The sequence below is a fragment of the Streptomyces sp. NPDC059010 genome (assembly GCF_042740355.1).
Taxonomy (GTDB): Bacteria; Actinomycetota; Actinomycetes; order Streptomycetales; family Streptomycetaceae; genus Streptomyces.
This window is the reverse complement of record NZ_JBHYJA010000003.1, coordinates 207,087-264,757: the sequence shown is the minus strand read 5'-3', so window position 1 is coordinate 264,757 and position 57,671 is coordinate 207,087. Positions and strand designations below refer to the sequence as shown.

At 72.4% G+C, this 57,671-nt stretch carries 21 protein-coding genes (1 of these 21 only partly in view); 4 read left to right on the top strand and 17 right to left on the bottom strand.

Going from position 1 to position 57,671, the window contains the following annotated elements; genetic code table 11:
• The 17 genes from ACFWYS_RS04755 to ACFWYS_RS04675 form a co-directional block, all read right to left on the bottom strand.
• Window positions 1-733, bottom strand: the 5' portion of a protein-coding gene (locus ACFWYS_RS04755; protein ID WP_384763313.1) for a cytochrome P450. The gene continues 437 nt to the left of window position 1, outside the view; the window shows 733 of its 1,170 coding nt (coding positions 1-733); its start codon is at window positions 731-733; its stop codon lies off the left edge, out of view.
• 13 nt (window positions 734-746) lie between these two features.
• Window positions 747-2,270, bottom strand: coding sequence for a tryptophan 7-halogenase (locus ACFWYS_RS04750; RefSeq protein WP_384763310.1), 1,524 nt, complete (start codon window positions 2,268-2,270; stop codon window positions 747-749).
• Complete coding sequence (locus ACFWYS_RS04745; RefSeq protein WP_384763307.1) at window positions 2,267-3,622, bottom strand: cation:proton antiporter; 1,356 nt, start codon at window positions 3,620-3,622, stop codon at window positions 2,267-2,269. Before ACFWYS_RS04745 ends, ACFWYS_RS04750 begins: the two co-directional genes overlap by 4 nt.
• A 12-nt stretch (window positions 3,623-3,634) precedes the next feature.
• Complete coding sequence (locus tag ACFWYS_RS04740) at window positions 3,635-3,862, bottom strand: MbtH family protein (RefSeq protein ID WP_384763304.1); 228 nt, start codon at window positions 3,860-3,862, stop codon at window positions 3,635-3,637.
• A 4-nt stretch (window positions 3,863-3,866) separates the two neighbouring features.
• A complete protein-coding gene (locus tag ACFWYS_RS04735; protein ID WP_384763301.1) occupies window positions 3,867-10,292 on the bottom strand; it encodes an amino acid adenylation domain-containing protein in 6,426 nt (2,141 codons plus the stop codon).
• Window positions 10,293-10,359: 67 nt separating this feature from the next.
• Window positions 10,360-24,291 carry an amino acid adenylation domain-containing protein gene (locus ACFWYS_RS04730; RefSeq protein ID WP_384763297.1) on the bottom strand — a complete coding sequence of 4,644 codons (13,932 nt, stop codon included), beginning with the start codon at window positions 24,289-24,291 and terminating at the stop codon, window positions 10,360-10,362.
• Between the two features lie 38 nt (window positions 24,292-24,329).
• Window positions 24,330-28,961, bottom strand: a complete 4,632-nt coding sequence (locus ACFWYS_RS04725) for an amino acid adenylation domain-containing protein (RefSeq protein WP_384763295.1) — start codon at window positions 28,959-28,961, stop codon at window positions 24,330-24,332.
• Window positions 28,962-28,990: 29 nt separating this feature from the next.
• Window positions 28,991-37,075 (bottom strand): amino acid adenylation domain-containing protein, encoded by an 8,085-nt coding sequence (locus ACFWYS_RS04720; RefSeq protein WP_384763292.1) that lies wholly within the window; start codon window positions 37,073-37,075, stop codon window positions 28,991-28,993.
• Between the two features lie 213 nt (window positions 37,076-37,288).
• Window positions 37,289-39,430 (bottom strand): ABC transporter ATP-binding protein, encoded by a 2,142-nt coding sequence (locus ACFWYS_RS04715; RefSeq protein WP_384763290.1) that lies wholly within the window; start codon window positions 39,428-39,430, stop codon window positions 37,289-37,291.
• A gap of 294 nt (window positions 39,431-39,724) precedes the next feature.
• On the bottom strand, window positions 39,725-40,702 hold the full coding sequence (locus tag ACFWYS_RS04710; RefSeq protein ID WP_384763287.1) for a ParB N-terminal domain-containing protein: 978 nt from the start codon (window positions 40,700-40,702) through the stop codon (window positions 39,725-39,727).
• Window positions 40,703-40,954: 252 nt separating this feature from the next.
• The gene (locus tag ACFWYS_RS04705) at window positions 40,955-42,232 is read right to left on the bottom strand and encodes a sensor histidine kinase (protein WP_384763284.1); all 1,278 of its coding nucleotides are present in this window, start codon (window positions 42,230-42,232) and stop codon (window positions 40,955-40,957) included.
• Window positions 42,233-42,238: 6 nt separating this feature from the next.
• Window positions 42,239-42,892 (bottom strand): response regulator transcription factor, encoded by a 654-nt coding sequence (locus tag ACFWYS_RS04700; protein ID WP_272116098.1) that lies wholly within the window; start codon window positions 42,890-42,892, stop codon window positions 42,239-42,241.
• A 391-nt stretch (window positions 42,893-43,283) separates the two neighbouring features.
• Window positions 43,284-46,088, bottom strand: a complete 2,805-nt coding sequence (locus tag ACFWYS_RS04695) for an AAA family ATPase (protein ID WP_384763282.1) — start codon at window positions 46,086-46,088, stop codon at window positions 43,284-43,286.
• Between the two features lie 486 nt (window positions 46,089-46,574).
• A complete protein-coding gene (locus ACFWYS_RS04690) occupies window positions 46,575-47,210 on the bottom strand; it encodes a hypothetical protein (protein WP_384763279.1) in 636 nt (211 codons plus the stop codon).
• A gap of 35 nt (window positions 47,211-47,245) precedes the next feature.
• Window positions 47,246-49,468 carry a glycoside hydrolase domain-containing protein gene (locus tag ACFWYS_RS04685; RefSeq protein ID WP_384763276.1) on the bottom strand — a complete coding sequence of 741 codons (2,223 nt, stop codon included), beginning with the start codon at window positions 49,466-49,468 and terminating at the stop codon, window positions 47,246-47,248.
• Between the two features lie 63 nt (window positions 49,469-49,531).
• On the bottom strand, window positions 49,532-49,966 hold the full coding sequence (locus ACFWYS_RS04680; protein ID WP_384763273.1) for a hypothetical protein: 435 nt from the start codon (window positions 49,964-49,966) through the stop codon (window positions 49,532-49,534).
• A gap of 140 nt (window positions 49,967-50,106) precedes the next feature.
• Window positions 50,107-51,126, bottom strand: a complete 1,020-nt coding sequence (locus ACFWYS_RS04675) for a DUF5937 family protein (protein ID WP_384763270.1) — start codon at window positions 51,124-51,126, stop codon at window positions 50,107-50,109.
• A gap of 348 nt (window positions 51,127-51,474) precedes the next feature.
• On the opposite strand from ACFWYS_RS04675, the gene ACFWYS_RS04670 reads away from it, so the two are divergent.
• The 4 genes from ACFWYS_RS04670 to ACFWYS_RS04655 all read left to right on the top strand — a co-directional run bounded on the left by ACFWYS_RS04670 (window position 51,475) and on the right by ACFWYS_RS04655 (window position 57,543).
• Entirely contained in the window at window positions 51,475-53,112 is a 1,638-nt protein-coding gene (locus ACFWYS_RS04670) for a DUF692 domain-containing protein (RefSeq protein ID WP_384763267.1), read from the top strand.
• Window positions 53,113-53,345: 233 nt separating this feature from the next.
• Window positions 53,346-54,563 carry a serine hydrolase domain-containing protein gene (locus ACFWYS_RS04665; RefSeq protein ID WP_384763264.1) on the top strand — a complete coding sequence of 406 codons (1,218 nt, stop codon included), beginning with the start codon at window positions 53,346-53,348 and terminating at the stop codon, window positions 54,561-54,563.
• A 256-nt stretch (window positions 54,564-54,819) separates the two neighbouring features.
• On the top strand, window positions 54,820-55,614 hold the full coding sequence (locus ACFWYS_RS04660; protein ID WP_384763261.1) for a DUF4142 domain-containing protein: 795 nt from the start codon (window positions 54,820-54,822) through the stop codon (window positions 55,612-55,614).
• A gap of 309 nt (window positions 55,615-55,923) precedes the next feature.
• Window positions 55,924-57,543, top strand: a complete 1,620-nt coding sequence (locus ACFWYS_RS04655; protein ID WP_384763258.1) for an alpha/beta hydrolase — start codon at window positions 55,924-55,926, stop codon at window positions 57,541-57,543.
• Window positions 57,544-57,671: the final 128 nt, after the last annotated feature.

The window sequence follows — 57,671 nt, the reverse complement described above, 5'->3', positions numbered from 1 at the left end:
GGCTGAGGACGCCGAGGCCCAGCATCGCCGCCACGTTCTCGACGCCCGAGCCCATGACGAACGCGCCGAGTCCGAGGAGCTCCTCGTCGCTGACCTCCGCGCCGTGCTCGCGCACCACCCTGCCGAGGAGGTCGTCGCCGGGTTCGCGGCGTTTGCGCGCCACGAGCCGGCCCATGTACGCCAGGTAGGCGCCGCCCGCGGTCACCTGGGCGCGCCGGCCCCGGAACGCGGGGCGGCCCACCTTGAGCAGCCGGGCCAGCTCGTCCCGGTCGTCGCGCGGTACGCCGAACAGCTCGCACATCACCATGCCCGGCACGGACCAGGCGACGTGGCGCATGAAGTCGGCGGGCCGGCCGGCCTTCTCCAGGGAGTCCAGACAGTCCTCGACGATCCGGTCGACGGCGGGTTCGAGGCCCCGCATCCGCCGGACGGTGAACTCGGGTGCGAGCAGCTGCCGCAGCCGGGTGTGGTCGGGCGGGTCGTACTGCACGAGGTTGCCCACCTGCGCGGGCCGCCCGCTGTCACTGGGCGGTTGGGTGCTGAACCGTTCCGTGTCGCCCAGGACGGCACGTACCTCGTCCTGCCCGGTGACGAGCCAGCCGGTGCCGGCCGACGGGTCGTCGGTGAGGTCGGTGCGGGTCAGCGGTGCCGTGGCGCCCAGCCGGGTGAGTTCGGGCAGGGGGGCGAGACGGTCGCGCCGGTTGTGCATCGAGAGGTCGGTCGGTCGCGCCATGCGCGTATCCCCCTCACTCGCCCGCGCCGTCGGCGGTGCGCGCGGCCCGGCTCGTCTCCTGCCAGAACATGCCGTCCGCGGACGGCACCAGGCCCCCGCGGAACAGGGGTGCCTCCGGTTCGGCGTCGGCGCCGAGGAGCGCGCGCATCTGGACCTGGCCGCCCTCCTGCATCACCTCGCGCACGACCGACGACTTCATCAGCGGCACCATGCTGTCGTCGGCGTCGCCGGCGAGCGTGCCGACCGCGTCGGCGAACTCCGCGGAGCCCGCCGCGAGCCGCTTGGCGACTACGTCGGCGTCGGTGAGGACCTGGTCGCCCGAGGAGACCCCGCCGATCAGCTCGACGAAGGACTGGAGCTCGGGCCGGTCGGTGCGGGTGACCTTCTTGGCCTGCCAGAAGTAGGAGTCCTCGTCGTGGTGCATCTCGTAGAAGGAGAGCAGGAACTCGTAGAAGACGCCGTACTCACGCCGGTAGCGGGCCTCGAACTCCCGCATCGCCCGGGGCTCGTCGACCAGTGAGGCGAGGACGCTGTTGATGGAGCGGGCCGCGAGGAGCGCGCTGTACGTCGCGAGGTGGACGCCGGAGGAGAACACCGGGTCGACGAAGCAGGCGGCGTCGCCGACCAGCACCATGCCGGGGCGGGAGAACGTGGTGTGGTGGTACGAGTAGTCCTTGCGGACCCGGAGTTCGCCGTAGGGGCCGCTCGTCACGCGCCGGGCGTTTGCGAGGTACTCGCCGATCAGGGGGCATTCGTCGACCAGCGCCATCAGCGCCTTGTCCCGGTCCCCTTGGATCTTCTCCGCCATCTCGCGCCGTACGACCGCGCCGACACTGGTCAGGGTGTCGCTGAGCGGGATGTACCAGAACCAGCCGCTCGGGAACGCGACGGACAGGATGTTCCCGGAGTTGGGTTCGGGCAGCCGCTTGCCGCCCTCGAAGTAGCCGTACAGGGCGAGGCTGCGGAAGAACTCCGAGTACTCGCGTGTGCCGCCCACCCGCTGGTACACGCGGCTCTTGTTGCCGGAGGCGTCCACGACGAACGAGGCGAGGGCCCGGCGTTCGGCGCCGTCGGCGTCGGTGTAGCGCACGCCGCGTACCCGTTCGTCGTCGGCGACGACGTCGACGACGGCGCAGCCCTCGCGTACGTCGGCGCCCACCCGGCGGGCGTTGTTCAGCAGGATCTCGTCGAAGCGGGACCGCTCCACCTGGTACGCGTAGGACGTGGGCCCGGACATGCGCGGGGACACGGAGAAGGAGAAGGTCCACGGTTCCGGGTTGGCGCCCCAGCGGAAGGTGCCGCCGCGCTTGCGCGGGAAGCCCGCCTTGGCAAGCTCCTCCGCGACCCCGGTCATCCGGCACACGCCGTGCACGGTGGACGGCAGCAGGGACTCGCCGATCTGGTGGCGGGGGAAGAACTCCTTCTCCAGGACCAGCACTCGGTGTCCCTGCATCGCCACGAGTGCGGCCAGGGTCGAGCCGGCGGGTCCTCCGCCGACGACCACGACGTCGAATTCCTCGGATTCCGGCAAGGTCATCCCCCCTCGGGATTGTTCGCGTTTTCACGCACCGGGGAATCGCCCCTCCCGGCCGTGGAATTCCGACTTCTTGAATGAGTCTCGTAATTACCGCGTTCGACCGTCAAGCGTGTCCATTTCCCTTGGGACCGCTCGACGAGCGAAATCAGCGGCCCCGTCAGGAACGTCGTCACCAGCGCCATCAGCACGAGGATGGTGAAGAGTTCCTCGCCGATGATCCCGGCGTCCAGGGCGACGTTGAGGACGATCAGTTCCGTCAGGCCGCGGGTGTTCACGAGCACGGCGACGAGCGCCGACTCGTGCCCGTCCATGCCGCTGATGCGTGCCGCGCCGTAGGCGGGCAGGAGCTTGCCGAAGATGGCCACGGCGAGGACGAGGGCCAGCAGGCCGACCCCGTCACCGTCGACGGAACCGATGTCGAAGGACAGGCCCGTCGTCACGAAGAACAGCGGCAGCAGCAGGCCGGCGCTCTCCTCCATGGGCCTGAGCACGTCGGCGTCCGGCACGCCGTTCCTGCGGGGCATCGCGATACCGGCGAGCAGGCCGCCGAACACGGCGTGCAGGCCGAGTTCCGCGGTGGCCCAGCCGCTGCCGAGGGCGAGCGCCAGGGCGAGCGTGCGCTGGTTGGCCCGCAGCGCGCCGGACCGTTCCAGCCACCGCGCCAGCAGCGGGCGCACGACGAGGAACAGCGCCACCACGAACGCCGCGCTCAGCACCAGCGTCATCGGCCAGGCGGGCCCGGTCGCATGGCCGGTGCCGACCAGCGCGACGGCCAGCAGCAGCCAGGCCACCACATCCATGAGCCCGGCTGCGGCGGTGGCCACGCTGCCCGCCGGGGTGCCCGCCAGTCCGCGTTCCCGGACGATGGCGGCGAGCACGGGCAGCGCGGTGACGGACAGGGCGACCGCCATGAACATCCAGAACGGCCGGCCGGCCGCGCCCTCCCCGCCGTCCGGCCGGACCGCGGCGAAGATCCCCGGGAGGCCTCCCGCCAGCCCGGCCCCGATGCCCGCCGGGACCAGGAACGCGCACAGCGCCACCGTCGTCGAGGCTCTGCCGCCCCGGCGCAGCTGCCGTGGGTCCATCTCGTAGCCCACGACGAACATGAAGAGCACGACGGCGACCTGGGAGAGCACCGTGAGGAACGGCAGTACCTCGGCCGGAAAGAGACGGTCCGTCGGGTTGCCGGGCAGCCGCCCGAGCAGGGTGGGCCCCAGCGCGATCCCGGCGATGATCTGCCCGATGACCTCGGGCTGACCGCACCGCCGGGCCAGTCCGCCGAGGAGCCGCGAGGCGACGACGATGACGGCGACGTCGCCGATGGCGATGGCCGCGATGGATTCGGTGTCCATCGGCGCTCCGCGCTAGGGCGCCGCGGTCTCGGCCCGGCTCATTTCCTCGACCAGGCTCTTGGGCCGCATGTCGGTCCAGTTCTCCTCGATGAATTCAAGGCATTCCTGACGGGTGGCCTCGCCGTGCGCGACGGTCCAGCCCTCGGGTATTTCCGCGAAGTTCGGCCAGAGCGAGTACTGGGCCTCGTCGTTGACGAGAACGACGAACGTTCCGTTCTCGTTGTCGAAGGGATTGGTCATTTCCTCAGTCCTTCCGGGTTTCTTCCGTGGAGAGTTTTTCCGTGACGATGCGCATGATCTGCGCCAGGGGTCCGGGCTGGAGCATGTCGTAGTGGCTGACGGCGATCTCGTGCGACTCGATCCGTCCGCCCACGTAGGGCTGCCAGGCGGCGACCGCGTCCGTCGTCGGCAGATCGGCGGGGCGGTCCTCGGTGGCGACGAACAGCAGCAGGTCGCCGCCGAAGGTCCGTGGGGTGTGGTGGGGCGTGAAGCCGGCCATGTTGCGCAGGACCTTCTCCAGGTTGGCCAGGGACTGCTCGCTCAGGCCGGTGGAGCGGTACAGGTCGGCGATGCCGCCCTCGTCCTGCCGCAGCACGGCGTAGCCGTCCCCCGGTCCGCCCTCCTCGCCGCGCATCCGGGACTGGGCGGAGCTGCTGGGGTAGGCGTCGAGCAGCGCGAGCAGCGCCACCTGTTCGCCGAGTTCCTCAAGGCGGGCCGCCACGGCCTGGGCGAGGGTGCCGCCGATGGACCAGCCGAGCAGGTGGTAGGGGCCGGAGGGCTGCGCGGCTCGGATCTCGTCCGCGTAGTCGGCGGCCATCTCCTCGATGCTGCCGGGCAGTGACCCGGGGCGGGCCAGGCCGCGCGCCTGGATTCCGTACACCGGCACGTCCGCCGGAAGATACGGGAGCACAGCGGCGTATCCCCAGCTCAGACCCATGCCGGGGTGGACGCAGAACAGGGGCGGGCGGCTGCCCTCGGGGCGCAGCGGCAGCAGTACGTTGAGGTCGCCGCCTCCCGTGCCGGTACGGCGGCCCGCACGTCCGCGTCGTGTGGCGGGGTCGGTGCCGGCCCGCACGGTGAGCCCGCCTGTCGCGTCCCGTCGCGCGCGCTGCCCGGTGCGGAACATGCGCTGGCCCGCCGGGCCGAACGGGCAGGCCACGAACCGCTCGCCGGTGGTGCCGGGGCGGCCGAGGTAGCCGCGGGCGAGGGAGGCGCCCGCCAGGTACAGGTCGCCGAGGGCGCCCGGGGGCACCGGTCGCAGGAAGTCGTCCAGCAGGTACGCGCGGGTGTTGGCCATCTGGCGTCCCGCCGGGGGCTGTTCGCCGGTCGTGTCGGTGCCGCTGTCGTACTCCAGCCATCGGCCACCCGTCTCCGCGGCGCCGTGTCCGGCGCCCAGCGGTGTCGGCTCTGCCGTGCCCAGGGTCACCTGGCCTCCCGAGCACAGCGTGGCGAGCAGGGGGGTCACGAGGTCCGCGGCCGGGGCCCGGCTGTCCAGCCGTAGCGGTTCCTCGGTCTGGTCGGTGCGTGCACGGTGCGCCAGTTGGCCGGCCAGTGCGCGGTGGGAGACGAGCGCCGAGGCGCCCGGGTGTGTGGTGCTGTCGAGCACCAGGGCCGGGTGGTCGGGGTGCGGCAGCAGTTCGCTCACGCCGGGTTCGCCCCGACCCTCCTGTCCCGCAACGGAGTCCAGGCCGTCCGGGGGCGGCCCGTTCTGGTCCGTGCCGTCCGTCACCGGGTCGTCCAGGAGGACGACGGGGACGCCGGTGTCGGCCGGTGCGGGGCCGGCGGCGTCGCACAGCAGGGCGGCGGGCGGGTTGCGGTCGTCGCCCTCCCAGGGCCGGGAGGGGTCGGCGAAGCGGCAGGCGGCCCCCGACTTCAGGACCCCGAGCAGCGCGATCACCAGCATGAGGGTGGGCGGCATGACCACGACGACGACGCGCTCGGGTCCCGCACCTGCCGCCACGAGACGCCGGGCCACCTCGTCGGAGAGGGCGTCCAGCGTCTCGTACGTCATGGTCGCCTCGTACATGCCGGGGATCCGCTGGTCGAGGACGGCCACGGCGGCCGGGGTGCGTGCGGCCTGCGCGGCGAACAGGTCCACCGCGGTGGCGTCGGAGAGCGGGACCGCGGTGGCGTTGCCGAGGTCCACGGCCCGTCGGCGCTCGTCCTCGTCCAGGAAGACGTCCAGTTCGCTCAGCCGCAACTCCGGGTCCGCCGCGGCCTGTTCCAGGACGCGGGTGAGCCGGTGCGCGAACGCCGTGACGGTGGGTTCGTCGAACAGGTCGACGGCGTAGCGGATCCGGCCGTCGATGCCGCCGAGGTCACCGTCGGACAGATAGCGTTCGGCGAGGTCGAGCGAGAGGTCGGTACCGGCGGCCCGTGGGCCCGTCTCCAGGCGGGTGGTGCGCAGCCCGGGGAGCTCCCAGGGGTCCCAGGCGTCGGCGATCTCGTCGCGGACGTCGAGCATGACCTGGAAGACCGGGTGGCGGGCCAGCGAGGGCGGCAGGCCGAGCACGTCCACCAGCCGCTCGAACGGCACGTCGCGGTGCGCGGCGGCCTCCTGGTACGTCTCCCGGGCCCGGGTGAGCAGGTCCGTGAAGGACGGGTCGCCGGAGGCGTCGCCGCGCAGGGCGAGGGGGCCGGCGAAGGGGCCCACCACTCCTTCGAGGGCCGGGTCGTCGCGCCGCGGGATCAGCGTGCCGACGGTGATGTCGTCGCCGGCGCCGAGCCTGGCGAGAAGGGCCACGAGCGCGCCGTGCACCACGGTGAACGGTGTCACGTCGGCGGATTCGGCCAGATCGGCGAGGCGGGCGTGCAGGTCGGCGTCGAGGCGCAGCGGCACGGCGCCCGTCCGATGGGAGGCGACCTGCGGGCGCGGGCGGTCGGCGGGCAGCGCGAGTTCGGCGTCGATGCCCGCGAGGGTGTTCTTCCAGTAGTCGAGCTGGTCGCCCGCGAGACTCTCCCTGGCCTGCTCGCCCTGGAGCAGCTCCCGCTCCCAGCGGGCGTGGTCGGCGAACTGCACGGGCAGCGGGGCCCGTTCGGGTACCCGGCCTTCACGGCGGGCGGCGTAGGCGGTGGCCAGGTCGCGCAGCAGGACGTCCACGGAGTCCTCGTCGGCGGCGATCCGGTGCACGACCAGGAGCAGCACATGGTCGGTGCCGGACAGGGCGAACAGGTGCCGGGTCCAGGGGATGTGGCGGGCGAGGTCGAAGGGGCGGCGGGCGCGATCGGCGAGGACGTCGGCCAGCTCCTGCTCATCGACCGGCTCCTCGGGCACGAGGTCGGTGGGCATGGCCTCCTCGACGGTCAGGATCCGCTGGTGCAGGTCCGCGCCGCGGGTGCCGGGGAAGACCGTGCGCAGGACGGCGTGCCGGGCCGCGAGGTCCGTCAGTGCCGAGCGCAGCGCCTGTTTGTCGAGTTCGCCGGTGAGCCGCAGGGCCACCGGGATGCGGTCCACGCCCGTCTCGTCGTCGATCCCGGCCGTCAGCCAGGTCTGCAACTGGCCTGCGGTGACGGGGACTTCCGCCCCCTCCGTGTCGGGTCCCGCCGCGGTGAGGACGGGGCGGGCCCGGGTGGCGAGGAGGCGGGCGACCCCGGCGGGGGTGGGCGAGCCGAAGAACTGGCGGATGGGCAGTTCGGCGTCGAACTCCTCACGGATCCGGCCGGCGAGCCGCATGGCGAGGCCGGAGTCCCCGCCCAGTTCGAAGAAGTTGTCGTCGGAGCCCACGCGTTCGAGGTCGAGCACCTCGGCGAAGAGACGGCAGAGCTTCTCCTCGGTCCCCGTGCGCGGCCCGCGCCCGGTGGCCCGGGCGGCGAAGTCCGGGGCGGGCAGCGCCTTGCGGTCGACCTTGCCGTTGCGGGTCACCGGCAGCGCGCCCAGGGCCAGGACGGCGGCCGGAACCATGTAGTCGGGCAGGCGCCGGGCGACGTACTCACGTATCCGGTCGGGGTCCGCCGTCTCTCCGGCGGCCGGGACCACGTAGCCGACGAGGCGCCGACCGCCGGGACCGTCGTCGCGGGCGACGGCCACGGCCTGTGCGACGGCCGGGTGCGCGGTCAGGGCGGCCTCGATCTCGCCGAGTTCCACCCGGAACCCGCGGATCTTCACCTGGGCGTCCACGCGGCCGGCGAACTCCAGCTCGCCGTCGGCCGTCCGGCGGGCCAGGTCCCCGGTGCGGTACATCCGTTCGCCGGGCAGGAACGGGCAGGCGACGAAGCGTTCCGCGGTCCGGCCGGGCGCGTTCCAGTAGCCGCGGGCCAGGGCCGCGCCCGCCAGGTAGAGCTCGCCGGTCGCCCCGGGCGGCACCGGCTGGAGGAAGGGGTCGAGCACATACGCCCGGCGGCCGGGCAGCGGACGGCCGATCGGCAGTACGGCCAGATCCTCGTCGCCGGGCCGCAAGGCGTGCCAGGTGAAGCACAGGGTGGTCTCCGTGGGTCCGTACAGATGCCGTACCGCCACCTCCGGGCAGCTGCCGCGCACCCGGGCCGCCGCGTCGACGGGCACCACGTCCCCGCCGGTCAGCACCTCCCGCAGCCCGGCGAAGCACTCGGGGGTCTCACCGGCGAGCACCCGGAAGGTACCGGCGGTGAGGTGCAGCGTGGTGACACCGTCGGCCACGTACCGGCGTACCTCCCGCGCGTCGACGACACCCGGCCCGGCGACGACCACGCGGGCGCCCACGCTCAGCGGCACCCACGCCTCGAACAGGAAGGCGTCGAAGGCGTGCGGGGCGTGCAGCAGCACCGTGTCGTCCGGGCCGAGGCGCCAGCCTGGCTCACCGACCAGCGCGGCCACGCTGCCGTGCGCAACGGCGACGCCCTTGGGCTCCCCCGTGGAGCCGGAGGTGTACATCACGTACGCCACCTCGTGCGCGGCGACGGGGAGGGCGGCCGGGTCGGCCGGGCGCGCGAGCACATCCGTCCGTACGTCCGGGTCGTCGAGGACCACCACGCCCTTCGCGCTCTCCGGCACCACGGCGCGCGTCGCGGCGGAGCACAGCACCGCCGAGGCCCCGCAGTCGGCGAGGAGCGCCGCCACCCGCTCCGCCGGGTTCCCGGAGTCCACCGGCACCTGCACGGCCCCGGCCCGCCACAGGGCCAGCAGGGCCACCACCACGTCCGCGGACCGTTCGAGCAGCACGGCGACGCGGTCACCGCGCGCCACGCCCGTGTCCGCGAGACAGGCCGCGAGCCTTCCCGCCGACGCCCACAACTCCCCGTAAGTCAGGGTCTGTTCGTCCGCTACGACCGCCACGGCGTCCGGGGCGTCCGCGGCCCGCTCGGCGATCAGCCCGGGCACCGTGCGCGAGGGTGCCACGCCGGCCTCGGCACTCGCCTCGGGAAGCTCCGGTTCGGTGACACGGACACGGCCCGTCGGCACGGCCGGGTCGGCCGCCAACTGCTCCAGGACCCCGACCAGGGAGTCGAGGACGGCCTCGGCGGCAGACCTCTCGAAGAGGTCGGGCCGGTACTCCAGCCGGAACCGGGTGCTCTCGCCGGGGGCGACCACGAGGGTCAGCGGGTAGTGCGCCGCCTCCCGGGCCAGGCCCTCGGGGCGGATGACCGGGAGGTCGGGCGCGGCGGCCTTGCCCGCGCGTCCGGCGGGCTGCCGGGGAAAGTTCTCGTAGATCACGAGCGTGTCGAACGTCGCGCCGGGTCCGGCGAGTTGCTGGACCTCCAGCAGCCCGAGGTGCTGGTGGCCCATCAGCGCGGACTGCCGCTCCTGGAGGTCCCGCAGCAGGTCGGCGGCCGGCCGGTCGCCGTCGAGCCGCACCCGCACCGGCAGGGTGTTGATGAGCAGCCCCACCATCGTCTCCACGCCGGGCAGGTCCGCGGGGCGCCCGGCCGCCGTGGCACCGAACACCACATCCGTGCGCCCGGCCAGGCGGGCGAGGACCAGCGCCCACGCGCCCTGCACCACGGTGTTCACGGTCAGTTCGCGGGTGCGGGCCAGCTCGGTCAGCGCGCGGGCGGCCTCGTCCGGCAGCTCGCGGTCGACGTGGCCGGGGAAGACGGGCCGGCGGTCGGGGACGACCGGCGCGACCAGGGTCGGCTCGTCGGCCCCGGCCAGCTCCTCCCGCCAGGCGGTACGGGCGGCTTCCTTGTCCTGCTTGCCGAGCCACAGCAGATAGTCCCGGTACGACGTCGTGCGGGGCAGCTGCGAGACGTCGCCGTCGCCCGCGTACAGGGCGGCGAGTTCGCCGATCAGTACGGGTGCGGACCATCCGTCCATGAGGATGTGGTGGCTGGTGATCACCAGGCGGTGCCGGTGCTCGGCGAGCCGGACGAGCAGGACCCGCAGCAGCGGGGCCGTCGCCAGGTCGAAACGCTCGGCGCGTTCGCGCTCCGCGAGGCGCTCCGCTGCGGCGCGGGCTTGCTCCTGGGGCAGGTGCGAGACGTCCTCGGTGCGCCACGGCAGGGTCACGGTCCGTGCGATGACCTGGACCATCTGTGCTCCGCTGACCTGCCGGAAGCAGGCCCGCAGGGCGGCGTGCCGGTCCAGGAGCGCCGTCCACGACGCACGTAACCGTGTTTCGTCCAGTGGGCCGTCGACGGCGAGCGCCGATTGCACGGTGTAGACGTCGGGTCCCTGGTCGTCGAAGGCGGCGTGGAAGAGCAGGCCTTCCTGGAGCGGCGACAGCGGCCACACGTCCTCGACTTGGGATCGGGTCATCGCTTCTCTCCTCGGCAGGGGCATGGGCGGGACGTGGGCAGGGTGCGGGCAGGGTGTGATCGGCCGGCTAGGCCCGGTCGTCGGTGAACCCGGCTTCGAGTTCCTCGATCTGGCTCTGTGCCAGGTCGAGGAGGGGGAAGTCGGAAGGGGTGTGCCCTCCGGCGGCGGGGCCGGCGGTGTGGGCGGCGAGAGCGCTGAGCGTGTCCAGCCAGGCCTGCCCGATGCGGCGGGCGGCGGCGTCGTCGAGCACGCCGGCGGGCCAGCCGAGGGACAGGGTGAGCTCGGGTCCGTCAGCAGTGTCCACCACGACGGCGCCGGCCTCCAGCGCATGCGTGGACGGCATGTCGGGGTCGGCACCGCCACCGATCTCTCCGGTCAACTGCCAGTCGGTGGGCGCACCTTGGCGGGTGCCCGCGGTGAAGCGGCCCAGGTAGTTGAAGCCGATCTGGGGCGCCGGCAGGGCGTCCAGGGCCGGTCCGGTGTCCGGGTTGAGGTGGCGCAGCAGTCCGTGGCCGAGCCCGTCGCCGGGCACCGTCCGGGCCTGCTCCTTCACGGTCTTCAGCAGGGCTCCGCTCGACGGGCCCGCGGCGCGGGCGTCGTCCAGGTCGACCTCGCTCAGATCGAGGCGCACCGGGTGGGTACGGGTGAACCAGCCCACCGTGCGGGACAGGTCCACTCCGTCGACCGGTTCCCGGCCGTGGCCCTCGACGTCCACCAGCAGGACCCGGTCACCGTCCGCCCGGCCGTGCGCCACGGCCGCGGCGAGGCCCGCGAGGAGCACCTCGTGCACCCCGCAGTGGAACAGCGCGGGGGTGGCGGCGGTCAGGGTGGCCGCTTGTGGTGCGGGCACCGTCCAGGACGCGTGGCGCACGGTCGCCGCCGTGTCGACCGCCGGGTCAAGGGCGCGCTCACCGACGAGGGGTTCGGTGACGTCGAGGAGCCGCGTCCACTGGGGCAGTTCCGCGGTCCGGCCGGGTGCGAGGGCCTGCTCGGCCAGCATCGTCGCCCACCGCCGGAACGAGGTGACCGCCCGGTCGAGCAGGGGTTCCCGCCCGGCCGCAACAGCGCGGCACGCCTGGGCGAGGTCGGGCACGAGCACCCGCCAGGACACCCCGTCGACGGCGAGGTGATGGGCGGCGAGTACAACGCGTCCGCTCCGCGCGGGTCCGGCGTCCACCCAGACGGCTTGGACCATCACCCCGGCCGCGGGATCGAGCCGCTCGACGGCCTCGCGGCCCGCGCGGACCGCGATCGCGTCGAGGTCGTGCGGGGCCGCGTCGCTTGCGTCGACCCGGGCGACGAGCGCCTCCGCGTCCACGGCCTCGGCCTCGGCCTCGGCCTCGGGAACCATGAGCCGTCCGTCCTCGGTCACCCGGGCCCGCAGCATGTCGTGCGTGGCCGTCAGGGCGCCGGTTCCGGCCGCGAGGGTCTCGCGGGTGAGGTCCGGCGGTGCCCCGAGGACCACCCACTGCGCGAATCGGGGGCTGAGGGCGTGCTCGCCGAGTTCCCGCATCACCGGCGTCAACGGCACCTCGCCGACGGCGACATCCGCGCCGTCAGGACCTGTGGGACCGGTCGCGTCGGCGACGAGGGCGAGGCGTTCGGGAGTCTTCTCCTCGAAGACCTGACGTGGCGTCACCACCAGTCCGGCCTGCCGGGCCCGGGAGGACACCTGCATCGAAGAGATGGAGTCGCCGCCCAGCTCGAAGAAGCTGTCGTCGGCCCCGACCCGGTCCAGGCCGAGGACATCGGCGAACAGCTCGCACAGGACGGTCTCGGCAGGCGTACGCGGCTCGCGTCCCCGCGCCCTTCCGGCGAAGTCCGGCGCGGGCAGCGCGGCGCGGTCGAGCTTGCCGTTCGCGGTGCGGGGCAGGGCGTCGAGTGGCACGAAGGCGGTCGGCAGCATGTACTCGGGCAGACGGGCTGCCGCGAAGTCCCGTACCTCGGTGGCGAGTTCGTCGGTCCACGGCGTGCTCTGCGCGGTACGGTCCGGCGCGCTCCGCCCGGTGCCGCCCGGCTCGGCGGCCCGTGTCACGACGTAGGCGACGAGCCGCCGTTCGCCCGGACGGTCCTCGCGGGCCACGACGGCGGCCTGCGCCACCGCCGGATGCGCGGTCAGGGCGCTCTCCACCTCCGCGGGCTCGATGCGGTGCCCCCGCACCTTGACCTGGCCGTCCGCGCGGCCCGCGAAGACCAGTTCGCCGGTGTCAGTCCAGCGGGCGAGGTCACCGGTGCGGTACATCCGTTCGCCGGGCAGGAACGGGCAGGCGACGAAGCGCTCGGCGGTCGGTCCGGGCCGCCCGCCGTAACCGCGGGCCAGTCCCGGGCCGGCGACGTACAGTTCGCCTACCGCGCCCGCGGGCAGCGGCAGGAGGAAGGCGTCCAGGACGTAGACGCGTACGTTCGCCGGAGGGCGGCCGATGGGGACGGTGCCGGCGCCGGGGGCGAGCGGTTCACTCATCGCCGCGCACACGGTCACCTCGGTCGGGCCGTATGCGTTCACCATCCGCCGGTCTGCGGCCCACCGGTCCACGAGCGCGGGCGGACAGGCCTCGCCGGCCACCACCAGCGTCCTGAGGGAGGCGGGCAGGGTCTCCTCGGTGGCGAGCACGCCGGGCGGCACGGTGACGTGGGTCGCGCCCCACGCCCGTACGGCCTCGGCCAGCGTCACGTGCGGTGGCAGCCCGTCCTGGTCCGGCACCACGAGCGAGGCGCCGGACAGCAGGGCCATGCACAGTTCGGAGACGGCCGCATCGAAGCTCAGCGACGCGAACTGAAGGATCCGCGCGTCCGGTCGCACCGCGAACCGCTCGATCTGCGCCCGCGCCAGATCGGCGAGTCCCGCGTGGGTGACCACGACGCCCTTCGGGGTGCCGGTCGACCCGGAGGTGTAGATCACGTACGCGGCGTTCCCCGGGCGCGGGGCCGCGCTCCGCCGCCCGTCGTCGAGGGGGCCTCCGGCTCGGCGGGCCACGTCCGCGGCGACGTCCGAATCATCGAGGACCACGATCCGCCCCCGGAACCCGTCCGGCACCGCGCCCCGGGTCTGCCGTGTGCACACCACGGCCGCCGGGTCGGCGTCCCGCAGCAGGAACGCCACACGGTCCGCCGGGTGACCGGCGTCCACGGGGACGAAGGCGCCGCCCGCCATGGACACGGCGAGCACGGACACGACCATCGCCTCCGAGCGGGGCACCAGTACGGCCACGCGGACCTCCGGTCCCACACCGGCGTCGGTGAGGTGGCGGGCCAGGCGCCCGGCGGCCGTCTCCAGCTCCGTGTACGTCAGTGTCCGCTCGTCGGCATCGAGGCGGCCGTCCACGGGGCGCGGGGAGTCCGGCGCGTCCGTTGTTGCGGAAGCCGGAGTCGTCGCCGCGGAGCCACGCGACACCAACGCCACCGCGTCCGGCGAGCGCCGTACCTGACGCCGGAACAGCTCCGGCAGTGAGGCGGCCTCGACCGGCGCGCGCGTGCCGCTCCACGTGTCCACCACCAGCTCGCGCCGGGTCGGGCTCAGCACGCCGACCCCCGCGACGGGGACCTCCGGATCGGCCGTCAGCTGTTCGAGGACGTGCGAGAGCGAGGCGGTCACCTGCTCTGCCCACTCCTGCCCGAACACCTCGGGCCGGTAGATCAGTTCGCCGTGCAACCGGTCCCCCGGCACCGCGACGAGGGTGAGCGGGTAGTGCGCGGTGTCATCCGGTTTGCCCCCGGGGCGGATGGTCAGGGTGTCGGGTGCGGGCTCGGCCAGGCGGGGGCGCGGATAGTTCTCGTACACGAAGAGAGCGTCGAAGACCGTGCCCGGACCGGCGAGCTGCCTGATCTCGGGCACACCGATGTGCTGGTGTGCCATCAGCGCCACCTGCCGACGCTGGAGGTCGTCGAGGAGTTCGGCGACCGGCCGGTCACCGTCGATCCGCACGCGTACCGGCACCGTGTTGATGAAGAGCCCGACCATCGACTCCACGCGCGGCAGCTCCGCGGGCCGCCCCGCGACCGTGGCGCCGAACACCACGTCGGTCCGTCCGGCGAGCCGGGCGAGGACCAGCGCCCAGGCGCCCTCCACCACCGTGTTCACGGTCAGTCCGCGCTCACGCGCCAACTCGACCACCGCGCCCGTGAGTTCCTCCGTGTACTCGAAGGCCACCCGGGCCGGAACCGTCGGCACCCTGCCCTGTTCCCCGGGTGCCACGAGCGTCGGTTCGTCCGCTCCCTCGAACTCGGCCCGCCAGGCCTGCCGCGCCGCCTCCTTGTCCTGCGTGCCGAGCCAGGCCAGATACTCCCGGTACGAGGTCGCCGGGGGCAGTGCCCGCACGTCACCGCCTGCCTCGTACAGCGCGGACACCTCACCGATGAGCACCGGCAGGGACCAGCCGTCCGTGACGATGTGGTGGCTGGTGACGATCTGAACGTGGCGGTGCTCGCCGAGCCGCACGAGGGTCAGCCGCAGCAGCGGCGCCCGGGTCACGTCGAGGCGCCGCGAGCCCTCGTCCGACATCAGCCGGTCGAGTCCTGCCCGCGCCTCGGCCTCCGCCATTCCCGTCAAGTCGGCCTCGTGCCACGGCAGTTCCACGTCCCGGGCGATCACCTGGACCGCCTCGCCGGAGTCCTGCTGGTGGAAGCTCGCCCGCAGGATCGGATGCCGGTGCAGCACGGCCCGCCAGGAGTCCCGCAGCCGGTCCACGTCCAGGGGCCCGTCCAGGGCCAGGACCCGCCGCCCTTCGTAGAGGTCGGGGCTTTGGTCGTCGTACGCCGCGTGGAACAACAGCCCCTGCTGGAGCGGCGACAGGGACCAGACGTCCACCAGGCCGGGCACCCGGGCCTCGAATTCCTCCAGACTCCGCTGTGTCAGGTCGAGCAGGGGGAAGTCGGAGGGGGTGTACCCGCCGACGGCCGGATCGCCGACGTGGATCGCAAGGCCGGCGAGGGTGTCCCGCCAGATCCGGCCGAGGCCGTCCGCCTCCGCCTCGTCCAGGAGCGTCGTCGGCCAGCGGAGTGTGACGGTCAGGACCGGACCGTCCGGGGTGTCCTGGACGGTGGCGGCGGCTTCCAGGGTGTGCAGTGCGGGCATGTCCGGGCCGGCCGCGCCGCCGATCGCGGTCTGCCCCCTCAGCTGCCAGGGCTCGTCGGCGGTGGCCTGCTGCCGGCCGCTCGTGGCGAATCGGCCCAGGTAGTTGAAGCCGATCTGCGCGGTAGGCAGTTCGGACAGAACGAGGCTCGTCTGCGGGTTGAGGTACCGCAGCAGCCCGTAGCCCAGACCGTCACGGCCGGGAACGGACCGCACCTGCTCCTTGACCGCCTTCAGCAGCACACCGGCCGCCGGGCCGCCGTCCCGGACTTCCTCCAGGTCCACGCCGGTGACGTCCAGCCGCACCGGGTGGGTGCTGGTGAACCAGCCGACGGTGCGCGACAGATCCGTACCGGCGACGGGTTCGCGGCCGTGCCCCTCGACGTCGACCAGCACGCCGGTCGCGAACTCCGGACGCCGGCTCGCCACCGCACCCGCCAGCCCCGCCAACAGCACCTCGTGCACACCGCAGTGGAAGAGCGAGGGTGCCGTGTTCACCAGCTGGGCGGCTACCCGGGGCGGGAAGGTCCAGGACCGCTGCGTCATGGTGGCGGCGGTGTCCTGTGCAGGGTCCAACTCCCGGTTGCCAAACAGGGAGTCGGAGACGCGAACCAGCTCGGCCCAGGCATCCAGCCCACCGGTCAGTGCGGGGTCGGCGGCCCTCTCCGTCAGCAGCTCGGCCCAGCCGCGGAACGACGTTGCCACGGGGTCGAGTTCGGGCGTACGGCCTGCGGCTGCGGCCTCGCATGCGGACTGGAGGTCCGGCAGCAGGATCCGCCAGGACACCCCGTCCACCACGAGATGGTGCACCACGAGGACCAACCGGCCCACACGGGCAGGTCCGGCATCCACCCACACCGCCTGCACCATCACCCCGGCCGACGGATCCAGCCGCCGAACCGCCTCACGCACCGCACGACCCGCAACCTCATCCAGATCACCGGCCACCGCATCCCGCGCATCCACCCGGGTGACCAGCGCGTCCGCCGGACCTGGCCCGCCAACCACCAGGGTGGCTTCCTCGCCCACCCGCGCCCGCAGCACCGCATGCGTGTCCAGCACCGCACCCAGACCGGCCGCCAGCACCTCCAGCCCCAACTCGGGCGGCGCCGCGACCACGGCCCACTGCGCGAACTCCGGAGCAGCGGCATGCTCCCCCAGCGCCCGCATCACCGGCGTCCACGGCACCACACCCACACCCGAGTCGACCTCGACCGGGGCAGTGTCGTCGCTCGCCGTCGCCGCCACCGCCGCAAGCCCGGCCGGTGTCTCGTGCTCGAAGACGTCCTGCACCTTCAGCACCAGACCCGCACGCCGGGCGCGTGCCACCAACTGCATCGACATGATCGAGTCGCCACCCAGCTCGAAGAAGCTGTCGTCGACCCCGACCCGCTCCAACCCCAACAACTCGGCGAACGCCGTGCACAAGAGCACCTCAGCCTCCGACCCCGGCTCCCGACCGGAGACCCGGCCCGCGAAATCCGGCGCCGGCAACGCCGCCCGATCCACCTTCCCGTGCCGCGTCACCGGCAGCGCGTCGAGTGCGAGGACGGCCGCGGGGACCATGTAGTCCGGCAGCCGTGTGGCGACATACGCGCGCACATCTTCGACCTCCACGCCGTCCGGGCCCTCGGGTACCACGTAGCCGATCAGGCGCCGCTCACCCGGCCGCTCCTGCGGAGCCGTCACCACGGCCTGGGCCACCGACGGATGCGCGGCCAGGGCCGCCTCCACCTCGCCCAGCTCCACCCGGAACCCACGGATCTTCACCTGCGCATCCGCACGCCCGACGAACACCAGCGCACCCTCGTCCGTCCACCGCACCAGGTCGCCCGTCCGGTACATCCGCTCACCCGGAACGAACGGACACGCCACAAACCGCTCCGCCGACAGCCCCGCCTGACCCCAATAGCCCAGCGCCAGACCCTCACCCGCCACATACAACTCACCGGCCACACCTGGCGGCACCGGCTGAAGGAAGGCATCCAGCACATAGGTCCGGCGCGCGGGCAGCGGACGTCCGATCGGCAGCGGTGAGCCGGAGTGGTCCCCGGGGCGTATCAGATACCACGTCGCGCAGAGCGTGGTTTCGGTCGGCCCGTACAAATGCCGCACCGTCACCTCCGGGCACGACTCCCGCACCCGCGCCACCGACCCGGCAGGCACCACGTCCCCACCCGTCAACACCTCACGCAACCCCGCAAAACACTCCGGCGCCTCCCCCGCCAGCACCCGGAACGACCCCGCCGTCACATGAAGCGAACTCACGCCCTCGGCCGCAAAGGCCCGCACCTGCCCGGCATCCACCACACCCGGCCCGGCAAGCACCACCCTGGCGCCCGCAGCCAACGGCACCCACAACTCGAACAACGACACATCAAACGCATGCGGCGCATGCATCAACACCGCATCCCCCGCACCCACACGCCACTCACGCTCACCCACCAGCGCCGCCACACTCCCGTGCGGCACCGCCACACCCTTCGGCACCCCCGACGACCCCGACGTATACATCACATACGCCACATCACCCGCGGCCACGGGCACACGGCACTCATCGGCACACCCCGCCAACTCGGCCGCCGTGGCGGGGGCGTCCACCACCACGACGCGTGCGGCGGCGTCCCCCGGAACGACCACCCGGGTCGACTCCGAGCACACCACCACCGCCGGAGCACAATCCCCCAACACCAGCGACACCCGCTCGGCCGGAGACCCGGCATCCACGGGAACGTACGCCGCCCCCGCACGCCACACCCCCAACAGCACGGTCACCAGATCCACGGACCGCTCCATCACCACCGCGACCCGATCACCACGGCCCACCCCCGCACCCACCAGATACGAGGCCACACGACCCGACGCCGCCCACAACTCCCCATACGACAGCGACCGATCACCTTCCACAACCGCAACCGCACCCGCCGCCACCCGCACCCGCTCCGCAACCAACTCCGGCACGGAACCCTTCGCAACCCCGTTCCCCACCGCGCTCGACCCGTCCAGCACGGCCGCACGCTCCACCGCGTCCAGCACACCCACCCGGCCCACCGGCGCGAGCGGGTTCCGCAACATCTCCTCCAGGACCCACGCAACGCGCCGGGCGATCAGGCCGGCCTGTCGCCGGTCGAAGAGGCCCGGCCGGTAAGTCACCACCACGCGGAGCCGGTCGGTGGGGACGATGCCCACCGCCAGCGGGTAATGGGTGCCCGCCACGGTGTGGAGCCGGGTGATCGTCACGTCGTCGTCGGCCGACCGACCGGATCCGGCGAGCGCGACGGATCCGCGCGGGTAGTTCTCGAACATCAGCATGGTGTCGAACGTCGTGCCGGGACCGGCAAGTTGCTGGATGCCCGGCAGGCCGAGGTGCTGATGGTCGATCAGTGCCGCCTGGTGTTCCTGGAGTTCGGCGAGCATCCCCACCAGCGGCCGGTCGGCGTCGAGCCGTACGCGTACGGGGAGCGTGTTGATGAACAGGCCCACCATCGACTCCACGCCCGGCAGCTCCGCCGGGCGACCCGCCACCGTGCCGCCGAAGACGACATCCGTACGGCCGGACAGCCTGGCCAGCACCAGCGCCCACGCGCCCTGCACCACGGTGTTCAGCGTCAGTCCCTGCGAGCGCGCCCATTCGGTGAGCTCCGCGGTCCGCTCCAGGGACAGTTCCTCCCAGACCACGTCCGACGTCGTCGGCGTGCTCCCCGCCGCGGTGGGGGCGACCAACGTCGGCTCTTCCGCTCCGGCCAGTTCCTTGCGCCATGCGGTGCGCGCGGCCTCCTTGTCCTGGCGGCCGATCCACACCAGGTAGTCCCGGTAGGAAGCCGCCCGCTTCAGGGTGGGGGCGTCACGGCCGTCGGCGTAGACGGCGGACACCTCGTTGAGGACGATCGGCATCGACCAGCCGTCCAGCAGGATGTGGTGGCAGGTGATGGCGAGCCGGTGCCGGTTCTCGCCCAGCCGGACCAGCAGCAGACGCAGAAGCGGCGGTTCGGTCAGGTCGAAGCGTCGGGCGAGGTCGCTCCCGGCCAGCCGTTTGGCCTCGGCAAGGGCGTCGGTCTCCGGCAGCGCGGAGAGGTCGGCCTCGTGCCACGGCAGCTCCACGTTCCGGGCGACGACCTGGACGGCCTCACCGGAGTCCTGCTCGTGGAAGCCGGCCCGTAGGACCGGGTGCCGGGCGAGTACCGCCTCCCACGACGCCCGCAGGCGTGCCGCGTCGAGTGGGCCGTCGAGGGCCAGCAGACGCTGCGTCTGGTAGACGTCCGGACCCTCGTCGTCGAAGGCGGCGTGGAAGAGCATGCCTTCTTGCAGCGGTGACAGTGGCCAGATGTCGGCCAGGTCGGGCACCCGGGCTTCCAGTTCGGCCACGGTGTGCGGTGTGAGGCGGACGAGGGGAAAGTCGGAGGGGGTGTGACCGCCCGCGGCGGGGCCGGCCGTGTGCGCGGCCAGCGAGCTCAGCACACGTATCCACGCCTGTCCCAGCTCCTGCGCCGCCGCCTCGTCGAGCAGACCGCCCGGCCAGCTGAGGGTGATGGCCAACTCCGGCCCGTCGGCACGGTCTTGTACCGCCGCGGCGGCTTCCAGGGAGTGCAGGGCGGGCGTCCGAGGTGCGACCGAGCCGCCGATCGCGGTCTGCCCCCTCAGCTGCCAGGGCCCGTCGGCGGTGGGCTGCTGCGGGCCGCCCGTGGTGAAACGGCCCAAGTAGTTGAAGCCGATCTGCGGGGTCGGCAGCCCCGCCATGACCGAGCTTGTCTGTGGGTTGAGGTGTCGCAGGAGTCCGTGGCCCAGGGCGTCACCGCCGGGTATCGAGCGCATCTGCTCCTTGACGGTCTTCAGCAGTGCACCGGCCGCCGGGCCACCGTCCAGGGCCTGTTCCAGGTCTACGCCGGTGACGTCCAGCCGCACCGGATGGGTGCTGGTGAACCAGCCGACCGTGCGCGACAGATCCGTACCGGCGACCGGTTCGCGGCCGTGCCCCTCGACGTCGACCAGCACGCCGGCCGCGGTCTGCGGCCGCCAGTGCGCCACCGCACCGGCCAGTGCGGCGAGCAGCACCTCGTGCACACCGCAGTGGAAGAGCGTCGGCATCACATTGACCAACTGGGCCGCATCCCGCGCCGGGACGGTCCAGGAGCGGTGCGTCATGGTCCCGGCCGTGTCCACGGCAGGGTCCAACTCCCGTTTCCCCAGTACGACATCGGGGACCTGCGACAGCTCTGCCCAGGCGTCCGACTGCGCGACTCGGCTGTCCGAGGTGGCCTGGTCGGTCAGGAGGTCGGCCCACTGCTTGAACGACGTCGCCACGGGGTCGAGTTCGGGCGTACGGCCTGCGGCTGCGGCCTCGCAGGCGGACTGGAGGTCCGGCAGCAGGATCCGCCAGGACACCCCGTCCACCACGAGATGGTGCACCACGAGGACCAACCGGCCCACACGGGCAGGCCCGGCATCCACCCACACCGCCTGCACCATCACCCCGGCCGACGGATCCAGCCGCCGAACCGCCTCACGCGCCGCACGACCCGCAACCTCGTCCAGATCACCGGCCACCGCATCCCGCACATCCACCCGGGTGACGAGCACATCCGCCCCTGCGGAGCCCGACTCGCCGACGACCAAAGTGAACGCCTCGCCCACCCGCGCCCGCAGCACCGCATGCGTGTCCAGCACGACACCCAGACCGGCCGCCAGCACCTCCAGCCCCAACCCCGGCGGCGCCCCCACCACCGCCCACTGCGCGAACTCCGGAGCAGCGGCGTACTCCCCCAGCGCCCGCATCACCGGCGTCCACGGCACCACACCCACACCCGAGTCGGCCACGACACCACTGCCGTCTGCCACCTCGGCGATCGCCGCAAGCCCGGCCGGCGTCTCGTGCTCGAAGACGTCCTGCACCTTCAGCACCAGACCCGCACGCTGAACCCGCGCCACCAACTGCATCGACATGATCGAGTCGCCACCCAGCTCGAAGAAGCTGTCGTCGGCCCCGACCCGCTCCAACCCCAGCAACTCGGCGAACGCCGTGCACAAGAGCACCTCAGCCTCCGACTCCGGCTCCCGACCGGAGACCCGGCCCGCGAAATCCGGCGCCGGCAACGCCCCGCGATCCACCTTCCCGTGCCGCGTCACCGGCAAGACGTCCAGCGCGAGGACGGCTGCGGGGACCATGTAGTCGGGCAGGCGTATGGCTGCGTGGATGCGCACGTCGTCGGCATCCACACCATCCGGCCCCTCGGGCACGACGTATCCGACGAGACGGCGTTCTCCGGGGTTGTCCTCACGAACGGTGACCACGGCCTGGGCCACCGAGGGATGCGCGGCGAGCGCCGCCTCCACCTCGCCCAGCTCCACCCGGAACCCACGGACCTTCACCTGCGCATCCGCACGCCCGACAAAGACCAGCGCGCCGCCATCGCTCCACCGCACCAGGTCACCGGTCCGGTACATCCGCTCACCCGGCACGAACGGACACGCCACAAACCGCTCCGCCGACAGACCAGGCTGCGCCCAGTAACCCAGCGCCAGGCCGGAGCCAGCGACATACAACTCACCAGTCACTCCGGGCGGCACCGGCTGAAGGAAGGCATCCAGCACATAGGTCCGGCGCGCGGGCAGCGGACGTCCGATCGGCAGCGGTGAGCCGGAGTGGTCCCCGGGGCGTATCAGATACCACGTCGCGCAGAGCGTGGTTTCGGTCGGCCCGTACAAATGCCGCACCGTCACCTCCGGGCACGACTCCCGCACCCGCGCCACCGACCCGGCAGGCACCACATCCCCGCCCGTCAACACCTCACGCAACCCCGCAAAACACTCCGGCGCCTCCCCCGCCAGCACCCGGAACGACCCCGCCGTCACATGAACCGACGACACACCACCAGCCACGAACGCACGCACCTGCGCCGCATCCACCACACCCAGCCCGGCGACCACCACCCTGGCGCCCGCAGCCAACGGCACCCACAACTCAAACAACGACACATCAAACGCATGCGGCGCATGCATCAACACCGCATCCCCCGCACCCACACGCCACTCACGCTCACCCACCAGCGCCGCCACACTCCCGTGCGGCACGGCCACACCCTTCGGCACCCCCGACGACCCCGACGTATACATCACATACGCCACATCACCCGCGGCCACCGGGACCCGGCATTCTTCGGCACACCCCGCCAACTCGACCGCCGTGGCAGGCTCGTCCACGACCACGACCTGCGCGGCGACATCCTCGGGCACCACCGCACGCGTCGCCTCCGCACACACCACCACCGCCGGAGCACAGTCCCCCAGGATCAGCGACACCCGCTCAGCGGGAGAACCGGCATCCACCGGCACGTACGCCGCCCCCGCACGCCACACCCCCAACAGCACCGCCACCAGATCCATGGACCGGTCCATCACCACCGCGACCCGATCACCACGCCCCACGCCCGCAGCCACCAGATACGAGGCCACACGCCCCGACGCCGCCCACAACTCCCCATACGACAGCGACCGATCACCCTCCACCACCGCAACCGCACCCGCCGCCACCCGCACCCGCTCCGCAACCAACTCCGGCACGGAACCCTTCGCAATCCCATTCGCCGCCGCGCTCGACCCGTCCAGCACGGCCGCACGCTCCACCGCACCCAGCACACCCACCCGGCCCACCAGCACCGAGGGATCCCCGACCACCTGCTCAAGGACCGCGAAAAACCTGGTGAACACCGACTCGGCGGTGTCGCGGTCGAACAGGTCCGGTCGGTAGTCGAGCTTGCAGCGCATCGGAGTACCCGGGGACACGACGAGCGTGTAGGGGTAGTGCGCTGTCTCCTCGCCCGCGATGACCCGTAGGTCGAAGGTGTCCTGGGTGGATGCCCGGGCCGGGGTGCGCGGGTAGTTCTCGTAGACGAGGAGCGTGTCGAAGGTCGCTCCGGGCCCGGTGAGTTGCTGGATCTCAGACAGGCCGAGGTGCTGATGGCCGATGAGATTCTTCTGTCGCTCCTGGAGTTCGGCGAGCATCCGCACCACTGGCTGCGCCCCGTCGAGACGCACCCGCACAGGCATGGTGTTGATGAACAGACCGACCATCGACTCCACGCCCGGCAGCTCCGCCGGGCGACCCGCCACCGTGCCGCCGAAGACAACATCCGTACGGCCGGACAGCCTGGCCAGCACCAGCGCCCAGGCACCCTGGACCACCGTGTTCACGGTCAGGCCGTGCCGACGGGCGAAGGACGTCACGTCCTCGGCCAGGCGTGCGGGCACCTCGCGGGTGAGGATCTCCGGCGCCACGGGTGCCCGTCCCGGGGCGGCCGTGGCCACGAGTGTAGGTTCCTCCGCGCCGGCCAGTTCCTCCTGCCAGGCGTCGCGTGCCGCGTTCTTGTCCTGGCGGCCGATCCACACCAGGTAGTCCCGGTACGAGACGGGCGCCGGCAGAACCGCGGTGTCGCCGTCGGCCGCGTACAGCTCCCTCAGTTCCCTGAGCAGCACGGGCAGGGACCAGCCGTCCATGAGGACGTGGTGGCTGGTGAACACCAGACGGTGCCGCCTCTCGTCCAGCCTGATCAGCAGCAGCCGCAGCAGCGGCGGCACCGCGAGCTGGAACCGCTCCGACCGCTCGGCCTCGGCCAGTTTGTCCAGACCGGCCGCGACCTCGGCCTCGGGGAGCCCGGAGAGGTCGGCCTCCCGCCACGGCAGCACGACGTCCCGGGCGATGACCTGCATGGCCTGTCCCGACTTGCGCCGCCGGAAGCCCGCACGTAGCGCCGGGTGCCGGGCCAGGAGCCTCTCCCATGCCGTCCGCAGCCGCCCGGCGTCCAGCGGTCCGGTCAGGTCGAGCAGCCGCTGCCCCTGGTAGACGTCGGGTCCCTGGTCATCGAAGGCGGCGTGGAACAACAGCCCCTCCTGAAGCGGAGACAGGGGCCACACGTCCTCGACTGCGGTTCGGGTCATCGCTTCTCTCCTCAAGGAACTCAAGGCGTGGTGTCCGGTCAGGAGACGCCGCCGGTGAATCCGGCTTCGAGTTCGTCCACCTCGTCCTGCGCGAGGTCGACCAGCGGGAAGTCGGAGGACGTGTGACCGCCCGCGGCGGGGCCGCCCGTGTGCGCGGCGAGCCCGGCGAGCTGGGCCAGCCATGCCCGGCCCAGTTCCTCGACCGCCTTCTCGTCCAGGAGCGTCGTCGGCCGGCTCAGCGTGAGCTTCAGCTCGGGGCCGTCGGCACCGTCGTGTACGACGGCGGCGGCCTCCAGGGTGTGCAGGGCGGGCATCTGCGGTGCGGCCGAACCGCCCATCGCGTTCGGCCCGCTCAGCTGCCAGGCCTCCACCCCGCCCTCGACCGCCCGTCCCGCAGTGAAACGGCCCAGGTAGTTGAAGCCGATCTGCGGAACCGGCAGCTCCGAAAGGACCGCGCCTGTCTGCGGGTTGAGGTGCCGCAGCAGCCCGTAGCCCAGACCGTCACCGCCGGGCACGGACCGCACTTGCTCCTTGACGGCCTTCAGCAGCAGGCCGGCCGCCGAACCACCGTCCAGGACCTCTTCCAGGTCCACGCCGGTGACGTCCAGCCGCACCGGATGGGTGCTGGTGAACCAGCCGACCGTGCGCGACAGATCCGTACCGGCGACAGGTTCGCGGCCGTGCCCCTCGACGTCGACGAGCACCCCGCCCGCAAACCCCGGACACCGGCCCGCCACCGCACCCGCCAGCGCGGCGAGCAGCACCTCGTGCGCACCACAGTGGAAGAGCGCCGGTGTCTCGACGACGAGTGTGCCCGCCTGGGCCGGGGGCACGGCCCAGGTCCGGTGGACCAGGTTCGACACCGTGTCGCGTTGCGGGTCGAACTCGCTTGTTCCCAGGGGTGGTTCAGCGTCGACGAGCTCGTCGGTCCAGTGCTCCAGCTCGGACACACGGCCGTCCGAGGTGGCCTGGTCGGTCAGGAGGTCGGCCCATTGCTTGAACGACGTCGCCACGGGGTCGAGTTCGGGCGTACGGCCTGCGGCTGCGGCCTCGCATGCGGACTGGAGGTCCGGCAGCAGGATCCGCCAGGACACCCCGTCCACCACCAGGTGGTGCACCACGAGGACCAACCGGCCCACACGGGCAGGCCCGGCATCCACCCACACCGCCTGCACCATCACTCCGGCCGACGGATCCAGCCGCCGAACCGCCTCACGCGCCGCCCGGCCCGCAACCTCGTCCAGATCACCGGCCGCCGCATCCCGCGCATCCACCCGGGTGACCAGCGCATCCGCCCCTGCGGAGCCCGACTCGCCGACGACCAAAGTGAACGCCTCGCCCACTCGCGCCCGCAGCACCGCATGCGTGTCCAGCACGACACCCAGACCGGCCGCCAGCACCTCCAGCCCCAACCCCGGCGGCGCTCCCACCACCGCCCACTGCGCGAACTCCGGAGCAGCGGCATGCTCCCCCAGCGCCCGCATCACCGGCGTCCACGGCACCACACCCACACCCGAGTCGGCCACGACACCACTGCCGTCTGCCACCTCGGCGATCGCCGCAAGCCCGGCCGGCGTCTCGTGCTCGAAGACGTCCTGCACCTTCAGCACCAGACCCGCACGCTGAACCCGCGCCACCAACTGCATCGACATGATCGAGTCGCCACCCAGCTCGAAGAAGCTGTCGTCGACCCCGACCCGCTCCAACCCCAACAACTCGGCGAACGCCGTGCACAAGAGCACCTCAGCCTCCGACCCCGGCTCCCGACCGGAGACCCGGCCCGCGAAATCCGGCGCCGGCAACGCCCCGCGATCCACCTTCCCGTGCCGCGTCACCGGCAAGACGTCCAGCACCACCACGACGGCCGGCACCAGGTACTCCGGCAGCACGCGGGCCACGTACTCCCGCACCTGCCGGCCGTCCACCTCCGCCCCATCGGGCACCACGTAACCGATCAGACGCCGCTCACTCGGCCGCTCCTGCGGAGCCGTCACCACGGCCTGGGCCACCGAGGGATGCGCGGCGAGGGCCGCCTCCACCTCGCCCAGCTCCACCCGGAACCCACGGATCTTCACCTGCGCATCCGCACGCCCGACAAAGACCAGCGCACCCTCGTCCGTCCACCGCACCAGGTCACCGGTCCGGTACATCCGCTCACCCGGCACAAACGGACACGCCACAAACCGCTCCGCCGACAGACCAGGCTGCGCCCAGTAACCCAGCGCCAGGCCCTCACCCGCCACATACAACTCACCGGCCACACCCGGCGGCACCGGCTGTAGAAAGGCATCCAGCACATACACCTGCCGGCACGGCAGCGGACGCCCGATGGGCAGTACGGAGCCCACGGCCTCGCCGGGCCGCCAGATCCGCCAGGTCGCGCAGAGCGTGGTCTCGGTGGGCCCGTACAAATGCCGGACCGTCACCTCCGGGCACGCCTCCCGCACCCGCGCCACCGACGCGGCAGGCACCACATCCCCGCCCGTCAGCACCTCACGCAACCCCGCAAAACACTCCGGCGCCTCCCCCGCCAGCACCCGGAACGACCCCGCCGTCACATGAACCGAACTCACGCCCTCGGCCGCAAAGGCCCGCACCTGCCCGGCATCCACCACACCCGGCCCGGCAAGCACCACCCTGGCGCCCGCAGCCAACGGCACCCACAACTCGAACAACGACACATCAAACGCATGCGGCGCATGCATCAACACCGCATCCCCCGCACCCACACACCACTCACGCTCACCCACCAACGCCGCCACACTCCCGTGCGGCACCGCCACACCCTTCGGCACCCCCGACGACCCCGACGTGTACATCACATACGCCACATCAGCCGGACCGACCCGAACCACGGACGGCTCTCCACAGGCGGCCAACTCGCCCACAACACCCGGCTCATCCACCACCACAACCCGCACACCAGCACCCTCCGGCACCAACGCACGCGTCGCCTCCGCACACACCACCGCCGCCGGAGCACAATCCCCCAACACCAGCGACACCCGCTCAGCGGGAGAACCCGCGTCCACCGGCACGTACGCCGCCCCGGCACGCCACACCCCCAACAGCGCCACGACCAAATCCACGGACCGCTCCATCACCACCGCGACCCGATCACCGCGCCGCACCCCCGCACGCCCCACCAGATACGAGGCCACACGACCCGACGCCGCCCACAACTCCCCATACGACAACGACCGGTCATCGCCCCCCATCACCGCAACCGCACCCGGCGCCACCCGCACCCGCTCCGCGATCAACTCCGGGACCAGCCCATCCGGAACCCCACCCGCGGTAGCCCCCCAGCCCTCCAGCACCAGACCCCGCTCGGGACCGGTCAGCACACCCAGCCGACCCACCGGCACCGACGGCTCCCCGACCACCTGCTCCAGAACTCGCGCCAGGACGCCGCCCAGTGCCTCGCCGAGTTGCTCGTCGATGCGGTCGGGGTGGTAGGTCACGTCCACGCGGAGGCGTTCGTCGGGGGCGATGCCGATGGACAGGGGGTAGTGGGTGGCCTGGCGGGCTTCCACGGTGGAGAAGGTGAGGGTGTCGGGGGCGGGCGACCGCCGGTCGGTGCGCGGGTAGTTCTCGTAGACGAGGAGCGTGTCGAAGGTCGCTCCGGGGCCGGCCGCGCTCTGGATGCTCGCGAGGCCGAGATGCTGATGCGGCATCAGGGACGTGTGATGTTGCTGGAGTTCGGCGAGCATCCGCAGCACCGGCTGCGTACCGTCCAGCCTCACCCGCACCGGGACGGTGTTGATGAACAGGCCGATCGCGGTGTCGGCGCCGGGCAGTTCCGGGGGGCGGCCCGCGACGGTCGCGCCGAAGACCACGTCCGTGCGGCCGGACAGGCGGGCCAGCACCAGCGCCCAGGCGCCCTGGACGACGGTGTTCAGGGTGAGGCCGTGGGTGCGTGCCAGGTCGGTGAGCGCGGTGGTCGTCTCCGGGGAGAGGTGGACGGACCGGCGCCTCGGCGCGGGCCGCTCACCGGCACCGTCGGGTGACGGGGGCATTGCCGTCGCCGTGGCGACGAGCGTGGGCTCCTCGGCGCCGGCGAGCTCGGTGCGCCATGCGGCTCGGGCAGCCTCCTTGTCCTGACGAGCCAGCCATGCCAGGTGCTCGCGGTACGACGTGACCGGCGCGAGGGACGACACGTCGCCGTTCGCCTCGTAGACCGTGGTGAGTTCGCCCAGCAGGACGGGCAGGGACCAGCCGTCGAGCAGGATGTGATGGCTGGTCAGGACGAGGCGGTGGCGGCCTGCTCCGAGACGTACCAGAAGGAGGCGCAGCAGCGGAGCCACCGCCGGGTCGATCCTTCGGGCCCGCTCGGCGCGCACGAGCCGGTCCAGTTCGGCGTGTGCGGCGGTGTCCGTGTGGTCCGAGAGGTCGGCCTCGGTCCAGGGCAGGGTGACCTTGCGCATGATGAGCTGCACGGCTTCGCCGGAGGCGCGCCGGTGGAAGCTCGCCCGGAGGGCGGGGTGGCGGGCGAGGAGAGCCTGCCACGAGGTCCGCAGCCGTGCGGCGTCCAGCGGGCCGTCGACGGACAGGACGGACTGCACGGTGTAGGTGTCGGGGCTGTCCCCGCCGTCGAGGTCTGCGTGGAACAACAGGCCTTCCTGCAGCGGTGACAGCGGCCATACCTCCGCGAGGGCTGATCCCTGCACGGGGGATCCCTGACCGGCGGTGGGAGCCTTCACAGTGACCGTCCTCCTTCGAGTCCTTCGACTCCTTCAAGTCCTTCGAGGCCGTCGCGTTCTGCGACTGGGTTGCGTTCTGCGAGACCCGCGTGTCCTTCGAGGCCGTGCAGCCCGTTCGGTGGCTCCGACAGCGTCGGGGGCCCGGTCAGTCGGGCGGCGATCGCCTCGAACTCCTCGACCTCGTCCTGTGCGAGGTCGACGAGTGTGAAGTCGGACGGGGTGTGTCCGCCCGCGGTGGGGTCGGTGGTGTGGCCGGCCAGGGCGGTGAGCAGGTCCAGCCAGGTGCGGCCGAGCCGGTCGGCCGTCGTATCGGCGAGGACCGCGGTGGGCCAGGTGAGCATGAGGGTGAGCTCGGGGCCGTCGGGGGTGTCGCGGACGGCCGCCGCGGCTTCGACGATGTGTGCCGCGGGCAGGTCGGGGGCGGCCGAGCCGCCGATCGGTGTCCGTCCCGCCAGCTGCCAGGGGGCCACGGCTCCCGTGCTGGGGGCAGTGGCGAAGCGACCCAGGTAGTTGAAGCCCACCTGGGGGCTGGGCAGCGCGGCCAGGATGGGGGCGGTCTCGGGGCCGAGATGGCGCAGCAGACCGTAGCCGAGTCCGTCGCCCGGTATCGCCCGCGCCTGCTCCTTGACGGTCTTCAGGAGTGCGCCGACGGCGGGGCCGCCGGCCAGGGCGTCGGCGAGATCGACGCGGGCGAGATCGAGGCGTACGGGGTGGACGCTGGTGAACCAGCCCACGGTGCGCAGCAGGTCCGCGCCGCCGAGGGAGTGGCGTCCGTGGCCTTCGACGTCGACGAGGACTACGCCGGTGTCGTCTCCGGAGTGCTGTGCGGGGCTTGCGGTCGCGCCCTCGCTCGTGTCGGCGGGGCGTCTGCGGACCAGGCGGACCGCGCCCGCCAGGGTCGACAGGAGCACCTCGTGGACGCCGCAGTGGAAGAGGAGGGGCGTCTCGCCGACCAGGGAGCGGGCCTGTGGTGCGGGTACCGTCCAGGTCGCGCGGCGCACGGTGGCGGCCGTGTCCCGGAGCGGGTCCAGGTTCCGCCTGCCCAAGGGGGGTTCCGCGTGGGCCACCACGGCGCCCCAGTCCTCCAGTTCGGCGGCGCGTTCCGGGTCGCTCGCCTGGCCGGCGAGCAGGCTGGCCCAGCGTCGGAACGACGTTCCGACCGGGTCGAGGGCGGGTTCGCGGCCGGCCGCGGCGGCCTCGCAGGCCGCCCGCAGATCGGGCACGAGGATCCGCCAGGACACTCCGTCGACGGCCAAGTGGTGCAGGGCCAGGACGAGTCGGCCGGTGCGCGCGGGCCCGGCGTCCAGCCACACCGCCCGCACCATCACGCCGGACGACGGATCCAGGCCGCCTGCCGCCTCGCGGGCGGCCCGGTCGGCGGCCTCGTCCAGGTCGGGTTCGGGGACCTGGGTCGCGTCGGTGACCGTGATCAGTTCGGCGGGGTCCACCGTGCCCCTGTCGCGCACGACGAGGCGCGTCGCCGGGCCGGTTCCTTCCGTCCGGGCGCGCAGCATGTCGTGGGTGTCGAGCAGGGCGCGCAGGCCCGCCGTGAGCGTCTCGGTGCCCAGTCGGGCCGGTGCGCCGAGGGTCACCCACTGGGCGAAGGCGCCGCCGGTGACCCGCTCGCCGAGGGCCCGCATCACCGGGGTCCACGGGACCTCGCCCACGCCGATGTCCCAGGCGGGCTCCGTGCCGGTGCCGAGGAGGGCGACGGGTGCGAGGTCCGCCGCCGTCGGGCGCTCGAAGACGTCCTGCGCGGTGAAGGACACCCCGGCTCCGCGCGCACGGCCGACCAGTTGCATGGAGGTGATGGAGTCGCCGCCGAGGCGGAAGAAGTTGTCGTCGGCGCCGACCCGTTCCAGGCCAAGCACCTCGGCGAACAGGGTGCAGAGGAGCTCCTCCGCCGCGCCCTCGGGAGCCCGTCCCACGGCGCGTTCGGCGAAGTCGGGGGCGGGCAGGGCCGGGAGGTCGGTCTTGCCGTTCGGGGTGACCGGCAAGGTGTCCAGCACCATGACCGCCGTCGGCACCATGTGCGCGGGCAGGATGCCGGCGACGGCCTCCCGGACCGACTCGCCGTCCAGGAGCCGCCGTTGGGGCGTCGCGGTGGCGGCGCCGTCCGCGGCCGGGGTGACGTAGCCGACCAGGCGCCGTTCGCCCCTGCCGTCCCGGCGCAGTGTCACCACCGCGCGGCCGACCCGGGGGTGTGCGGCGAGGGCCGCCTCGATCTCACCGGGTTCCACGCGGAAGCCGCGCACCTTGACCTGTGCGTCGGCGCGTCCCTCGTAGACGAGGTCTCCGGTCCTGGTGCGGCGCACGAGGTCGCCGGTGCGGTACATGCGCTCGCCGGGTGCGAACGGGCAGGCCACGAACCGCTGGGCGGTCAGGCCGGGCCGGTGCAGGTAGCCGCGGGCCAGACCCGCGCCGGCGAGATACAGCTCGCCGACCGTGTCGGGGCCCACCGGGTGCAGGAAGCCGTCCAGCACATGCGCGGCGGTGCGGTCGATCGGACGGCCCGTGGTGGGGCGGTCCTCGGCGTGCAGCGGGCGGCTCACCGTCGATGTGACCGCCGCTTCGGTGACGCCGTACTCGCTGTGCACGGCGCGGCCACTGACGGTCCAGCGGCGACGCAGGTCGTCGGGCGCGGTCTCGCCGCCGATGATCAGCACGCGCAGTGCGGGCAGGTGCCGGGGCGGGAGTTGCGCGAGCATCGTCGGAGTCATCGCCGCGTGGGTGACGCCGGCGGCGCGCATCAGGCGGACGAGGTCCTCTCCGCTCGCGTGCCGCCGTACGGGCGGGGCGAGCACGAGGCGTCCGCCAGCGCACAGCACCGGCCAGATGTCCGCCATCGACACGTCGAAGCTGGGCGAGACGAGTTGCAGGACCCTGCCGGACGCGTCCAGTGCGTAGCGCCGCGCGTGGTCGGTGACGAGGTTGCGCAGGGCGCCGTGCGGGACGAGGACGCCCTTGGGGGTTCCGGTCGAACCGGACGTGTGGATGGCGTAGGCGGCGTGCGCGGCCCGCAGCGGCGTGCGACGGTCCCGGTCGGTGACGGGTCCGCCGTCGTACCCGGCGATCTGCCGGGCCGTGGCGGGATCGTCCACGACCACGACATGGCCGGCGTTTTCCGGTGGTACGGCGTCGCATGTCGCGCGCGTGCACACCACGACCGGCGGGGCGACGTCGTCGAGCATCAGGCGCAGCCGCGCCGGGGGGTGGCCGGGGTCGAGCGGTACGTGGACGCCGCCCGCCAGTGACACGGCCAGCAGCGCCACGACCTGCTCGACGGAGCGGTCTGCCAGCACGGCGACCCGGCGCTCCGGCCCTACGCCCTCGCCGATGAGGTACCGGGCGAGGCGGGCCGACCCGGCGGCCAGTTCGGCGTAGGTGACGGTCCGTCCGTCCGCCTCCAGGGCCACGTCGGTGGCCGCTTCGACGGACCGGCGTGTGAAGGCGTCGGGCACGAGGACGTCGTCGTGGGTGCCGGACGGGCCGGTCTCCGCAGCGGCACGAGCGCGCGCGACGGCGAGTGCGCGCTCGCCGGTGCCGAGCACGGACACCCGCCCCAGCGGCTGCGCCGGGTCGGCCGTCATCTGCTCCAGGACCCGGGTGAGCCAGCGGACCAGTTCGGCGACGCGTTCGGGCGCGATGACGTCCGGGCGGCCGACGAGGTGTCCGCGCAACCGCTCGTCGGGTACGACGATCAGCGCCAGCGGGTAGTGGCCGCGGTCCTCCGGCTCCCCGACGGGCCGCATGCTGAGCGCGGGCCCATCGGCGGCGGGCGCGGCCTGCGCCTCGGGCAGGTTCTCGAACACGACGAGGGTGTCGAAGACCGCACCGTCGCCGGCGGTCCCGCGGATCTCCTTCAGGCCCAGGTGCTGATGCGGCATCAGGGCGGCGTGACGTTTGTGCAGTTCGGTCAGCAGCGCGGCGACCGGCCGGTCCGGCGCCAGGGCGGCGCGCACGGGCAGGGTGTTGATGAACGGCCCGACGATCGACTCGATACCCGGCAGATCGGCATGCCGGCCGGCCACCGTCGTACCGAAGACGACGTCCGTGCGCCCCACGAGCCGGGCGAGGACGAGGGCCCACGCGGCCTGCACCACGGTGTTGACCGTCACACCGTTGTCCCGCGCCAACCTGCCGACCGCGTACGTGAGTTCGTCACCGAACTCGAACCGCACCGGACGCGGCACGACCGGCGCTCGCACCTCCTCCTCGGGCACCACCAGCGTGGGCTCCCCGGCCCCCGCGAGCGCCGACTGCCACGCGCGGTGTGCCGACTCCCGGTCCTGCCGGGCCAGCCAGGCCAGGTAGTCGCGGTAGGAGGACGTGGCGGGCAGCGTCCGCCCGTCGCCGCCGGCGGCGTACACCTCGGCCAGCTCGCCGAAGACGACCGCCATCGACCAGCCGTCGAGGAGGGTGTGATGGCTGGTGATGACCAGGCGGTGACGGTGTTCGCCGAGCCGGATCAGGAGCAGCCGCAGCAGCGGGGGCGTCGCGAGGCCGAACCGTTCGGCCTTCTCGGCCTCGGCGAGCCGTGCGGCCTCGGCTGCGGCCGCGGGGGCCGGCAACTCCGATACGTCGGCGCCGCGCCAGGGCAGCGGCACGTCCCGCGCGATGACCAGCACCTGCTCGCCGGAGGCACGCCGTCCGAAGGAGGCGCGCAGTACGGCGTGGCGGTCGATGAGGGTCTTCCACGAGGCGCGCAGTCGCGCCACGTCCAGGGGTCCGTCGAGGGCCAGGACGCGCTGGCTGGCGTACACGTCGGGGCTGTCGTGGTCGAACGTCGCGTGGAAGAGCATGCCTTGCTGGAGCGGGGAGAGCGGCCAGACGTCGACGAGTCCGGGGTGTTCGGCGCCCAGCCGGGCGAGTTCGTCCGGGGTCAGGTCCGTCACGAGGGGCTCGGTGTCCGCGGCGCCTGGGGTGCCGGTCTCGTCGGGGCCGGTCGGCCGGGCCGCTTCGGTGAATGTGGCCACGGCCGCCAGGGCCGCCGGGGTCTCGTTCTCGAACACGTCCTGCGCGGTGCACAGCACGCCCGCTCGGCGTGCCTGCGCGGCCAGTTGCATCGCCATGATCGAGTCGCCGCCCAGCTTGAAGAAGCTGTCGTCGGCGCCGACCTCGTTCAGCTGCAGTACGGCTGCGAACAGCTCGCACAACGCCGCCTCGGCCGGTGTCCGGGGGGCACGCCCGGTGACCTTGCCCGCGAAGTCCGGTGCGGGCAGGGCCGCGCGGTCGACCTTGCCGTTGCGGGTGACGGGCAGCGTGTCCAGGGCGCACACCGCCGCCGGCACCATGGGTTCGGGCAGCAGTCCGGCCACGTGGGCGCGCACGGCGTCGGGTTCCACGCCGTCCGGGCCGGCGGGGACGACGTATCCGACGAGACGGCGTTCACCCGGGGTGTCCTCCCGGACGGTGACCACGGCCTGGGCCACCGACGGATGCGCGGCGAGGGCCGCCTCCACCTCGCCCGGCTCCACCCGGAACCCACGGATCTTCACCTGGGCGTCCACGCGGCCGACGAAGAGCAGCGCACCCTCATCCGTCCACCGCACCAGGTCGCCCGTCCGGTACATGCGCTCACCCGGGACGAACGGGCACGCGACGAACCGCTCCGCCGAGAGGCCGGGTTGCGCCCAGTACCCGAGCGCGAGGCCGGCCCCGGCGACGTACAACTCACCGACCAGGCCGTGCTCCACGGGCCGCAGGAAGGCGTCGAGCACGAAGGTGTGCCGCCCGGGCAGGGCGCGCCCCATCGGCAGCACGGGGGCTGTCGTCCCGCCCGGCCGGATCAGGTGCCAGGTCGCGCAGAGGGTGGCCTCGGTCGGGCCGTACAGATGGCGGACGGTCACCTCGGGGCAGGCCTCGCGCACCCGGGCGACCGAGGTGGCGGGCACCACGTCTCCGCCGGTCAGCACCTCGCGCAGGCCGGTGAGGCTGTCCGGTTCCTGGTCCGCGAGGACCCGGAAGGTGCCCGCCGTCAGATGCAGCCGGGTGACGCCCGCGGCCACATGTGCGCGCACGCGCTGTGCGTCGACGGGCCCCGGTTCGGCGACGACCACCCGGGCGCCCGCGGCGAGCGGGACCCACACCTCGTACAGGGAGGCGTCGAAGGCGTGCGGTGCGTGCATCAGCACCGTGTCGTCGGGGCCCACCCGCCACTCGCGCTCGCCGGCCAGCGCGGCCACGGCGGTGTGCGGGACGGCCACGCCCTTCGGGGCGCCCGTCGAGCCCGAGGTGTACATCACGTAGGCCACGTCGTGCGGACCGGCCGGGGTGCAGGGGGCATCGGCGCCGTCACCGGCGGCCGGCTCCCCCTTCCTGCCCGGGCCGTCGAGCATCACCACCCGGGCACCGCTCTCCGGCACCGTCGCACGCGTCGTCCCGGCGCACACCACCACGGACGGGGCGCAGTCGAAGAGGACCCGCGCCACCCGCTCGGCCGGATGGCCGGGGTCCACGGGGACGTAGGCGGCCCCGGTCCGCCACACCCCGAGCAGCGCCACCACCAGGTCCGCGGACCGCTCCAGCACCACCGCGACCCGGTCGCCACGGCCCACGCCCGCGCCCACCAGACGCCGGGCGACCTGCCCGGCCCGCCGCCACATCTCGCCGTACGTCACAGAGCCGGTGCCATCGGTGAGCGCCACCGCGTCGGGGCGGCGCAGCGCCTGACCGGCGATCAGCTCCGGCAGCAGGGGTGTCCGGGCCGGCTCGGGCGGCGCGGCGGCGACCGAGGCGGGGCCTGCGGCGGTGCCGGGACGAACGCCGGTGGCGGCGTCGATCCTGCCGATCGGCGCGGCCGGGTCCGCCAGCAGGCGTTCCAGGAAGTGCACCAGGGAGCGGTGGCTGCCCCGCACCCAGTCCTGGTCGTACTGCGCGGGGTTGGCCTCCAGGGAGACGGCCATGCCCCGGTCGTCCGACCAGCCGCTCACCACCACGCTCAGCTCCTCGACGCGGCGGTTCGACAGGTCCCGGACGATGCCCCGGCAGTCGCCGAAGCGGAGGTTCGCCCCGAGGGGCAGGATGTTGACGAAGGGGCCGAAGTGCCAGCGGCCGCCGTCCGGCCAGGACAGTTCGCGGCGCAGTCGCTCGCCGCGATACCGCTGGTGCCTGAGCAGACCGGCGGTTTCGGGCCCGGCCGCGCGGGCCAGGTCGTCGAGGCTCATGGCCGGGGTGGCGCGCAGCCGGAAGGGCAGGACGTTCGCCATGGTGCACGGGGTGCGCCGCGCAAGTCCCGTGAGGCGGGCGGCGACCGGCAGGCTCAGTACGGCCTCGTCGGCGCCCGTCATCCGGCAGCCGAACGCCCCGACGGCGGCGACGACCAGCCGGGGCCAGCTCACCTTGGCGCGGGCCGCGGTCTCGTGCAGGGCGCGCACTGAGGGCGGCGGAAGGTGGCCCGTGGCCAGTACGGCGCCGTCGGGAGCGGTGGGGCGGTGGCCCGGGATGGCGGTGAGCTCGGGCCGGTCGCCGAAGTGGTCGTGCCAGTAGCGGCGGTCCCGCACGTACTCCTCGGAGCCGCGGTAGGCCGACTCCTGCTCCAGCAGCTCCCGCAGCGGCGCGTGGCCCGCGGGGCGGGGCGGGTCCGCGTGGAGGGCCGCCGTGTACAGCTCGGCGACGCGGCGGGCCATCAGCGAGCAGCCGAAGCCGTCCATCAGCAGATGGTTGTAGCGCTGGTACCACACGTGCCGGTCGGGCCCGAGGGTGAGCAGGGCGTACGCGAACAGGCCGCCGTCGGCGGACCTTGCCGTCCGGTGCAGCTCCGCGCCCATCCATGCCTCGGCCGCGGCCCACGGGTCGTCGTGACCGGTGAGGTCGACCGCCGTCAGGCTGAACTGCGCTGCCGGGACGACGAGTTGGGATACGCCTCCACCGGGTTCCTCCACGAACCGCACATGCAGGATCTCCGTCTCTTCGACAGTCAGGCGCAGCGCGTTCTCGAAGGCTCCGGTGTCCAGCGGCCCGAGGATCTCGACGTGCTGGCCGATGGTGTAGAAGCCGCGCGAGCTCTCGATGCGCTGGGCCAGCCAGATCCCCTCCTGGCTCTCGGACAGGGGCAGGGTGGAATCCGCTTCGCTGCTCATCGCTCTCCCTTCAGCGGGCGCGGCGGTGCGTGTCTGGTGGGTGTGCGTGGACCGACGGCGTCCCGTCGGCCCGGTGGCGCTCGGCCGGCGGTTTGCCGGCGCCCCGAAGGGTCGTGGGGCTGTGTCAAAGTGCGGCTTCGCCGCGCGGGCGCGACCAGCCACGACGGTGCCGCAGACGATCGACGACTCAACGCGGCACTTCGCGCGGAGCGCTCAGGGCTCGTCCGGCTCACCGCGGCGGCGCACCTTGTACTCGCCGCCTCCCGGTGGCATGCCGCCGCCGAGTGAGAGGCCGTCGCCCCCGGCCATCTGCCCCGCACCGGGCATCGGCCCCGTGCCGAGCATCGGACCGCCGCCCAGGACCGGGCCGTCCCCGAGGGACATGACCTGTGGCCGCGCGTGGAACCCGTTGTGTCCTTCGGGGCCTTCGACCCCGGGCTGCGGTCCCGCGCCGTTGGCGTCGGCGGCCGGCCGGTCGAACTGGGTGCGGTACAGCTCCGCGTACAGTTCCCCGGCCGCCAGGAGCTCCTCGTGCGTGCCGCGTTCGCGAATCCGGCCCCCGTCGATGACGAGGATCTGGTCGGCCTCGCGGATCGTGGACAGGCGGTGCGCGATGACCAGGGAGGTCCGGTCACGCAGGGCGGTGGTCAGCGCCCGCTGCACAGCCGCCTCCGACTCGGAGTCCAGATGGGCGGTGGCCTCGTCGAGGATGACGACGGACGGGGCCTTGAGTATGAGCCTGGCCAGGGCGAGCCGTTGCTTCTCGCCGCCCGACAGACGGTAGCCGCGGTCGCCGACGACGGTGTCGAGGCCGCTGGGCAGCGAGCGGATCAACTCCCCTATCCGGGCCGCGTCACAGGCCTGCATGAGATCGCGTTCGGTGGCCTCGGGACGGGCGTACGACAGGTTCGCGCGGATGGTGTCGTGGTAGAAGTGCGCGTCCTGGGTGACCACGCCGACGGTGTCGCGCAGTGAGTCGAGGGTGACGTCGCGCAGGTCGTGGCCGTCCATGCGGACGCTGCCGGAGGTGGGGTCGTAGAGGCGGGACACCAGGTGCGTCATGGAAGTCTTGCCGCCGCCCGACGGCCCGACGAGTGCGGTGAGCTGCCCGGACGGCAGCTCGAAGGACAGCTCGTGCAGCACCTGCGGGTTCTTCCTCGAACGGTCCCCCGGGGACTGCGTGTTGGCTTCCAGTGAGGCCAGGGAGACCTCGCCGGCGCTCGGGTAGCGGAAGGACACCTGGTCGAACTCGATGCGCGGGGCGGGGCCGGTCCCCGGCGACGGCAGGGGGGTGGCGGCGGGCTTCTCCTCGATGAGCGGCTTGAGGTCGAGGAGTTCGAAGAGGCGGTCGAAGCTGACCAGTGCGGTCAGGGCGTTCGCCTGCATGCCCGACAACTGGGTGATGGGGCCGTACAGCCGGCCGAGGAGTACCGCGAGGGCGACCAGGGTGCCGATCCGGAACACGTCGTCCAGCACGAGGGCGCCGCCGGCTCCGTACACCAGCGCCGTCGCGAGCGCGGCGAGCAGGCCCATGGAGATGAACGACAGCCGGCTGAACACGGTCCACTTCACACCGACGTCGCGCACCTTGCCGGCGCGTGCCGAGAAGGCGGCGGCCTCCGCCTTCGGACGGCCGTACAGCTTGGCGAGCATCGCGCCGCTCACGTTGAACCGCTCCTGGACGACGCCGGCCAACTCGGCGTTGGACTGCATCTGTTCCCTGGAGTAGCGCTGGAGGCGCCGGCCGACGTAGATGCCCGGCACGACGAAGAGCGGGAGCAGGGCCACGGCGATCAGGCTGATGAGCCAGGACAGGTAGAACATCTCGGCGAGGACCAGCAGGACGGTCAGCACACCGGTCGCCGAGGTCAGCAGCAGCCCCAGGGCCTGCTGGGCCAGCATGACGTCCGCGTTGAGCCTGCTGGTGAGCAGCCCGGTCTGGGTGCGGGTGAAGAACGCCATGGGCTGACGCTGGACGTGGGTGAAGGTCTGGACGCGCAGATCGTGGCTGACCCCCTGGCCGATACGGCCGGAGAAATAGCTCTGCCCGAGCTGCATCACCGCGTCGACCACGGCGAGTCCGGCCGCGGTGAGGGCCAGGGCGATGACGAGCCCCAGGTCGTCCTTGAGGATTCCCTCGTCGATGATCTCCTTCAGCAGCAGCGGCGTCGCCACGATGGCGAGCGAGTCGACCGCGGTGGTGAGCAGCAGGAAGAGCAGGGAGCGCCGGTGCGGCCGCATATAGGTCAGTGCGCGGCGCAGCGTGCCGGGCCGCAGGGACTGCCTCTTGTGCGCGGTGTCGGACGAGTTCGGGTCTCCGACGGTGATTCCACCAGGACCTTGGCTGATTAACACGCGACGGAAACCTCCTGGGATATGTAATTCCATCGGCTTCACACGTATCGGGACACTACCGTTCTGCATTTTCGCCGACCAGGCCCGCCGGTGGGCAATTCAAGGGCTGGGCAGGAAACAGAAAAAGGGCATGCCCAAGCACCCGGAACTGGGGTGTCCCGGGTGCGTGAACTCTCCGGAAAGAGCCGGTTAAAAGGGTCGGGGCCGGGCCGTGAAGGTTTTACCGTCAGGGCCACGCTGCACGGCTCCACTGTCCGACCGTGCGAATTGGGCAGTTGGACGCCCATGCCGTTGCTATGCCGTCTCGGCGACCTTCCGCTGTACCCGCTCCGCGAACTCCGCCCACATCTCCGCGCATTCCTTGGCGAGATGGGCGACGACGCCGCCGCAGTGCGGCGGGACCCGGTCGACGATCCGCTCCCACTCCTCCGTGTCGAGGGTGTGCAGGTTCAGCAGCCGCAGCAGGGTGCGTCCGGTGTCGCTGAACCGCAGCGCCGGGTCCGCCTTCAGCCGTTCCACGAGCGCGGCCCGGTCCTGGGCCGAGGCGCGCGCGGACACGCCGACGGGCGCGAGTGGCGCACGGTTCGCGTCCTCCCCTCGCTGCGACTGCCTTCGGCCCTGCGGCTGCGGGTCCTCTCCGCGCATCATGCGGTTGCGTACGTCGCGGACGGTCTCGGGCGAGATGCAAGCGGCCCGGGCCACCTGACGCAGCGACAGGCTCGGGTTCTCGGCGATGATCTCGCTGGCCAGCCTGCGGCCCTCGGCGCCGCTGACCGGACGCACCCGGCCGTCCTGGCCGATCCTGCTCGTGCGCTGCGCCCCGTCGTCCTGCGCCCGCCGGCGGATGTCGGCCACCGTGCCCGGCGCGATGCCGGTGACGGAGGCGATCATGCGATCCGACCACTGCGGATGCGTGCTGATGATCCGGCCCGCGGCGCGTTTGCGGTCCGCCGTCGTCAGCGGCAGTCCGTGGGCGATGTTGGACTCCACGGCCAGCACGAAGGCGTCGGCGGCGTCGCCGTCGAAGAATCTGGCCGCGATCTTGCTCTGGCCGCGGGACTGCGCGGCGCGTACTCGGTGCACCCCGTCGATGACCCGCATCGTCGGGCGGTGCACGGTGATCGGGGGCAGCGGTGTCTGTACCGCCGCCAGGGCTTCCACATGTGCCTGATCGGCTCCGGAGAGCCTTGGCGAGTCGCCCGTGGACAAAGAACTGATCTCGACTTCGACGACGATGAGCTGATCAATGCGCGGGTGGCCAGGTATAGCCAACTCAATTCCCCCTAGCGACTCGGCCCCGCTCCTCGCACATACGGAGGGAACCCGTCATTCCCGCCGTCGCAGGCCACGCCGAATCCGTGGCAGAACGTTTCACCGAGTCTCTGAATCCTGCTCGTGCCCATTGCCACTTACCGGTTCGCAAGGCGACCTTAACAACGACTTTCCGGGCTTGGACACCCCTACCCACCCCTACGGGGCCATTCCCGTCCGCCCCCTACCGGGGTGATTACCGTCCGGTCGTCGTCACGCCCGGGCGAGGGCGGGGGCCGTGGTGTCCTTCCGTACCGGGAAGGCGACTTCGACGACCAGTCCGCCGCCCGGTCGTGCGCGGGCGGTGAGCACGGCGTCGTGGGCGGTGGCGATGGTGCGGACGATGGACAGACCCAGCCCGTGATGGCCCCCGCCGGCGGTGCGGCCCAGCCGCTGGAAGGGCTCGAAGAGCCGCTCGACCTGGTCCGGCGGGACCTCGGGCCCCGTGTTGGCGACCCGCACCACCGCGTGCCGGCCCCTGGTGACCGTGGTGATCTGCACATGTCCGCCGGGGACGTTGTAGTCCACGGCGTTGTCGACGAGGTTGGCCACCAGCCGCTGCACGAGTGCGGCATCACCGGTCACGGGGGCGGGCGCCGTCCTGATCCGCACGTCGAGGTCGCGCTGTTCGGCGTCGGGGCGCGGGATGCCGACCGCCTGCTCGGCTGCGTCGGCGAGGTCGACGGCCTCCCGGCGATCGAGGCCGCGCTCACTGCTGGACAGGGTGAGCAGCGACTCCAGCAGACGCGCCTGCTGCTGACTGCTCGCCAGCAGGCGCTCCATGTTCGAGCGGTACGACTCCACGGTGGCGTCGCGGTCCATGAGCGACTCCTCCACCAGCGCATGCTCCAGGGTCAGCGGTGTGCGCAGCTCGTGCGCGGCGTTGGCGACGAAGCGCCGGTGGGAGTCGAGGGCGACCTCCAGGCGGCCGAGGAGCCCGTCGACGGTGTCGGCGAGGTCCTTCAGCTCGTCGGCGGGCCCGACCACGGCGAGGCGCTCGTGCACATTGCGCGCGGAGATACGGCGGATGGTGCCGGTCATCGTGCGCAGCGGACGCAGCACCCGCCCGGCCACCAGCCAGCCGAGCACGATCGAGATCACCGCCATGATGGCGAGCGCGATGGCCGCCTGCACCAGCAGGTTCTCCAGCCCCTCCTGGTGCTGGCGGTAGGCGTGTTCCCGCAGGTTCCCCATGCCGGCGTCCAGGTTGGGCGGGGCGCCGTCCGTCAGGCCGACGGAGGCGCCGGAGTCGGGGCCGCGGGTCAGCCGGGACACGTCGCCGCCCTCCCTGCCGACGATGACGTTCGACGAGGCGTGTGTGACGAGCAGGTAGGTGATGGCGAGCAGCACCGCACCGGAGACGACGAAGAGCACGCCGTACAGCAGGGTGAGGCGCATCCTGACCCGGCGGGGCGTCAGCCGGCGTACGGCGGCGGCGAGGAGGCGGGCGGCGCCGGCGAGCGGCGGGGCGGTGGGCTTGGGACGTCGCATGGTGCCTCAGATCCGGTAGCCGCCGCGGGGGACGGTCTCGATCAGCGGCGGTTCGCCGAGCTTGGGGCGCAGCCGGTTGATGGTCGCCTTGACGGTGGTGGTGAACGGGTCGGTGGCCTCGTCCCACACCCGTTCCAGCAGTTCCTCCGCCGACACCACCCTCCCCTGGGCCGCGAGCAGGTACTCCAGGACGGCGAGTTCCTTCGGGGTGAGCGCGAGACGCCGTGCGGCGCGGGTCGCGATCCGTCGGGCCGGGTCGAGGCGCAGATCGCCGTGGACGAGGACCGGCGGCACGGCCGGCTGGGAGCGGCGGCCCAGCGCGCGGATGCGGGCGACGAGTTCGGCGTAGGCGAAGGGCTTGGGCAGGTAGTCGTCCGCGCCGAGGCTCAGGCCCTCGACCCGGTCGGCGATGGTGCTGGACGCGGTCAGCATCAGCACCCGGGCGTGCACGGGCTGGTCGGCGAGCCGGCTGCACACCTCGTCGCCGTGTACGCCGGGCAGGTCCCGGTCGAGGACGACGACGTCGTAGTCGACGACCGACGTGCGCTCCAGCGCGTCCGCGCCGTCGTAGGTGACGTCCACCGCCATGCCCTCGCGGCGCAGCACCCGCGCCACGGACTGGGCGAGTTCGGCGTGGTCCTCGACCACCAGCACCCTCATCGACACTCCTCGCGTCCGGCCGGGCCCGGCGGCCCCCCTCAGGGCCTGTGAACAGACTCTGATCACGCCGCACGAGACTGCCCGATCCCCCGTCACGCACCGGTCACAACCCGCCGGGCGCAGATCGCAGCGTACCGGCGCGAACCGCCCGTCCACAGGCCCGGATCAGGGCAGATCGATCCCCGGCCGGAGTCCCGCGCACCGGCTGTCGTGCCCCGCCGACTCCTGTGACCCGGACGAGCTTTCGGACCGCGCTGTGACCGCCCGCCCCGTAGAACAACCGGAGCGGAACCGACCGTAACGCCCGCCCGGCAGGCAGGCAGGCAGTGGTGACCTCGCGCAGGGAGTTGTGACCTCGCCGATGACCGAAGGACTCCTCTTCTCGGACCTCTCACGCCGGGTGGCGCTCCGCGCGGTGACGGTCTTTCGGGCCCTGATCGGGGTCCGGGGCGGAGGCGATCTTGGCCATCAGGTCGGTGCGGCGCTGGACGTCCAGTTTTCGGTACGCGCGCGTGAGGTGCTGTTCGACGGTGCTCACCGTGATGAACAGCTTGGCGGCGATCTCCCTGTTGGTCAGTCCCCGGGCGGCGAGCGTCGCCACGCGCAGCTCCGCGTCGCTGAGTTCGACGGGGTGCTGCCGGGTCCGGGGCGTGCCCGCGCCGTCCTGCACGGCGGGCGTGCCGGTGGGGGAAGGCGGCGCCTCAGGAACCGGTACGCCGCACTCGCCGGCCAGCTGGCGCGCTCTGCGGGCGAGGGCGCGGGCCTGCCCGGGGTCGCCGAGTTCGCGGTGGGCGCGCGCCAACTCTCCCGTCGCCCGGACGAGTTCGAGCCGGTGCCCGGTCTCCCGCAGGATCTCGACGGCCTCCCCCAGCAGCGGCAGGCGGCGCGCCGGGGCGAGGGTGCGGGCGAGGACTCTCAGCGACACCCCGCGCGTCCATGCGGCGCCGGGGCCGACCAGTGCGAGCTGTTCCTCCGCCAGGGCGCGGGCGCGCCGTTCGTCGCCGAGCGCCAGGTGGGCCAGGGCGGCGTCGGTGCGCCAGGGCACCAGGGCCGGCAGATCGAGGCCCCAGCCGGTCATGGTGTCGCCGCAGGCACGGAAGTCGTCGAGCGCCGCGTAGGGGCGTCCGACCGCGAGGTAGTAGCAGCCGCGCGCCCACAGGTAGAGCAGTCCGTCGGGGGTCTGGAACGCCGCCTCGGTGACCGGCACGCTGAGCTGGTCGGCCGCCTCGCCGAGCCGGCCCATCGCGGTGTTCACGTAGACGGCGACCGCGACGAGCGACGCGAGGGCGACACCCCAGCCCTCGGCGGGTACCAGGACGTTCGCCGTGCGCGCGGACTCCTCGGCGGCGGTCAGCCCGCCCAGGCGCACCTCTATCCGGGCCTTGACGGACGCGAACCGGGCCTGCCACATGGGGGCGCCGCGCTCGGCGGCCTCCTTCAGGAGCGTCTCGCACCAGTACGCCGCCTCGTCGAGGTGGTCGGCGAGCACGAGCGAGTCCAGGGTGGTGACCAGCGAGGGGACCGTGTGGTCGTCGAGGCGGGTGCCCTGGAGGATCTGTTCCGCGCGGACCACGACGTCGTCTCTGGTGGGGTCGAACGCCGCCTGCGCCAGGGTGGCCACCCGGTCATGGACGCTGCGTGGAGAGGGGACCACCCGACGCACCGTACTGCCTGGGTCGGCCCGTTCGGCCCGTTCGGCCCGGCGGGAGCGGGGCAGCCCGGGGTATGTGCGGGCCATCCACAGCCGGATGTCGTCGAGCCGGTGGCGCAGTCCCGTGCCCGCGGTGCCGCGCTGGGCGGCGTGCAGGACGGCGAGCGCCTGGTCGACCTGGCCGAACCACAGGAGATGGCCGGCCAGTTCGGCGCTGTGCCGGTGCCCGAGGCGGCCCGCGAGGGCGGCGGTCGTCAGCTCGGGCAGGTAGCGGGTGCCGATGGCCGGGTTGACCCGCCAGGCGGCCCGGGTCAGCGCGGCCCTGATGTCCAGGGCCCGCCCCTCGTCGGTGCACAGGTCACGGGCGGCACGCAGACAGGACAGCGCCAGGGCGACGTCGTCGTCGGCCAGCGCCCGGTCGGCCGCCTCCAGCAGGGTCGGCAGCGCCCATACGTCGTCGACGCGCTCGGCGAGCATCAGATGCCGGGCGACCACGGTCGCGGACCTGCCGTGCTCGTGCAGCACCGTGGCGACGCGGGCCTCCAGGCGGGCCCGGTCCGCGGGCTCCATGCCGCGCAGCACCGCGCAGCGGCCCGCCTCGTGCCGGAACCAGCCGGTGCCGAGCAGCCCGCTGGTGCCGAGGGCGGAGAGGCCTCGGTGCACCGACTCGCGGCCGGTGCCGAGGACTTCGGCCAGTTCGGCGGGCGCGGCCTGCGGACCGAGGGCGGCGAGCGCCCGGGCGATGTCGCGCAGCGCGGGGGCGCCGCGGTAGAGGCACGCCGTGACGGCACGCTCGTAGGACTCGCCCGGCACGCACGCGTCGAGTTCGTGCAGGTCGCCGTCGGCGAGCGAGGCGGCCGTGTCCTCCAGGAGCGCCTTCGTCAGCAGGGGGTTGCCGCCACCGGTCCGGTGCAGATGTGCGACGAGCGCGCGCGACCGCCACCGTTCCCCGCCATGCGCACCGATCATGTCGCCGACACCGCGCCGGGTCAGCGGACCGAGGCGGATATTTCTACAGCCCGGAAGACGGAGAAAATCAACCTGGACCCGAGTGCTGTCGGATAACCCGCCGCCACTCTCCGCGAGGATCATGAGAATGCGTTTTCCAGTCAGCCTGCGAGCCAGATAGAACAGGCATTCAATCGAATATGGATCTACGTGATGCGCATCATCGACGATGAGCATCACGGGTTTTTCCTTTGCCTTTTCGAGGACAATCCCGCACAGTTCCGTTACCACCACCGAGGGAAGCGCGGCGCCGTCCGGCGACCGCGCGGCGCCGACGACACCCTCGTGCGGCACCCCCATCCCGAGCAGCAGCTGCCCCATCACCCCAAGGGGCATGTCGCGCTCCGCGTCCGACGCCGTGGCCTGCAACAACAGTGCTCCAGCGGCAGTCGCCCGCTCTTCGAAGGCGCGGAGCAGCGCCGTCTTCCCGCTCGCCACCGCACCACTCACCCACAGCACGCCGCCGTGCCCGGTCATGGCCGCGCCGAGCATGCCCTCCATGATCGAAAGTTCTTTTTCCCGCTCCACCAAGTTCATGAGCCGACTTGTCCCCCAGTCTCGACGGCTGATTCTCGCGCGGCACGGGCAGCCGATCAGACGCAGCCTTTCGGACGAGACCACCCATCCCTGTGAATATTCTCCCACAAGCAAAAATCAACTACCAGCCCGATTCGCCGCAGGGACTTCCCGGCAACACTTAATTCACGCCATTCACCGCATGAGCGGACCAATTTATTCCGCATTGAATGATGTCCATTGCGCGGTTTTCAGATGGCTGAAATCAATGCGGATCGGGAAGGCCTGCGGGGGAAATCCGGCTGACCTGCCACGCTCGCGCCCCCAGGGGCTCCCCAAGGGCTCGGGGGCGATCACGCGGCCGCCGCGGGCGCATTACCGACACTGGTATAGACCACCGAGGCGAAAGTTTTCCGTCAGGTTTCGGTCAGCGTGGGACATGACGGAAGACGCCCCGAAGCCTGGTATCGGCTTCGGGGCGTCGATCGAGGTGAGGCGGCGGTCAGGTCACGCCACGGGGGTTCCGGGGCCCTTGCCGGGCTCCTCGGCCCAGGTACGCAGTCTGGCCACGAGCGTCGTCAGCCGCTCGTCACCGGGCGGTACGTCGATGGAGAACAGGGCCTCGTACGGCCGGTCGTCGTCCCCGCCCCACCGTACGACGCCGGCGCACTCGGCGAGGATGTCGCGGACCACCAGGAGCTGGGTCGGGAAGAACCCTCCCTGCGCGCCGGGCGGGTAGGAGCCGGGCCGGATCGCGACAGCCGTACCGGAGGCCTGGTTGCCCTCCGCCCGGTCCAGCCGCACCCGGGACGGTGCGCGCCAGCCGGTCAGGTCTCCGGCGCGCAGCTCGTCGATCTCGTAGTGGAAGCGCCGCACGACATGCACCAGGACGCTCTCCACGTCGCCGAGGCGTACGTCCAGGTCGCAGGGGGTGCCCTGCGCCCGGCGCGTCCACACCGTGGAGACGTCGTTCGCCCGCTCCTCCAGCTCCCAGCCGTTGGGAGAGGTCGGCCGTCCGGGTGCGGTGTCGGACCCGGGTCTCCGCGCGGCCGACGCAGCCGTGGGCAGAGCCAGCGGGGAGGCGCCCGCCAGAACCAGGGTGCCGAGGGCGGTGGTGCGCCTGACGACATCGCGTCGGGTCATTCCTGCCATGCCGGTTGTCACAGTCGTCGTCCCCTTCACTGATTGCGGGAGAGCCGGTAGTACTTCTCCAGCACCCGGTACAGGCCCATGAGTTGACGGCCGTACTCCAGGGCGGGCTCGTTCGGCTTGCCGTCCACCGTGAGGGGGCCGTTGTAGCGGGCGAGGATCTGCTCGGAGTCGGCCTCGCTGGTGTCCGGTGCCGGTCGGGGCCGGCTGATCTGGTGGGCGTTGTAGATCGTCAGGTAGGACGCCGTCTTGATGTTGTAGATCGCGTCCTCGTTCAGCTGGGTCCACACCGATCCCAGGTCCCGGCCCCGGTCCAGGATCGGGCCGTTGATGATGCCCTCCCGGACGCAGTGGTTCCTGGCCTCGATCGCCACCCAGGCGAAGATCTGGCCCCAGCCGGTGCTGCAGTCGTCCTTCACACCTGTCTTGACGGCCGTGTCGGCGGCGAAGTCCAGCGGGTTGAGCTTGCGCAGCTCCCACAGCACCGGAGCCTGGATCAGGGCCTTGCGCAGCCGGAGTTGGCGGGCGAGCGAGGTGAACAGCCAGTCGGCGGAGAGCACCAGCTCGAACGCCTTGGTGTTGGAGATGCCGCCGAGGGTCGCCCAGTCCTTGTCGGTCCAGCCGTCGCCGCCGGTCTCGGGCACCCCGATGGACTCCAGGTACGAGCGCACCTCCTGGAGCATGGCGTCGCGGTACGCCGGGTTGAAGTCGACGTCCAGCCCGGCGGTACTGGCACCGGGATCGAAGCTGCTCTGCCCGAGGTCGCGGCCCGACACGACGTTCTTGTCGATCTCGATGGCCCCGGCACCGGACCCCACGGTGACGGTGGCGATCTGGTCGAACGCCCAGTCACCGGGCATCGGGAAGCCCAGGTTCCCGGAGAACCCGCTGGACATGTCGGAGACGAAGCTGGCGTCGGTGTACCCGGCCTCGCGCACCCTGCGGCACACGTTGCGCGGGCCGTAGATGCCTGTCCGGTAGCGGGAGTTCTCCTGCACCGCGCGGTGGATGCCCCGGAAGTGCGGGAGGATGTTGGAGGTGACCTCGTGGTCGTAGGCGTCGTAGTCGACGGCGAAGTAGATGCGGGTGCCGTCCTTGAAGCCGTGGTACTTGGCCCAGTCGATCGCGTCCAGTCCGTCGCGGGTGCCCTGGTTGTAGTTGAAGTAGGACGCGCCGTTGCTGAAGGTCTGGTAGATCGGGAAGCAGCTCAGGCCGTTCGACGCGATGGTCTGGAGCTCACCGGGCTTGATCATCTTGTCCCGGCCGCCCGGGACGTTGCACAGATAGCGGCCGACGCGGAAGTAGCCTGCGGCCCGCAGGGCCTGGGCCCGGGCCTCGGTGATGGTGGTGACGCAGTCGCAGGCGGAGCCCGAGCGGGACTGGTCGCCGTAGGAGACCAGCAGGGACGCCCAGGTGGAGTAGTCGCCGTCGCCGCTCAGGGAGAGCTGGAGGAAGTCCTGGTACTCGAACACCTGCGAGGACAGCTCGGAGGTGAAGGTGCCGCTGAACGCGATGTGCGGCCGCTGGTTGAGGATCATCCCGGCGGTGAACAGGTTCACCCAGGTGCCCGTGCTGCCGACGGTGAGGGTGTGCTGCTTGAGGCCCGCCTGGGTGCCGGGCCCGAACACACCGTTGGCCACCCCGTCGGCCATGCCCAGCTCGTACTGGATGGCGAACAGCATGGACTTGGCCACGTCACGGGAGTGGTGGCCGTCGCAGGGGATCACGAAGAAGTCCTGGCGGTGGATGTACCGCCCGTTGAGCCAGCGCTGGATCGAGCGGATGTCCTCGTCGCCGGGCCGGTCCCCGTACTTGACCACGACATAGGGGTCCATGTTCAGCAGGCCCTTGAAGACCTTCGGGGTCAGGTCGGACCCGGAATAGACGCCGTCGACGCCCATGTCCTGCTTCATCTTCGTGATGCCGGCCTGGACGCTCTCGTTGTAGATGCCGTCGATGTCGCCGCCGTCGTAGCCCTTGCAGTACATCGCGGACTGGATGATGCGGCAGAAGTTCGCCGACGGCACGGTGGTGCTGTTGAGCCGGGGGAACCTCTGCGTCAGGGTGCGCAGGGTGGTGGGGCCGAACGAGTCCGAGACCGGGCTGATGCCGAGCTCCCATTGCAGCGCCCTGGTCAGGGCGTACATGGTGCTCCATCCGGTACGGCCGTTCTCCTCCACGGTCATGCCGATCTTGTCGCCATAGGTCCGGTTGACGAATCTCTGGGCGCGCAGGACCAACTCGTCTGCCATGTGGGGGCGTTCCTTCACTGGAGAGGGCGAGTGCGGGACGTGGTGCGGTCGGGGCGGGATGCCCTAGCAGAACGGGAGCCCGGGAATGGGGCCGTCGTTGACGCCGCCGCTGATCCAGACGACGGGGAGCCAGACGCGCTTGTTGCCGCTGTCGTCGTCGGTGCGGGCCCAGTAGTGGTTGTAATAGCTGCCGTACCTGAAATCGTGGCCCCAGATCTGGCAGTAGAAGTAGCTGGTGCCGCGGCGCAGGATTCCGGCCGGGATGCCGTCGCAGCTGTCGGTCTGGTCGGTGGTGGTGCACCACCAGGTGGAAGCCGTCTTCCACACATGGCAGTTGTACTTCCCGCCGCCGATCGACGAACAGCCGGCCCTCGGGGCGGCCTGGGCGTCGGCGGCTCGGGCATCGGCGGCCTGGGCATTGGCGCTCAGCCCGAACAGTGAGGCCGCCGCGATCATGGCGGCCGAGGACACGTAGGTGACGAGCCGCTGCAGAGCCATGGGATCCCCCTGAAGCCTGAAAGTGGTGTGCCGGGACGCGCTCGGGGGGCCGGTCAAGCCCCCCGCTCTTCGGCACCAACAGCGTGAGGGGTGGCGCACCGGACGGACCATACGTTTCAGCGGGGGCCGAAAACCGCAGGTCATGGTTCCGGTGGCGGACAGCTGCCGCTCAGCAGCGCGGCACCGAGCGGTGTCAGCGTGTGCAGCACCTGGCTGCCGACACGCTGGCTGCGGGCGAGGTTGGCGGCCACCAGGACATGCACATGCTGGCTGGCGGAGGCCGGCGAGACGCGCAGCCGGCGGGCGAGTTCGCCGGTGGTGGCCGCGTCGTGCAGCGCGGCCAGCGTACGCGCGCGCGTGCGGCCCAGCAGCGCGGCCAGTGCCTGCGGGGTGGTCCCGGAGATGTCCCGCGTGGCCCGGACGGCGCCGTGGTCGACGGGGTAGACGAGGACCGGGCGCAGCTGGGGGTCGGCCAGCGCGATGGGGGCGCGCCGGCAGAAGTACGACGGGATCAGCCGCAGCCCCCGCCCGGCCAGCCGCAGATCGCGGTCCACCGGGTAGTCCACATGCAGCACCGGCGGCTCCCACCTCACCAGCGGGCTCAGCGAACCGAGCAGACCGTGCAGCCCGGCGTCCCGCAGGGTCCGGGCGCGGCGGGCGCGGTCCCCCTCGACCCGGGCCTCGGCCTCCGTCCAGTCGGGGGCGATCACCCGCTCGTGCACGGCCCGGATGGCGTCCGTGAGGTCGGTCATCCCCTCACTGTCCCCGCAGGCGAGATTGCGCACCCAGACAGGGGGCGGCCGGCGCTGCGGCCGGGCGCCGCCAGCGAGCTGTCCCAGTTCGAGTCTCAGCCGCCCGGGCGGGGTGCCGCGGATCGCGTCCAGCCCGGACTTGAGGCCGTGCTCGGCCGCGTCCGGGGTGAGGAAGTCCGGGAAGTAGCCGCGGGTCGGCAGCAGGGCGCCGAGCATCCGCACCGCCGCGGCCGCACCCGCCTGCCCGATGACGCTCCGGGCCCGCCGCCGCCAGGACTGCAGCGCGGGTACCCCGTGCACGGCCTGGCCCAGCTGCTGGACCCCGAGCATCGTCTCCCACAGCGGATCCAGCTCCGTGGCGACCGTGACGCGTGCCAGGTCCTCGGCGGTGAAGTGAACGCGTAACAAAGCGGGGTCCCCCCTTGGCAGCGCCTCGTCTGGTCCGTCGGTCCGTGTCGTATGAGACGTCCCCGGGTGCCGAAACAGTTGTACGGCGCGCTGCGGCGGGCCCTCGGCGCTGAACATCCGGGGCGTGGCGCGCGTACCTCCTGGCAGTAGTGGGCCGTGAGGTGCAGGGTGCGGGTGGAGGTGCGGGGCGCGGCGGAGGTGCGGGGCGCGGGCGCCAACCTCAAATGTTGCTCTGAAGGTCGCCCCCGGGGGGTTCGGATCACGGAGCCGGGGCCATACCCCCGTCACATCCGGCACGTCCGAGGAGACGGGACAGCGGGTACGGAAGAGGCCGAGGAGGGGACGACGATGGAGCGACTGGGCACGGGGATCGGATGGCGTCCGGAGATCGCGGACGCCGTGGAGCGCATGCCGGGCATCGACTGGGTCGAGACCGTCGCCGAGAACGTCTGCCCCGGACACCTTCCGGAATCCCTCCTACGGCTGCGGGAGCGCGGCGTGACCGTCGTCCCGCACGGTGTCTCGCTCGGCCTCGGCGGCGCGGAGCGACCCGATACCGACCGGCTGGCCGCGCTCGCCGAACGGGTTCAGGCGCTGGGGTCGCCGCTGGTCACCGAGCACATCGCGTTCGTACGGGCGGGCGGTGCGCTGACCGCGTCCCCGCGGCTGGAGGCGGGGCACCTCCTGCCCGTCCCCCGCACCCGGGACGCCCTGGACGTGCTGTGCGAGAACGTCCGTATCGCCCAGGACGCGCTGCCCGTGCCGCTCGCCGTGGAGAACATCGCCGCGCTCATCTCCTGGCCGGGCGAGGAGATGACCGAGGGGCAGTTCCTGTACGAGCTCGCCGACCGCACCGGCGTACGGCTCCTCATCGACGTCGCCAACCTGCACACCAACCACGTCAACCGTGCCGAGGACCCGGCCAAGGCGCTCGCCGAGCTGCCGCTGGAGGCCATCGCGTACGTCCATGTCGCGGGCGGCTTCGAACGCGACGGCGTCTGGCACGACAGCCACGCCCACCCCGTCCCCCAGCCGGTCCTCGACATCCTCACCGACCTCGCCTCCCGGGTGTCCCCGCCGGGGGTGCTGCTGGAGCGGGACGAGAACTTCCCCGAGCCGGGTGAGCTGGAGCGGGAGTTGGGGGCGATTCGAGGGGCTCTGGAGAAGGGCGCCGCCGAGCGGGAGGCGTCCTGGGAGAGGGCCTTCGCGGGCACGGACGCGGCGTCGACAGCGGGCCCGGGTGCTGCGGCCACGGCCGCTGAGGCGGGGGCCCCGCCTGAGCCGGCGGGTGACTTGCGGGAGGCCGCGACTGTCTCGCGGGAGGCGACAGCTGCCTCGCGAGCGGCCACGGGTGCATCGGGGCAGGCCACGAGTGAGCAGGGGACGGCGGGTGAACCGGAGGCAGCCCGTGAGCAGGTGGCGGCAAGTGAGCAGGCGGCAGCCAGTGAGCACGTGGCAGCCACTGAGCCGGAGGTGACCGGTGGACTGGCGGCAGCCGACGAGTCGCAGGCAGCCGATGAACAGGCGGCGGCCGGTGAACAGGGTTCGGCGGCCCTCACCGTGCCCGTGGAGCCCGCCCGGCAGCGGCTCGCCCTCGCGCAGGCCGCCCTGTTGTCCGCGCTGGTTGCCGGGACGCCCGTGCCGGAGGGGTTCGACCGGGTGCGGCTCGGAGTGCAGGCCCGGGCGCTCGCCGGGAAGCGGGCGGACGTCGTGGCGAAGGTCGCGCCGGAGTTGCCGGTGATCCTCGGGCAGGAATATCGGCGGGCCTTCGTCGCGTACACGCACGGGCACCCGATGTCCGACGGCTATCGGCGCGACGCGCTGGACTTCGCCGGGTATCTGCTGTCCGAGGGGCGGCTCGAAGACGCGCGGGTGCGGGCGGAATTGCGGGAGTGGTGGCTTGAGCGGTCCGGGCCGAGGCCGCGGTCGCATCGCCCGGGTGTGCGGCTGGCGCGGGCCACGCGCCGGGTGCTGCTGCGGCGCTGAGCGGCGGTGAATCCGAGAGACAGGCCCTCGGGGCGACAGCGGCAAACCCTGGCGAGGCTCGGGGGTGCTCGGGAGGCAGGAACGGGAAGCAGGCAGCCGGTGGGAGGACTCGTCCACCGCCCGGACACCCGGACAGGCCAGTTGGCGTGATCGTGCGGGCGTGACCGCGTTCCTGGTTAGGTGTCCGCGCCGCAGTCAGCGGCGCGGGCGCCTATCCGCAAGGAGCTCCCGCCATGATGCGCACCACCGCCACTGCCCTGGTCGCCGCGCTCGCCGTGTCCGTCCTGACGATCCCCGCGGCCACCGCCAGGTCCCCGCAGTCCCCCGAGGACGCGCTGCGCGACCGGGTGACCGCCGTGATGGAGACCGGGACGGTCGGCGCCCTCGCCCGATCGACCGGGTCGCACGGCCGGCGGCGCTCCGCCACCGCCGGTGTCGCCGACACCGCCACCGGCGAGGCCGTCCGCCCCGGGGACCGGTTCCGGATCGCCAGCGCCAGCAAGACGTTCGTGGCCACGGTGGTGCTGCAACTGGCCGGTGAGGGGCGGCTGTCGCTGGACGACACCGTCGAGGACTGGCTGCCCGGCGTCGTCTCCGGCAACGGCAACGACGGCAGCGGGATCACCGTACGTCAGCTGCTCCAGCACACCAGCGGGCTGCACAACTACACGGCGGACCTCCCGGTGCTCGGCACCGTGGCCGGCTTCAAGGCCGACCGGTACCGGACCTGGACCGCCGAGGAGCTCATCGCCCGGGCGATGAGGCACCGGCCGGACTTCGCGCCGGGAACCAAGTGGTCGTACTCGAACACGGGTTACATCGTCGTCGGAATGATCATCAAGAAGGCCACCGGCACCAGCTGGCAGCAGGAGGTCACCCGCCGCATCATCAGGCCGCTGCACCTGCGCGACACCCTCGCCCCGACGACCCAGCCGCACATCCCCGGCCGCCACCTGCACGGGTACTCCCACTTCGAGGGCTCCGGCCCGACGATCGACGTCACCGAGTTCAACCCGTCCGCGGCGGGCGCGGCAGGCGCCATGATCAGTACGGCGGCCGACCTGACCCGCTTCTACCAGGCCCTCCTGGGCGGGCGGCTGCTCCGCCCGGCTCAGCTGACGGCGATGAAGACCACCGTGCGGACGCCGCCCCTGGACTACGTCTGGCCCGGCGCGAGCTACGGCCTCGGCCTGATGCGGATCCCGCTGTCGTGCGACGGCTCGTACTACAGCCACCCCGGCGACATCCCCGGCTACACCACCCGCAACGGCGTCAGTGCCGACGGCCGCCGCGTCGTGGTTCTCGCGACGACGGGTGACGGCGCGGCCGACCTGTCCACCGAGCACGCGCAGAACAAGCTGATCGACGGGGAGCTGTGCGCGCCCGGCAGGAGTCGGCGAGGACCACGGGGGCATCGGGGTCGAGGTCGAGGTGGTCTCCATCCCAGGTAGACGGCTCACAGACGCCCCGCCTCCGCGAGTGTGCGTGGATTAACATCCCGGCCGCACAGCGAAGTCACAGCGACCGTTTCACCCGCCTTCGCCCAGAAACGTCACGCCCCCTTACTCCCCTATTCGCCCGTATCGACCCCCGTTGCAACCATTCGCTCCTGTACGGCAGTTGGCGTAGGCACCGAAGTACCCCGAAGTAATATGCCAACCCAACCCCCGAAGCGCACTAACGTGCGGTGCCGCAACAGGAGGCACCATGCGACCGCGACCACCCATCAACGGCCGAGGCATCTTCAGCGGCACCGGGCTCATCATCACGGGCCTGACGGCGACGCTGCTGGCGATGATCTTCCCGATCTGGTCGTACGCCGACCGGTCCGGGACCGGTCTGGACGTACTCAACGCCGAGACCGTCTCGACCGGGTACGGGCCGCTGTCCGGACTGGACCGCGAGTTCATCACCAAGGTCCGGCTGGCCGGCCTGTGGGAGCTGCCCGCCGGTGAGCAGGCGCAGCAGAAGGGCACCACCGAGGCCGTACGGACCGCGGGACGCCATCTTCTCCAGGGGCACACGTTCCTGGACGAGCGGGTGCGTGACGTCGCCGCCAAGCTGAGCCTCGCGCTGCCCAACGAGCCCACCGAGCAGCAGCAGGGGTGGCTGGCGACCCTGGACTCGGCCCAGGGCGCGGAGTTCGACCGGCAGTTCGCCAACATCCTGCGGCTGGCACACGGCAAGGTGTTCTCGGTCGTCGCCCAGGTGCGGGCCGGCACCCGCAACTCCCTCGTCCGCAAGCTCGCCGACGACGCCAACACCACGGTGCTGGACCACATCACGGTCCTGGAGGCCACCGGGTACGTCGACTACGACGCCCTGGCCCGCGACATGGTCGCCGACAGCACCCCGCCGCTCACCCCGGCCCCCACGCCGCCCGGCCCGACCGCCGACCCCGCTCCGGCCGTCCCGGTGACCCCGCCCCCGACTCCGACACCGACGTACACCCTGCCACCGGCCGCCACCGGTCCTCCGCCCGACGATTCCGGCACATCCTGAAAAGGGGCGCACCGCGGCACCAGCCACTCAGTGCCCTGGTCCGGCGCTCGGGAGGCGGGGACCACCGCACCTACCCGCCTCACCTCCGTCGCCGTAGGGGGCGTGCGCGCGATCGGCCACTCGGGGCTGCGCCAGGCCTTCGCGCACCGCGCGGCGCACCATGTTCGGACCCGGCGGCGCGAGTAACGGTTCCGGGCCCCGGTGACGCATCGGGGGCAATGACGCCGACACCGGCATACGGTGCTTGCCTTCATCAACAGACGAACCAAATATCCCTTTTGTCGCTGCCGTGCACTGAAGGGATACTTGATGAGAGCTCCCGCCCTCTACTCGGTCGCCGGGGCTCTGCTCCTGACCACCCTCTCCGCCGCCCCGGCCGGCAGCGCCGATGCCGTCGCCGCCCAGCGCGCGGACGAGCAGCAAGGCGCCGCGGTGGCCGCCGCGCGCGCCGAGGCGGCCGGCATCGCCTTCGGCAACTGCCCGCGGAAGCTGGACCTGCCGGCCACCGTGAAGTGCGGCACGGTCTCCGTCCCGCTCGACTACGCCCACCCCGGGGGCAAGCAGATCCGGCTCACCGTCAGCCGGGCCCCGGCCACGCACAAGGACCCGCAGAACAGCAAGCGCCGGGTGCCGACGAAGGGCGCCCTGGTCTACAACCCGGGCGGGCCGGGCTCCGCCAGCCTGCACTTCCCGCTGATCGGTGTCCTGCCCGCGTGGAAGCGGCTGGCGGGGGCGTACGACCTCGTCGGCTACGCCCCGCGCGGCGTGGGGCCGTCCGCGCCGGTGTCCTGCCAGGACCCCAAGCAGTACGTCAAGGCGCCCATGGACGCGCCGACGCACCCCACCGAGTCGTACAAGAAGGAGCGCATCGCCCGGGCCAAGGCCTACGCACGCGGCTGCGCCCGGCGCACCGGCAGCGCGCTGCGGCACTACAACTCCCTCAACAACGCCCGTGACCTGGACGTCCTGCGCGCCGCGCTGGGCCAGCGGAAGCTGACGTTCATGGGCGCGTCGTACGGCACCTACTTCGGCGCGCTGTACGCCACCCTCTTCCCCTCCCATGTGCGGCGGATGGTGTTCGACTCGGCGGTGAACCCGGACCCGGACCAGATCTGGTACCGCAGCAACCTCACCCAGTCGGCCGCGTTCGAGGGACGGTGGGCGGACTTCCGGGAGTGGGTGGCCAAGCACGACCGGGTCTACGGCCTCGGGGACACGGCCGAGAAGGTGCTGCGCAGCTACGACAAGGTGCGGGAGCGGCTGGCCGGGAAGCCGGCCGGCGGGAAGGTCGGGCCCGGGCAGTTGCAGGAGGCGTTTCTGCAGGCCGGGTACTACGACGACTACTGGCCCGCGCGGGCGCAGGCGCTGTCGGCGTATCTGAAGGGCGATGTGAAGCCGCTGGTCGAGCTGGCCTCTCCGATGACGGAGGCGGCGGCCGAGGACGAGAACTCAAGCGCGGTCTACACGGCCGTGGAGTGCAACGACGCGCCCTGGCCGACGGACTGGGCGGTCTGGGACCGGGACAACACCGAGCTCGCGCGGGTGGCGCCGTTCGAGACCTGGGACAACGTGTGGATGAACCTGCCCTGCGCCTACTGGCAGGCGCCCCGGCAGGAGCCCCTCGATGTGCGGACCGGGCCCGGTGAGGTACCACCGATCCTGATCCTGGCCGCCGAGCGGGACGCCGCCACACCGTACGCGGGGGCGCTGGAGATGCAGCGGCGGCTGTCGGGTTCGGTCCTGGTGACCGAGCGGGACGCGGGCACGCACGGCATCGCGTACGGCCCGAACGCCTGCGTCAACGGCCATGTCGACGCCTATCTGCTGGAGGGCCGCCTCCCGGCACGGCAGGCGGAGTGCAAGGGGCATCCCGAGCCGAAGCCGAGCGCTCCGCGGGAACGCCGTCATGAGAAGGCGGCCCGTCCCTAGCCGGTCACGCCCGCGCGGCGGAGCCGTACACCGACGCGGCCCCCCCCGCGGCCCCGCCGGGCGGCGCGGGGCGCGGCGCGAGCGCGCGCCCCACGCGCCCGCGCCGAGCGAGAACACCCACCCACCCC

Coding starts and splice junctions, on each gene's coding strand:
- ACFWYS_RS04750 (WP_384763310.1), bottom strand. CDS start 2,270: ATGACCTTGCCGGAATCCGAGGAATTCGACGTCGTGGTCGTCGGCGGA.
- ACFWYS_RS04745 (WP_384763307.1), bottom strand. CDS start 3,622: ATGGACACCGAATCCATCGCGGCCATCGCCATCGGCGACGTCGCCGTC.
- ACFWYS_RS04740 (WP_384763304.1), bottom strand. CDS start 3,862: ATGACCAATCCCTTCGACAACGAGAACGGAACGTTCGTCGTTCTCGTC.
- ACFWYS_RS04735 (WP_384763301.1), bottom strand. CDS start 10,292: ATGACCCGATCCCAAGTCGAGGACGTGTGGCCGCTGTCGCCGCTCCAG.
- ACFWYS_RS04730 (WP_384763297.1), bottom strand. CDS start 24,291: ATGACCCGAACCGCAGTCGAGGACGTGTGGCCCCTGTCTCCGCTTCAG.
- ACFWYS_RS04720 (WP_384763292.1), bottom strand. CDS start 37,075: ATGAGCAGCGAAGCGGATTCCACCCTGCCCCTGTCCGAGAGCCAGGAG.
- ACFWYS_RS04705 (WP_384763284.1), bottom strand. CDS start 42,232: ATGCGACGTCCCAAGCCCACCGCCCCGCCGCTCGCCGGCGCCGCCCGC.
- ACFWYS_RS04700 (WP_272116098.1), bottom strand. CDS start 42,892: ATGAGGGTGCTGGTGGTCGAGGACCACGCCGAACTCGCCCAGTCCGTG.
- ACFWYS_RS04695 (WP_384763282.1), bottom strand. CDS start 46,088: ATGAACTTGGTGGAGCGGGAAAAAGAACTTTCGATCATGGAGGGCATG.
- ACFWYS_RS04690 (WP_384763279.1), bottom strand. CDS start 47,210: ATGACCCGACGCGATGTCGTCAGGCGCACCACCGCCCTCGGCACCCTG.
- ACFWYS_RS04685 (WP_384763276.1), bottom strand. CDS start 49,468: ATGGCAGACGAGTTGGTCCTGCGCGCCCAGAGATTCGTCAACCGGACC.
- ACFWYS_RS04680 (WP_384763273.1), bottom strand. CDS start 49,966: ATGGCTCTGCAGCGGCTCGTCACCTACGTGTCCTCGGCCGCCATGATC.
- ACFWYS_RS04670 (WP_384763267.1), top strand. CDS start 51,475: ATGGAGCGACTGGGCACGGGGATCGGATGGCGTCCGGAGATCGCGGAC.
- ACFWYS_RS04665 (WP_384763264.1), top strand. CDS start 53,346: ATGATGCGCACCACCGCCACTGCCCTGGTCGCCGCGCTCGCCGTGTCC.
- ACFWYS_RS04660 (WP_384763261.1), top strand. CDS start 54,820: ATGCGACCGCGACCACCCATCAACGGCCGAGGCATCTTCAGCGGCACC.
- ACFWYS_RS04655 (WP_384763258.1), top strand. CDS start 55,924: ATGAGAGCTCCCGCCCTCTACTCGGTCGCCGGGGCTCTGCTCCTGACC.